49 protein-coding genes (1 of these 49 running past the window's edge) are annotated in these 57,671 nt (G+C 40.4%); 29 read left to right on the top strand and 20 right to left on the bottom strand.

Translation table 11 applies throughout. The annotated features are described in order from the left end of the window. Together OQX62_RS04440 and OQX62_RS04435 are read right to left on the bottom strand one after the other, a co-directional pair. Positions 1–1,184: the 5' portion of an ABC transporter permease gene (locus OQX62_RS04440; protein WP_265830205.1), read on the bottom strand. It extends 37 nt beyond the left edge of the window; the window shows 1,184 of its 1,221 coding nt (coding positions 1–1,184); its start codon is at positions 1,182–1,184; its stop codon lies off the left edge, out of view. Positions 1,185–1,393: 209 nt separating this feature from the next. Further along, positions 1,394–1,549: a hypothetical protein gene (locus OQX62_RS04435; RefSeq protein ID WP_265830204.1), complete on the bottom strand. Its 156-nt coding sequence runs from the start codon at positions 1,547–1,549 to the stop codon at positions 1,394–1,396. A gap of 320 nt (positions 1,550–1,869) precedes the next feature. Between OQX62_RS04435 and OQX62_RS04430 the strand changes: the two genes are divergently transcribed. The 3 genes from OQX62_RS04430 to OQX62_RS04420 all read left to right on the top strand — a co-directional run bounded on the left by OQX62_RS04430 (position 1,870) and on the right by OQX62_RS04420 (position 4,284). After that, complete coding sequence (locus tag OQX62_RS04430) at positions 1,870–2,640, top strand: rhamnogalacturonan acetylesterase (RefSeq protein ID WP_265830203.1); 771 nt, start codon at positions 1,870–1,872, stop codon at positions 2,638–2,640. Between the two features lie 117 nt (positions 2,641–2,757). After that, complete coding sequence (locus OQX62_RS04425) at positions 2,758–4,056, top strand: DUF1343 domain-containing protein (protein ID WP_265830202.1); 1,299 nt, start codon at positions 2,758–2,760, stop codon at positions 4,054–4,056. A gap of 18 nt (positions 4,057–4,074) precedes the next feature. Then, entirely contained in the window at positions 4,075–4,284 is a 210-nt protein-coding gene (locus OQX62_RS04420; protein WP_265830201.1) for a hypothetical protein, read from the top strand. A gap of 277 nt (positions 4,285–4,561) precedes the next feature. Here the strand turns inward: OQX62_RS04420 and OQX62_RS04415 are convergent, their stop codons facing one another. Beyond that, positions 4,562–5,626, bottom strand: a complete 1,065-nt coding sequence (locus OQX62_RS04415; RefSeq protein ID WP_265830200.1) for a DNA topoisomerase IB — start codon at positions 5,624–5,626, stop codon at positions 4,562–4,564. A gap of 59 nt (positions 5,627–5,685) precedes the next feature. Here OQX62_RS04415 and fmt point away from each other — a divergent pair, with 59 nt between their 5' ends. After that, on the top strand, positions 5,686–6,594 hold the full coding sequence (gene fmt / locus OQX62_RS04410; protein ID WP_265830199.1) for a methionyl-tRNA formyltransferase: 909 nt from the start codon (positions 5,686–5,688) through the stop codon (positions 6,592–6,594). 7 nt (positions 6,595–6,601) lie between these two features. Here the strand turns inward: fmt and OQX62_RS04405 are convergent, their stop codons facing one another. Further along, positions 6,602–7,441, bottom strand: a complete 840-nt coding sequence (locus tag OQX62_RS04405) for an aminotransferase class IV (RefSeq protein ID WP_265830198.1) — start codon at positions 7,439–7,441, stop codon at positions 6,602–6,604. 6 nt (positions 7,442–7,447) lie between these two features. Beyond that, positions 7,448–8,476, bottom strand: coding sequence for an RluA family pseudouridine synthase (locus tag OQX62_RS04400; RefSeq protein WP_265830197.1), 1,029 nt, complete (start codon positions 8,474–8,476; stop codon positions 7,448–7,450). Between the two features lie 238 nt (positions 8,477–8,714). Here OQX62_RS04400 and OQX62_RS04395 point away from each other — a divergent pair, with 238 nt between their 5' ends. After that, positions 8,715–9,602, top strand: a complete 888-nt coding sequence (locus OQX62_RS04395; RefSeq protein WP_265830196.1) for a 1-aminocyclopropane-1-carboxylate deaminase/D-cysteine desulfhydrase — start codon at positions 8,715–8,717, stop codon at positions 9,600–9,602. Here OQX62_RS04395 and OQX62_RS04390 read toward each other — a convergent pair. Further along, positions 9,599–10,300 (bottom strand): histidine kinase dimerization/phospho-acceptor domain-containing protein, encoded by a 702-nt coding sequence (locus OQX62_RS04390; protein ID WP_265830195.1) that lies wholly within the window; start codon positions 10,298–10,300, stop codon positions 9,599–9,601. The genes OQX62_RS04395 and OQX62_RS04390 overlap by 4 nt on opposite strands. Before the next feature lie 492 nt (positions 10,301–10,792). On the opposite strand from OQX62_RS04390, the gene lat reads away from it, so the two are divergent. The 3 genes from lat to OQX62_RS04375 all read left to right on the top strand — a co-directional run bounded on the left by lat (position 10,793) and on the right by OQX62_RS04375 (position 14,482). Beyond that, the gene (gene lat / locus OQX62_RS04385) at positions 10,793–12,124 is read left to right on the top strand and encodes an L-lysine 6-transaminase (RefSeq protein ID WP_265830194.1); all 1,332 of its coding nucleotides are present in this window, start codon (positions 10,793–10,795) and stop codon (positions 12,122–12,124) included. Continuing rightward, positions 12,125–12,538, top strand: a complete 414-nt coding sequence (locus OQX62_RS04380) for a hypothetical protein (protein WP_265830193.1) — start codon at positions 12,125–12,127, stop codon at positions 12,536–12,538. Positions 12,539–12,640: 102 nt separating this feature from the next. Further along, positions 12,641–14,482, top strand: a complete 1,842-nt coding sequence (locus OQX62_RS04375; protein WP_265830192.1) for an endonuclease — start codon at positions 12,641–12,643, stop codon at positions 14,480–14,482. A 99-nt stretch (positions 14,483–14,581) separates the two neighbouring features. On the opposite strand, the gene OQX62_RS04370 is transcribed toward OQX62_RS04375, so the two are convergent. From OQX62_RS04370 to OQX62_RS04350, 5 genes are all read right to left on the bottom strand, one after another. Beyond that, positions 14,582–15,718, bottom strand: coding sequence for a TlpA disulfide reductase family protein (locus OQX62_RS04370; protein WP_265830191.1), 1,137 nt, complete (start codon positions 15,716–15,718; stop codon positions 14,582–14,584). A 167-nt stretch (positions 15,719–15,885) separates the two neighbouring features. Continuing rightward, positions 15,886–17,244: an acyl-CoA dehydrogenase family protein gene (locus tag OQX62_RS04365; RefSeq protein WP_265830190.1), complete on the bottom strand. Its 1,359-nt coding sequence runs from the start codon at positions 17,242–17,244 to the stop codon at positions 15,886–15,888. Positions 17,245–17,289: 45 nt separating this feature from the next. Beyond that, a complete protein-coding gene (gene bshB1 / locus OQX62_RS04360; protein WP_265830189.1) occupies positions 17,290–18,006 on the bottom strand; it encodes a bacillithiol biosynthesis deacetylase BshB1 in 717 nt (238 codons plus the stop codon). 41 nt (positions 18,007–18,047) lie between these two features. Then, a complete protein-coding gene (locus tag OQX62_RS04355; RefSeq protein WP_265830188.1) occupies positions 18,048–18,545 on the bottom strand; it encodes a glutathione peroxidase in 498 nt (165 codons plus the stop codon). A 2-nt stretch (positions 18,546–18,547) separates the two neighbouring features. Further along, positions 18,548–19,168 carry a DUF4294 domain-containing protein gene (locus OQX62_RS04350; RefSeq protein WP_265830187.1) on the bottom strand — a complete coding sequence of 207 codons (621 nt, stop codon included), beginning with the start codon at positions 19,166–19,168 and terminating at the stop codon, positions 18,548–18,550. A gap of 111 nt (positions 19,169–19,279) precedes the next feature. On the opposite strand from OQX62_RS04350, the gene OQX62_RS04345 reads away from it, so the two are divergent. The 4 genes from OQX62_RS04345 (at position 19,280) to OQX62_RS04330 (ending at position 24,682) form a co-directional block, all read left to right on the top strand. Then, on the top strand, positions 19,280–21,487 hold the full coding sequence (locus tag OQX62_RS04345; RefSeq protein ID WP_265830186.1) for a RelA/SpoT family protein: 2,208 nt from the start codon (positions 19,280–19,282) through the stop codon (positions 21,485–21,487). 60 nt (positions 21,488–21,547) lie between these two features. Then, positions 21,548–22,036: a Fur family transcriptional regulator gene (locus tag OQX62_RS04340; RefSeq protein ID WP_265830185.1), complete on the top strand. Its 489-nt coding sequence runs from the start codon at positions 21,548–21,550 to the stop codon at positions 22,034–22,036. Positions 22,037–22,070: 34 nt separating this feature from the next. After that, positions 22,071–23,348, top strand: a complete 1,278-nt coding sequence (locus OQX62_RS04335; protein ID WP_265830184.1) for an adenylosuccinate synthase — start codon at positions 22,071–22,073, stop codon at positions 23,346–23,348. A 62-nt stretch (positions 23,349–23,410) separates the two neighbouring features. Further along, positions 23,411–24,682: an anthranilate synthase component I family protein gene (locus tag OQX62_RS04330; RefSeq protein ID WP_322973688.1), complete on the top strand. Its 1,272-nt coding sequence runs from the start codon at positions 23,411–23,413 to the stop codon at positions 24,680–24,682. Positions 24,683–24,886: 204 nt separating this feature from the next. Here OQX62_RS04330 and OQX62_RS04325 read toward each other — a convergent pair whose 3' ends face one another. The 5 genes from OQX62_RS04325 to OQX62_RS04305 are packed head-to-tail and all read right to left on the bottom strand — an operon-like array spanning position 24,887 to position 28,861. Next, positions 24,887–25,714, bottom strand: coding sequence for a M48 family metallopeptidase (locus OQX62_RS04325; protein WP_265830183.1), 828 nt, complete (start codon positions 25,712–25,714; stop codon positions 24,887–24,889). Positions 25,715–25,730: 16 nt separating this feature from the next. Continuing rightward, complete coding sequence (gene plsY / locus OQX62_RS04320; RefSeq protein WP_265830182.1) at positions 25,731–26,381, bottom strand: glycerol-3-phosphate 1-O-acyltransferase PlsY; 651 nt, start codon at positions 26,379–26,381, stop codon at positions 25,731–25,733. Between the two features lie 3 nt (positions 26,382–26,384). Continuing rightward, positions 26,385–27,227 carry a carboxylating nicotinate-nucleotide diphosphorylase gene (gene nadC, locus OQX62_RS04315; protein WP_265830181.1) on the bottom strand — a complete coding sequence of 281 codons (843 nt, stop codon included), beginning with the start codon at positions 27,225–27,227 and terminating at the stop codon, positions 26,385–26,387. A 47-nt stretch (positions 27,228–27,274) separates the two neighbouring features. Continuing rightward, positions 27,275–27,670 (bottom strand): DUF4783 domain-containing protein, encoded by a 396-nt coding sequence (locus tag OQX62_RS04310; protein WP_265830180.1) that lies wholly within the window; start codon positions 27,668–27,670, stop codon positions 27,275–27,277. Between the two features lie 51 nt (positions 27,671–27,721). Next, on the bottom strand, positions 27,722–28,861 hold the full coding sequence (locus OQX62_RS04305; protein ID WP_265830179.1) for a thiol-activated cytolysin family protein: 1,140 nt from the start codon (positions 28,859–28,861) through the stop codon (positions 27,722–27,724). Positions 28,862–29,264: 403 nt separating this feature from the next. On the opposite strand from OQX62_RS04305, the gene gpmI reads away from it, so the two are divergent. Together gpmI and OQX62_RS04295 are read left to right on the top strand one after the other, a co-directional pair. After that, positions 29,265–30,785 carry a 2,3-bisphosphoglycerate-independent phosphoglycerate mutase gene (gene gpmI, locus OQX62_RS04300; RefSeq protein ID WP_265830178.1) on the top strand — a complete coding sequence of 507 codons (1,521 nt, stop codon included), beginning with the start codon at positions 29,265–29,267 and terminating at the stop codon, positions 30,783–30,785. Beyond that, entirely contained in the window at positions 30,785–31,321 is a 537-nt protein-coding gene (locus OQX62_RS04295; protein ID WP_265830177.1) for a hypothetical protein, read from the top strand. The genes gpmI and OQX62_RS04295 overlap by 1 nt, the downstream gene beginning before the upstream one ends. A 109-nt stretch (positions 31,322–31,430) precedes the next feature. On the opposite strand, the gene OQX62_RS04290 is transcribed toward OQX62_RS04295, so the two are convergent. After that, the gene (locus tag OQX62_RS04290) at positions 31,431–32,057 is read right to left on the bottom strand and encodes a tetratricopeptide repeat protein (RefSeq protein ID WP_265830176.1); all 627 of its coding nucleotides are present in this window, start codon (positions 32,055–32,057) and stop codon (positions 31,431–31,433) included. Between the two features lie 269 nt (positions 32,058–32,326). Here OQX62_RS04290 and lon point away from each other — a divergent pair, with 269 nt between their 5' ends. Together lon and OQX62_RS04280 are read left to right on the top strand one after the other, a co-directional pair. Beyond that, positions 32,327–34,798: an endopeptidase La gene (gene lon / locus OQX62_RS04285; RefSeq protein ID WP_265830175.1), complete on the top strand. Its 2,472-nt coding sequence runs from the start codon at positions 32,327–32,329 to the stop codon at positions 34,796–34,798. Between the two features lie 74 nt (positions 34,799–34,872). Further along, entirely contained in the window at positions 34,873–35,826 is a 954-nt protein-coding gene (locus OQX62_RS04280; protein WP_265830174.1) for a lipid A deacylase LpxR family protein, read from the top strand. A gap of 40 nt (positions 35,827–35,866) precedes the next feature. Here the strand turns inward: OQX62_RS04280 and OQX62_RS04275 are convergent, their stop codons facing one another. Continuing rightward, positions 35,867–36,280: an aminoacyl-tRNA hydrolase gene (locus OQX62_RS04275; RefSeq protein ID WP_265830173.1), complete on the bottom strand. Its 414-nt coding sequence runs from the start codon at positions 36,278–36,280 to the stop codon at positions 35,867–35,869. A gap of 28 nt (positions 36,281–36,308) precedes the next feature. Between OQX62_RS04275 and cmk the strand changes: the two genes are divergently transcribed. Together cmk and rpsA are read left to right on the top strand one after the other, a co-directional pair. After that, a complete protein-coding gene (cmk, locus tag OQX62_RS04270) occupies positions 36,309–36,989 on the top strand; it encodes a (d)CMP kinase (protein WP_265830172.1) in 681 nt (226 codons plus the stop codon). Between the two features lie 166 nt (positions 36,990–37,155). Beyond that, entirely contained in the window at positions 37,156–39,090 is a 1,935-nt protein-coding gene (gene rpsA, locus OQX62_RS04265; protein WP_265830171.1) for a 30S ribosomal protein S1, read from the top strand. A gap of 277 nt (positions 39,091–39,367) precedes the next feature. Here rpsA and OQX62_RS04260 read toward each other — a convergent pair whose 3' ends face one another. Next, positions 39,368–39,766: a thiol-disulfide oxidoreductase DCC family protein gene (locus OQX62_RS04260; protein WP_265830170.1), complete on the bottom strand. Its 399-nt coding sequence runs from the start codon at positions 39,764–39,766 to the stop codon at positions 39,368–39,370. Between the two features lie 119 nt (positions 39,767–39,885). Here OQX62_RS04260 and pyrR point away from each other — a divergent pair, with 119 nt between their 5' ends. The 11 genes from pyrR (at position 39,886) to OQX62_RS04205 (ending at position 56,419) form a co-directional block, all read left to right on the top strand. Beyond that, positions 39,886–40,434: a bifunctional pyr operon transcriptional regulator/uracil phosphoribosyltransferase PyrR gene (gene pyrR, locus OQX62_RS04255; RefSeq protein WP_265830169.1), complete on the top strand. Its 549-nt coding sequence runs from the start codon at positions 39,886–39,888 to the stop codon at positions 40,432–40,434. Between the two features lie 3 nt (positions 40,435–40,437). Then, positions 40,438–41,370 (top strand): aspartate carbamoyltransferase catalytic subunit, encoded by a 933-nt coding sequence (locus OQX62_RS04250; protein ID WP_265830168.1) that lies wholly within the window; start codon positions 40,438–40,440, stop codon positions 41,368–41,370. A gap of 207 nt (positions 41,371–41,577) precedes the next feature. After that, entirely contained in the window at positions 41,578–44,595 is a 3,018-nt protein-coding gene (locus tag OQX62_RS04245; RefSeq protein ID WP_265830167.1) for a tetratricopeptide repeat protein, read from the top strand. An 11-nt stretch (positions 44,596–44,606) separates the two neighbouring features. Continuing rightward, positions 44,607–46,325 carry a TonB-dependent receptor gene (locus OQX62_RS04240; RefSeq protein WP_265830166.1) on the top strand — a complete coding sequence of 573 codons (1,719 nt, stop codon included), beginning with the start codon at positions 44,607–44,609 and terminating at the stop codon, positions 46,323–46,325. Positions 46,326–46,453: 128 nt separating this feature from the next. Continuing rightward, positions 46,454–47,890, top strand: a complete 1,437-nt coding sequence (locus OQX62_RS04235) for a hypothetical protein (protein ID WP_265830165.1) — start codon at positions 46,454–46,456, stop codon at positions 47,888–47,890. Between the two features lies 1 nt (position 47,891). Beyond that, positions 47,892–48,602: a MotA/TolQ/ExbB proton channel family protein gene (locus OQX62_RS04230; RefSeq protein ID WP_265830164.1), complete on the top strand. Its 711-nt coding sequence runs from the start codon at positions 47,892–47,894 to the stop codon at positions 48,600–48,602. Next, positions 48,602–49,003, top strand: coding sequence for an ExbD/TolR family protein (locus tag OQX62_RS04225; protein ID WP_265830163.1), 402 nt, complete (start codon positions 48,602–48,604; stop codon positions 49,001–49,003). The genes OQX62_RS04230 and OQX62_RS04225 overlap by 1 nt, the downstream gene beginning before the upstream one ends. Further along, complete coding sequence (locus tag OQX62_RS04220) at positions 49,003–49,815, top strand: energy transducer TonB (protein ID WP_265830162.1); 813 nt, start codon at positions 49,003–49,005, stop codon at positions 49,813–49,815. The genes OQX62_RS04225 and OQX62_RS04220 overlap by 1 nt, the downstream gene beginning before the upstream one ends. Before the next feature lie 2 nt (positions 49,816–49,817). Next, positions 49,818–51,104: a bifunctional folylpolyglutamate synthase/dihydrofolate synthase gene (locus OQX62_RS04215; RefSeq protein WP_265830161.1), complete on the top strand. Its 1,287-nt coding sequence runs from the start codon at positions 49,818–49,820 to the stop codon at positions 51,102–51,104. 145 nt (positions 51,105–51,249) lie between these two features. Further along, the gene (gene pafA / locus OQX62_RS04210) at positions 51,250–52,917 is read left to right on the top strand and encodes an alkaline phosphatase PafA (protein ID WP_265830160.1); all 1,668 of its coding nucleotides are present in this window, start codon (positions 51,250–51,252) and stop codon (positions 52,915–52,917) included. Between the two features lie 136 nt (positions 52,918–53,053). After that, the gene (locus OQX62_RS04205; protein ID WP_265830159.1) at positions 53,054–56,419 is read left to right on the top strand and encodes a methylmalonyl-CoA mutase family protein; all 3,366 of its coding nucleotides are present in this window, start codon (positions 53,054–53,056) and stop codon (positions 56,417–56,419) included. A gap of 80 nt (positions 56,420–56,499) precedes the next feature. Here OQX62_RS04205 and OQX62_RS04200 read toward each other — a convergent pair whose 3' ends face one another. Next, positions 56,500–57,480, bottom strand: coding sequence for an acyl-ACP desaturase (locus tag OQX62_RS04200; RefSeq protein WP_265830158.1), 981 nt, complete (start codon positions 57,478–57,480; stop codon positions 56,500–56,502). Positions 57,481–57,671: the final 191 nt, after the last annotated feature.

The raw sequence follows: 57,671 nt of genomic DNA, 5'->3' as shown, positions 1-57,671 counted from the left end.
CTAACCAGCATCGAAGGTAAAACAAGCACTACAACACAGATAATCAGAATTGCAATATTCAGCAATACCACATCTGAAACGTGTATTTCAATCGGTACGTAAGACAGGTAATAGTTGGATTGATTGAGCTTGAACACATGGGTATACTGCTGAATAAATGCCAGTCCGAGCCCAAGTATATTGCCCAATACCAATCCTATCCCAACCAGGTAAATGGCATTGTATAAAAATATCTTCATCACCCCGAAGTCTGTCATTCCAAAAGCCTTCAGCATACCGATCATATTGGTGCGTTCCAAAATCATGATCAGCAATGCAGTGATCATATTGATCACCCCCACAATCATCATTAGAATAAGTAGTACCCTCGTATTTACATCCAGCAGAGAAAGCCAGGTAAATATATTCGGAAAGTATTCCTGCACAGATTCAGATTTCAGTTTCATCTCCAGGTTTGCATAAATATCATCAGAAGCCTGACTTAACCTGTTGAAATTTTTCAGCTTCACTTCAATACCACCAACCTGATCCGGCTTCCAGTCATTCAAACGCCTGATAATATTGATATCGCCCAGTACAAAACTTTTATCAATCTCCTCTACGCCGATATCGTAAATCCCGACAATCTTAAAAGGTCTTTTCCGGGGCGGATTCTGCACAAAGTACATGATGAAATTATCACCTGATTTCAGCTTGAGCCGATTAGCCGTATAAGCAGAAATCATGATTTCCCGTGTAGCTTTTATACTGTCTGCGAAGTTGATGACCCTGCCGCTGACCAGGTGTTTACTGATATAATCCCAATTAAAGCTTTTAGTAATTCCCTTAAAATTTATTCCTTCTACCTCGTCATTAGCCGAGATAATTCCCGGTTTGGTAGCATAAGGCTGGAAGTAAGCCACATCTTTATTGTTTTTAAGATAGGCAAGTGTCTTTGCAGAAGGCACAAAAGGACTCAGTTCAAAGGAGTTGTTCAAATCCAGTTTAAAAATCCTGACATCCCCAACATATCCCCTTACCTTTTCCTGAATTTCAGTCTTAAAACCTTTTATAATAGCGATGGACAACATCATTACCGTAAGACTAAGCATTACGCCTGATATCGCAATACGAACGATCAGCTTTGAAAAGGTACGTTCTGACTTAATGGCAATACGCCGGGCTATGAAATATGATGTATTCAAATTGTCTTCTAAATTAACGCGGCAAAAAAATTATTTCAATCTTTCTCACCCAAATTTTAAGCCGTAAAAATGCAATATTTTATTGGATTACACTAATTGAAGAGCGGTTGAGGTTCAGTTAAAAGCCTGATACTAGTTTTCTTTTTTACAATAGTGTTATTGCCTCCAGTGGTTTCCAACTTACAAGAGCTTAATTAAATCATAATACATTATTCGGGTTCTTTTTTTTCATCGGCTTGTAATAAGAATTTAAATTCATTTCTGTTATAGTGTTTTACCTGTCGAATTTGATTAACAGCATCCAATATCAAAAGCCTGCAGGCAGGTTTAGGATCAATAATTACCCAACCTTTGATAAAGTCCATAAGTTGATAGGCCAATCCACTCCCATGAAAATTCTTATGCACCCCTAGCCTACCAACCTTTATTGAAGGATATTGTTTTATGTGCTTTGAATTAGGAAGTTTAATTGAGTTAAATCACACGGAGTTGCCATAGCCCCATTACGGAATTAATTCGCAGTCATGAAAGATCGTCCTAATATCATCCATAGGTCTATTCCCAGCTTGACAAAATCTGCATTCAAATCCGGTCAAATTCGGTCATGCCTTGTCCGACCTATTTATTTGATATAAATTGCATTACATAAAAGTGTTAAACTATATCCCAAGCCAAAAATAAATCGATGAAAAATAAATCACTTCTCTGCGCAGTCAGCTTGCTAACTACAGGCCTTTTGGTATTACTGATGTCTTTTATCATTACTCCCAAACACATCACTTTATACCTTGCCGGCGACTCCACTCTATCACAAAAAGAAATAAAAGCCTATCCTGAGACCGGCTGGGGAATGCCTTTTAAAGTTTTCTTTGATTCTACAGTGACGGTAAAGAACATCGCTAAAAATGGGCGCAGTACCAAAACATTTATTAAGGAAGGTTTATGGGCTACTATAACTGATAGTCTGAAAGAAGGAGATTATGTACTGATACAATTTGGACATAATGACGAAGTGCCTACCAAAGCCAGTTATACTACAGCAACAGATTTTACGGCTAACCTGCAAAGATTTATCAGGGATGTAACTGCAAAAAATGCCAAACCTGTACTCATTACTCCTGCTGCAAGGCGGAAATTTAATTTTGCCGGACAGATAGAAGATACACATGAGCTTTACGCAGCATTAGTGCGCAAAGTGGCAGAAGAACAGCATGTCCCATTAATTGACCTCAGCAAAAAAAGCATGGCGCTGCTCCAGCAGTTCGGACCAGAAAATTCAAAGATGCTGTTTAACCATCTGGCACCGGGTGAAAATCCGAACTACCCGGAGGGCAAAATGGATGATACCCATTTCAATGAACTGGGTGCAAGGAAAATGGCAGAAATCGTATTGACAGAAATCAGATCGCTGAAATTAGACCTGGCTAACAGAATTGTAAGCCCTAAAATCAAATAAGCTGATCAGGATTTTCCCCCATTTTATGATTACCTTTTTTATATGAAAAGTTAAGGATTGAGCGCTTAGCAGGATTTTTGTTAGCTTTATGATTATCTGAAGACAATTCAGCAAAATATGAAACTAACTGTAAACATTATACTCCCGTATTTACTGGCAGCGGCCTCACTTCAGGCCTGCGGAAATCCTAAACCAGCTATAGCAGTACACCGCAGTAAAGCCCCGCTGTCTACGCAGGAAAACCCCGGAAACAAAACTCCTCCGGAAGTTCCTGAAAAGAAAACTGGTGAAGACATACTGACCGGCGCGGCACAAACTGAAAAATATTTACCTGTTCTAAAGGGTAAACGTGTAGGGATGGTCGTTAATCCCACTTCTGTAATAGCCAGTAGCACTTTAGTAGACAGTCTGCTCAGGCGGAACGTGAATATTGTAAAGATATTCGGGCCTGAACATGGATTTAGGGGAAATGCCAGTGCCGGAATAGCGGTACACGATGACGTTGATGAGAAGACTGGTGTAAAAGTAATCTCTTTATATGGGAAACATGAGAGTCCGACGGCGGCCGACTTATCAGATATTGATATCATGGTGTTTGATATTCAGGATGTAGGGGTTCGTTTTTATACTTATATCAACACCTTGCAACATGTAATGGAAGCTTGTGCAGCGAATCAAAAAGAATTAGTGATTCTCGACCGGCCGAATCCAAATGGATTTTATGTGGACGGCCCGGTACTGGATCCGAGACTCGTATCCGGCTTGGGCATCAATCCCATTCCAATTGTTCATGGTTTGACAGTTGCAGAATATGCACAGATGCTGAATGGAGAAGGCTGGTTGAAAAATAAGCTGAAATGCAAAATCACTGTGATCAAGGTAGAAAACTATACTCATGATATGGCCTATGATTTACCTGTGAAACCTTCACCAAACTTAAATACCCAGCAATCTATTTTGCTCTACCCTACGCTATGCCTGTTTGAAGGTACTTACCTGAGTCAGGGGCGCGGAACACAATTTCCTTTTACTGTATTGGGTGCACCAGCGTTGAAAGGGAAATACAGTTTTTCTTTTACTCCGGTAAGTATTAAAGGAATGGCAGAGACGCCTTTACACCAGAATCAGGCTTGTTATGGTCTGGATCTCAGAAATTATGATGTGGAGAAAATCAGAAATGATAAAACACTAAACCTGAAATGGCTGATTGAACTATATAAAGCTTATCCGAATAAGGCCGACTTCTTCAATTTGAAGTTGAGTAAACAAATGGGTAACTTCGATAAACTTGCAGGAGCATATAGCCTTAAGGAACAAATCATTGCAGGCAAATCTGAAAAAGAGATCAGAGCAAGCTGGGAACCTGGTTTGAGTCAATATAAAACAATGCGTAAGAAATACTTGTTGTATCCCTGATCATTAAATTCTATGGACATGAACGAGGAACAGAAAGAAAAAAATAAAAAGCCGAGTAGCAACTTTGAAGAAATCAAACCTAAGGTAGATCCCGGAGATAAGGCGGTGAAGAAACCGGAAGATAAGGATTATACAGAGGACGAGCCTGAATTTAAAAATCCCGCTAAACAGAGAGAACGCGAAGAGCAACCGGTAGATCCTATTAAAAAAGCACCTAAACAGGATTAACCCCTAATTCTTCAACAATCCCTATAACAAAACAGGGTCGTATCCAAAAGATACGACCCTGTTTTGTTATAGGGAAGTTATGACTAAAAAGATGATAAAATGTGATAGTTAGTGGTATGAAACTATAGGTGATAAGAGTTCTGTAAGGGTTTGGTAAGGGTTTGGTAAGCCTTTTAGGCTTACCAAACCCTTACCAAACCCTTACAGAACATTTACCAAAGGCTTAACAAACAGCCTTTCAGACCACTTTCTTACTAGACGTAATACTCTTTCAGAGTTAAGTTAGTACCTTCACAACAGTTTTCTGTGCTGCTTTCAGGAACTTCATTAACACCTTTTCATCGTTCTCCATTGCCTGGATAGAATCGGGTTTTTCGGTATGTATTTTTTTGAGATATTTTGCCAGCTGGTCATTTTCGAAGGCCTCCAGCAATAAGGGATAAACATAGGAACTTTTGCAAACAGCACGGGTATTCCCTAGTTTGCTGGCTACACAATCCAGCACCTGCACAATTACCTTTTTCTTGGGACGCTCTTCTTCCACATTGCAGGAACAGACCGCCAGCTGTCGTAAGGCCTCTAAGGTGCCTCCCCAGGTTCTGAAATCTTTAGCGGTGAAGTCGCTGCCGGTAATTTCCCTGATATAGTTATTGATTTTGCCTGAATCTACACCCCTGTGTTCTTTGCCTTCGGTATAATACTGGAATAAATCCTGTCCGGGTATCTCCATGCACTTCTTTACCATTTTTGCAAGGTTCTTATCATTCAACGCTACCTCCTGCTTCACGCCTTTTTTACCTACAAATTTAAGTTTAAGGGTATTTCCCTCAACTTTAGCATGTTTGGTTCTTAAAGTCGACAAGCCGTAGCTGCCATATAATTGAGCATAATTTTCATTACCTACGCGGATAAGGGTTTTTTGCATCACTTCCACACAAATGGCCAGTACTTTCTGCTCATCATATTCCTTTCTCTTCAGGTCCTTGGAAATCTGCTTCCTTGCATTTGGCAAAGCTTTCCCGAATTCCAGCAACCTGAAATATTTATGATCGGATCTTCTTGAGGTCCATTTTGGATGGTAACGGTATTGTTTACGCTGCGCTACATCCAGTCCGGTAGCCTGCAGATAAGCATTCTTTTTTGAAGCGATCCACACATTGGTCCATGCCGGTGGTAATACCAGCGCCTTGATCCGCGCCAGTTGTGCTTCATCTGTTATTTTCTGATCGTTTTTGTCTGTATAATAAAATTTTCCAGGTTTTCCCTTCCTGTAAATACCAGGCATATTGTCGGTCACATACACTAAACCACTTTCTTTAATCTCTTCTGGAGTCTGAACCATACAAATCAGGCAAAATATGCGTTAAATTTTTAGTTATTTTGCTTAAAAAACACACTTCGATGAAAATAGTTTTTATGGGTACGCCCGATTTTGCCGTTGCTTCCTTAACTGCTTTATATGAAGCAGGATACGATATCGCAGGAGTGGTTACCGCAGCAGATAAGCCCGCTGGCAGAGGTCAGAAATTACAGGAAAGTGCAGTAAAAAAGTATGCTGCAGAGAAAGGCTTAAAGGTATTACAGCCGCTTAAATTGAAAGATCCTGAGTTTATTGAAGAATTAAAAGCATTAAATGCGGACTTACAAGTGGTGGTTGCCTTCAGGATGTTGCCGGAAATGGTCTGGAATATGCCGTCTAAAGGTACCATCAACCTTCACGCTTCTTTGCTGCCGGATTATCGTGGTGCAGCACCAATTAACCATGCCATCATCAACGGAGAAACAGAAAGCGGGGTCACTACCTTTTTCCTGAAACACGAAATTGATACCGGCGATGTGATCTTTTCTGCGAAAGTGGATATTGCAGAAGATGATACTGCAGGTGATCTGCATGATCACCTAATGGCAACAGGAGCTGAACTGCTACTGAAGACTGTTAAGGCAATTGCAGACGATAATTACCAGGAACAACCACAAATAGCTGCAGAGGAGCTTAAACATGCGCCTAAGATCTTTAAAGAGTTTTGCAAAATAGACTGGAACCAGCCGGTAAAAAAGGTATATAATTTAATCAGGGGATTAAGTCCCTACCCTACAGCATTTACAGAACTGAACGAGAAAACTATAAAAGTATTTAAAGCTGCTTATGAAGAGACAGAACCTGGCATCGCAGCGGGCGGCTTTTTGACGGATGGGAAAACATTTCTAAAGTTTGCTGCAAAAGATGGTTTTATCCAATTGCTGGACGTACAGTATGAAGGAAAAAAAAGAATGCTGGTGGATGAATTTTTAAGAGGAATGCGGTTATAGCTTAAAGCTATAACGCATTCAATAAGGTGCCGAGCGACTTGGTCACTTCATTAAAATACCTTTTTTTACCATAGCCCATCACCCAGCGGATGCCTGATGTAGCATTAGTTACAAAAACCTCCTCGGCTTCATTCAAAACCTCGGGATTAATTTGTGCTTCTATAATGGAAATGTCATTGGATTTGGCCATCCGCATCACAACGTTACGCATTACGCCAGCGATACAGCCTTCTGAAAGTGCTGGCGTATAGATTTGCTTATCATAGACTACAAACACGTTGGAACTAATGCTCTCACAGAGAAAACCATGCTGATTCAAAATAAAAGCCTCATCCAGCCGATGCTGCTTTTTGTAAATTCCGGCCATTACATATAATAAAGAATTGCTGGTCTTATAATTAGAGAGCTTGTTTACGGGCTTTACAATTTCATCATATACATCGATAATCAATCCCTTTCTATTGAGCTCATAGCTTTGCTCTTCCATAGCGGAAGCTTCCATTATATAGCCGGATTTATTGCCGTCTGGCGTGTATAAACCATCGCTGTCGCGGTACACGGAAAGGCGAAACCTCACATTATCTTTCAGCTTGTTTTTTTTACAGAGTTCTGCTGCCTTTTGTTTAAGGAAGTAAGTATCGAACAAGATACCGCCATCCATCTTCAGGGCATTCATACCTGCCTGCAGACGATCTGCATGCAGTTCGGGAAACCTGAGTTTGCCGGCCGACATACGCATAGACTCGAACAGGCCGTCACCATACCTGAAGCCTCTGTTTTTGGCTTCCAGAACAGGCTGATTTACAGCAACAAATTCATCATTATGTAAAATATATCCCTGTTGCATCTATCCTTACAGCTGTACGATATAGTTTCTCCACTTGTTCAGTACAGCATCAAAGTCAGGCGGCAACGGTGCTTCAAATTCCATATATTCTTTAGTAGTTGGATGTATAAAACCTAATGTCTGCGCATGTAAAGCTTGTCGCGGTAAAAGCTCAAAACAGTTGGCTACATATTGTTTGTATTTAGTAAACGTAGTACCCTTAAGAATCTTATCTCCTCCGTAATTGGCATCGTTAAATAAAGGATGACCAATGTGCTGCATATGTGCCCTGATCTGGTGTGTACGACCCGTTTCCAACTGACAACTGATCAGGGTAACATAGTTCAAACGTTCAAGAACGGAGTAATGTGTAACCGACCATTTGCCTTTATCTTCTTCATCGTAAACATCCATCACAATCCTGTTCTTTGCACTTCTGCCAATATAGCCGGTAACTGTACCGTTTTTATCGATATCTCCCCATGCAAGGGCAATATATTTACGCGTGATAGAGTGATCAAAAAACTGTTTGGCCAGTTTGGTCATTGTAATTTCGTTTTTACTAATCAGCAGTAAGCCGGATGTATCTTTATCTATCCGGTGTACCAAACCTGGTCTGCCTTCATTACCAGGTAACTGCGGCAACTTTTCAAAGTGAAAGGCCAGTGCATTAACGAGTGTACCTGTATAGTTATTGAATCCCGGGTGAACCACCATTCCTGCTGGTTTATTGACCACCAGCAGATCGTCATCTTCATAGACTATATCCAGCGGAATATCTTCAGGATAAACCTCCGTATCACGCGGCGGATGAGGAAATACGATAGAGATCTCATCAGCAGGCTTAACCTTGTAGCTGGCTTTAACCGTTGCTTTATTCACCAGCACATTGCCTGCTTCTATTGCATTCTGTATCCTGTTTCTCGAAGCATTTTCCATCCGGTGCATTAAAAACTTATCCACCCGGAGTAAAGACTGCCCTTTATCTACAACAATATTAAAATGCTCATATAAATCCTGCTCCTCTAATTCCTGTCCGCTATTCGTGTTCTCCATTAATTGTTTGTTCTTATTTAAATGAAATCCTTACGGCTTTTCATTTTACAAAACTAATCTTTAACAATTACATTTCTGATAAGAAACCATCATGATCTTTCAATTCACACAGCGGAATGATCAGATCATGATAGCTTCATCACAAAAAAACTAAGATATACAGAGGAAATAGTACTGAAACGCTTAATCACAATGATGTGAAATAAAAGACCTGAAAAAAGAGCCTTATATTTGTATCATGTTTGCAGATCTACACAGTCCTTTACAAAAATTGATACATCCTTATTTAACTGATTTGTGGATGAAAAGGGACGATCTGATAGACCCTTATATTTCGGGCAACAAATGGAGAAAGCTGAAATATATTCTTCAGGATGCGAAAAACAAGGGAAAGAAACACCTGGTGACTTTTGGCGGAGCATACTCCAATCACCTGGTGGCGACTGCCGCTGCTGCTGCAAGAGCAGGTTTAAAAGCTACTGCATTTGTCAGAGGGGAAGAAGTAATGAACGAAATGCTGGTATTGTGCAAACTGTATGGCATGCGCCTGATTTTTACAGACCGCGAAAGCTACAGGGAAAAACGCACCTGTTATGATCAGCACTTCGCTACGGATCCCGATGCTTACTTCATTGATGAAGGTGGTGCTTCAGCAGAAGCGGTGGCCGGATGTGCAGAATTGATTGATGAATTAAAGTTTTCCAATCCGGATCATATCTTCTGTGCTGCAGGAACAGGGACAACGGCGGCCGGATTGCTCAAAGGAATTCAGGAGACCGGATTAAAAACGAAATTGCACGTGATTCCTGTGCTGAAGGGCGGAGATTTTATAAAAGAAGAAATCAGCACCTATACAGCACTGACAGAAAATCTGGTTTTGCACACGGAATATCATTTTGGAGGATATGCGAAAACCCAGCCGGCACTGATTAGTTTTATACAGCGATTTACAGCGACTCAGGGGATCCTGATCGACCCCGTATATACGGCAAAAATGTGTTTTGCAATAGAAGACCTGGCCGGCAAAAATTACTTCAGTCCTGATGAAAAGATAATTGCCATCCACACAGGCGGACTGCTGGGCATAATGGGAATGAAAGAAAAGTTGTCACAGACCGCCTTCTAGTTCTGCTTATTTACCTTGTGTTTTATTTCCTGCGCATAGATGAATGAGGTGAGCTCCCTGGTAAAATTATCCAAAGAATGAGCAGACTCCTGAATATATCCTGTCATCTCTTTGAGCTGTTCCGGCGAGTCGGATAGCGTGTCCATCAAACTGGAAAGTCCGATGATCTGTGTTATAGGCTGCCTGATTTTATGGGAAGTGATAAACATCATTTGCTCCAGCACAAGTATATTGGCTTTCTGCTGTTCTTTTGCTTTTTGAAGTTCCGCATTGGCGGCCAGTAATTCTGCTGCCCGCTTTTCTTTCTCTTCATTCTGAAAGGCCAGTTCTTTATTTGCAATCAGTAATTCTGCTGCACGTTTCTCTTTCTCTTCATTCTGAAAAGCCAGTTCTTTGTTAGCAATCAATAACTCTGCGGTACGTTTCTCTTTCTCCTCAATCTGAAAAGCAAGTTCTTTGTTGGCAAGGATCAGCTCTAATGCACGCTTTTCCTTTTCCTCATTTTGAAAAAGAAGTTCTTTATTGGCGATGATTAACTCTGCGGCCCGCTTTCCATTTTCCTTAATCTGGTAAGCCAGTTCATTATTGGCAATCAGTAGTTCTGCTGCCCGTTTTTCGCGCTCTGCATTGTGGAAAGCAAATTCTGCATCTGTTAAGCCACCTCTTTTCTTCCCTTTATCCATATTCTGGTTCGACAAAGATATTTTCTATACTAATTAAGGATTTCATTGATACGGCACGAAGCAGAACATCAAAACAAATACATCCCTGCATTAAAAGGAAGGCATAAATGTAAATTCAGACGTGAATATATAAAAAAACTGTTATAGGAGATACGAAAAGGAGTGTCATTAAGATTTCTTTTATTTAATTCAACAACCAATGCTCCTTGCCATTCCATCCTTCAGCATGAGGAGATGCATCTTTCACACCTAACGGTTTGAGCCAATGAAAATTTTAGTCTAAAATTATGCTTCTTCATTGGAATAGTATATAGCCATAACTGGGTCTTTATACTATTGCACTTACGATGCAAAACATAAAAAACTTAAAAGACATCTGGTAGAAATTGTAATAAACCCACTTTAAAACGTTTAAAGTATGTTTTTATCTTTTCTTCGCTAAATATGGCCTCAATTTGTTATTAAGGGGGTTTTTACTACATTTGAAATGAACCAAAATGTAAAATTATGTACCAACTTAGTGTCTCACCAGAAGAAGTTAACGCAACTTTAAGCCAGCATATTTTAGCTGATGGATTTGATTTGACGTATGACATGGGCCAGAGTAATGGCGTATATATTTATGATTCGAAGTACAAACGCAGGCTGCTTGATTTTTTCACCTGTTTTGCTTCAGTTCCTCTGGGTTATAATCACCCGAAGATGGTGAATGATGAAGCTTTTAAGCATAGTCTGCTTCAGGCAGCTATTGCTAATCCATCTAATTCAGACGTTTATACACAGCAATATGCTGAATTCGTGAAAACCTTTGGCGCTATTGGTATCCCATCTTATCTTCCGCATGCGTTTTTCATTGCCGGTGGAGGATTGGCGGTAGAGAATGCGATTAAGGTAGCGATGGACTGGAAAGTACAGAAAAACTTTACAAAAGGTTACAAGGAAGAAAAAGGCTTTAAGGTACTCCATTTTGAAAAAGCTTTTCATGGGAGAACGGGATATACGCTAAGTTTAACGAATACACATCCTGATAAAACAAAATGGTTTGCCAAGTTCGACTGGCCAAGGGTAAGCATCCCGACAGTGAAATTCCCATTGGAGGATGGCAATTTAGCTATAGCAATAGAGACAGAAGAACTTTCCATTGCGCAGGTTAAACAGGCATTTCTGGAACATAAAGATGATATCTGTGCGATTATCATAGAGCCGATACAATCTGAGGGGGGCGATAACCACCTGCGGGAAGAGTTCCTGATTCAGCTTCGTGCGATTGCTGATGAAAATGATGCTTTTCTGATTTATGATGAGGTACAGACCGGGGTTGGACTGACGGGTAAATTCTGGTGCCATCAGCATTACAGTGAAAAAGCAAGGCCGGATATTCTTGCTTTCGGCAAAAAAATGCAGGTATGCGGCATATTAGTAGGCCACAAAGTCGATGAAATAGAAAATAATGTATTCCGGATTCCATCAAGGATTAATTCTACCTGGGGCGGTAATCTTGTGGATATGGTGAGGTCTACACAGATACTGCAGATTTTGCATGATGATCAGTTGTGTAATAACGCGGCTGAAGTAGGCCGGTACCTGATGGATCACCTCCATGCGCTTGCTGAAAAATATGATCAGATCAGTAATGTCAGGGGAAAAGGTTTGCTATGTGCTTTTGATTTTCCGGATACTGACATGCGTAATACCTTTATTCAAAAAGGTTTAGCACAAAACGTGATGTTCCTTGGATGCGGTGCACAGACTATCCGCTTCAGACCTGCGTTAATTATGGAAAAAAGTCACATAGATCTCGGAGTGGAGGTGATGACTAAAATATTAGCTGCTTTATAAATGAGGAATAAAAAAGTAAATATCTTTCTGGGTGTCCTGGTATTTTTTCTGGTGATCTGGATGTTAAAGGGTACGTTTTTTCAGCCGGGTTCGGGCGACCTTAAAGGAGGATTTAAAGATGTTGCCCAATACAGAAATGAGAATAATACAGGCCCCGTTCAGTATGTATTTGTGGTTAGCGTAAAGGATACGGCATGGTCAGAAATGGAGACCTTCGGCAATTACAAACCACATCTTAAAGGGGGTACTACCAAGGTTTATTATTTTATGGAGGGCAGTGCTACGCCTGCAGCGCTCTATCCGGGAGCTATAAATTTTGATAGTTCTTTCAACAAGTCCTGTATCGCAATGTATGAAAAAGGACCTGTCGGACATACAAGTGTGACAAAACACCCGTTCAAATACGTCCCATAAGATTAAAAAGCAGTTAAGATTGCATTATACTATTGGTTTTCAGATTTAGATAGGCGAAAGGTTATTATATTTACTTAATAACCTGTATATAAAGCCGTTGATATGAATACTTTCGAAAAATTCGCAGATCAGATTGAAAAGACGAAGCTGCGTACGGTCATCTCCGCATTTATACCCGCGGCCAGCCACAAAATGATAGCCGGGCCTACTGCCGCAAAAGTGATCCCCCGTCAAATGGATTATTACCTGAAGGAGCACGACCTCAGCATCAATCAGTTTATTAACGATCATTTACTGAGAGAGCGTGTAATTAAAGGTGATGACACACTGGATGCGAATTACCTGGAAAAAGGACTTCGGGCTTCAAAAGCAGTATGCAGGATAAATATCGTTTCACAGGAAGGTGATGAAGGCTTTGGCACCGGCTTTTTAATTGCCCCCAATATTCTGATTACCAATAACCATGTACTGCCGGATAAAAATTACGCAACCTATTCTTATGCCGAATTTGATTATGAAAAAGGGGCAAATGATTTACCCCTACCCGTAAAAGTATTCCGTTTTAATGCTGCTCAGTTATTTTACACCAATGAAGAGCTGGATTATACGATAGTTTGGGTGGAAAGTATAACGACGGACGGTTTGGGCCAATTGGGCGAATTCGGGTTCCTGAAGCTTAATTCCAACCTGGGTAAAACCAAGGAGGGCAATTACGTTTCTATCATCCAGCATCCTGATGGAAAGATGAAAAAGGTAGCACTGAGAGCAAATCAGGTTACCAATCTTTCTATGCCAAAATTCATCAGATATGTGACGGATACAAAAAGCGGATCGTCCGGTGCTCCTGTTTTTAATGATAAATGGGAAGCCGTCGCGGTGCATCATGCAGGCATCCCCCGATATAATGAAGAAGGGGAAATATTGAATTTAGCAGGAGAGCCCTGGGATAAGTCGCAGGGCGAATTGCAGGTAGACTGGCTGGAAAATGAAGGGGTGAGAGTGAGCAGTGTTGTGTATGACATCACAACTGAAGCGATGCTGAGTTACCCCTTTTTACTGGAGTATTTTAAGCCCGTTAGCGACATCAGTATGATCAGTACCTCTATGGGAATTGATACGGAAGAACTGAAAGATGAAATCTATTATCCTGAAGAAAAAGATAAAACAGATCAGCTGAATTATTATAAGAAAATAAGTGATCTGAAGCTGGCAACTTTTGATCAGTTACATCAGCTGCTGGAACGTACACATAGCAATCACCATAACTATAGTCCTTCCAGATATGTATACCCCAAGGTAGACCTTTACCCTGATGGCGTCCTGAGAAGTATTTATTCGGGCAAGGAATTCACTTCCCAGGAATTGATACTTGAAGATAAAAAGGTAGATATCGAAAGAGAACTGAAGTTTATTGAACTGGCAAAAAAAGAGAATAAAATTACACAGGAAGCCTATAATCTCGAAGTAGAAGCACTGGAAGCAGCCTTACCCTATAATTGTGAACATGTAGTCTGCCAGTCGTGGTTTAATAAACAAGAACCCATGCGGGGCGATCTTCACCATTTGTTTGCCTGCGAATCCCGCTGTAACAGCTTCAGGAATAACCATGTTTATGATGATTTTCCGGGTTATGAACCACAGCTTTTACCATTGGAAGTAGAAAGACCCTCCTGTGGAAACATGGAAAATAATAAATTTGAGCCAGAGCAAAACAAAGGCATCGTTGCCCGTGCAGTATTGTACTTCCTGGTCAGGTATCCCAGGGCAATTACGGTTTACAAAAAAGAGGATTTAGTCATGTTAAAGCGTTGGGCAAAAGATCAGCCTGTCACCTTGTACGAGAAACACCGGAACCGGGAAATCTACCTGTTGCAGGGCAACAGGAATCCCTTTATTGATTTCCCTGAACTGACAGCGCATATTGAGCTGGCAGAAGCCATCTGATAAATGAGAAGACCTCAGGAATCAGGCTACTCCTATGAGCGGATCCTGATTCCTGAGGTCTTTTTATAAAGATATATCTTTCGCTATGCTAGCAGCTTCTTATAGTTTGATCAGTTCAGCTAATTTAGACTGCAGTTCTTCTCCTCTCAGGTTAGAAGCTACAATTTTACCAGTTGGATCAATCAGGTAATTCTGAGGAATGCTTCTGATACCGTATAATTTAGCAACATCGTTGTTCCAGAATTTAAGGTCAGATACCTGAGTCCATGCCAATCCGTCTTTCGCAATAGCTGCTAACCATGCATCTTTTTTACCCGGCTGATCTAATGATACGCCCAGTACAGTAAATCCTTTGTCTTTGAATTTGTTGAAAGCAGTAACAACATTCGGGTTTTCCGCACGACAAGGTCCACACCATGAAGCCCAGAAGTCTAACAATACATATTTACCACGGAAACTGGATAGTGAAACCGGTTTGTCATTCACATCATTCTGTGTAAAATCCGGCGCCATTGCACCAACTGAAGTCGCCCGTGCCCCTTCAATAGCTTTTGCAAACTCTACACCTGCAGGCGTAGCACGAAGTTTAGCAGAAAGACCTTTGAAAGCAGGTTCAACTTTCGCGATATCAAACCCGTTCTGAGTACTTTCCTGCAATGCTAAAAGACTGAAATAAGAATCAGGATTAGCTTTAATAAAAGAAGCCTGCAACGTTTCTATTTCGCCTGCTGCTTTTTCATAACGTGCACCCATCGCTGCGCGGTATGCTGCATCTTTTTGTTTTTCTTCAGGAGCTGAACCGTATTCTGCATTAATTGCTTTCATCTCATTTAAAGGAGCAGCAATAAATTTATTGTAAGCCGCATTCTCATCATTCAGTTTAGATCCGGTTACAACAACGTTCTTTACAGAATCTTTTGCTGAAACATTAATAGTAGCTGGTTCAAGGAATACAACAACATTATCAGCACTTCTTCCCAATGCTTTTAATCCCGCTCCGGTATGGTCAACGATAATCCTTGCACCTGTAGGACCATTCACTGTTCCCTTGAATGCAAATGCACCTTTGTTAATGACAGCTGAATCCATGATTTGCTTTCCGTCTGCCATATAGTTCAGATATGCCTTTGCAGGAGCATTCAGCGTACCCAGTTTCCCGTTTAACGTGAAAGCACCTTGTTGTGCGAAAGCTAAAGCAGGAGATGCCAATAGTAATGATAACATTAATTTTTTCATGTGTTTTTTAGTTTTTTTGTAATCATGTTTGTGCGATCTCTGTACCTCAGAGACATACGCTTAAACATTTTAGGCCTCGTAAATATATTCTAAATTAAAAACAAAATCACAGAATAAGATCTACGTAACTAAAAAATAACGTATTAATGGTCATTATCGTACAAATTCTACACAAAAGCGGAAAAACCAGTGATTGCCCGACCTACAATGAGTGAATTGATCTCTTTTGTCCCTTCATAGGAATAGATCGCCTCTGCATCAGCAACAAAGCGTGCCACATCATATTCCAGCAATATACCATTTCCACCCATTACCTCTCTGGCCCTGCTCACCACATCCCTGGTACGCAAAGAACAGAATACCTTGGCTAGTGAAGCATGCTCATCTGTTAATAATCCCTGATCCTGTAATTGTGACAAGCGAAAGCAAAGTGTTTGCATTGCTGTTAGATTTGACAGCATTTCCACGAGGTGATTTTGTATCAGCTGGAAGGAGGCAATAGGTTTACCAAATTGTTTACGCGTCTGCGTATAAGCCAGCGCACTTTCGTAAGCTCCCCTGGCACATCCGACTGCCTGCCAGGCAACTCCGGCCCTTGTCATTCTCAACACCTTGGCCGTATCTTTAAAGGAGTTGGCATTTTGCAGGCGGTCAGTTTCCTCCACCTCACAGTCGGTCAGTGTAATCAGCCCGTTCTGCACAATGCGCAAGGCCATTTTATCTTTCATTTTTTCTACGGAAATGCCTTTGTTACCTTTTCTGACCAAGAAGCCTTTCACCTCATTATCGTCAACATCCCTGGCCCAGATAATCGTTACATCAGAAAATGTAGCATTACCAATCCATTTTTTCTGTCCGTTGATGATCCATTTATTACCGGTTCTTTTAGCCGTGGTCGTCAGCCCGCCCGCAGCAGCAGATCCTACCTCAGGTTCTGTCAATCCAAATGCCCCGATAATTTTCATCTGCTGCATTTCCGGAAGCCACTCCTGTTTCTGCTCCTCTGAACCCAGCAGATAAATTGATCCCATAGCCAGGCCGCTTTGCACCCCAAAAAAGGTGGACATAGAGGTATCTACCCTGGCCATTTCCATCGCGAGTATGCCTTCCATCAGGTTGGATTTACCGGGACAGCCATAACCCTGATAGGTTAGTCCGCAGATATTGAGTTCGGCGATCTTCGGAATCAGTTCAAAGGGAAATTCCGCTTTTAACCAGTAGTCATTAACCAGAGGTTTAACCTCTTTTTCGAGAAAAGCCCTGACCTTAAGCTGCAGTGCCCGCTCCTCTTCATTTAAAGAATCGCCCAAATGATAAAAATCACCATTGATAGCTGGCAGTTCTCTCTTTTTATGAGGCGTCCCGAGCATCTTCATTAAGCCATTGATCTGGGTTTCATCCAGACTTGCCACTGAATCTACAATTTTCTTCAGGTCTACTTTTTTTGATAAGGCATCCAGCTTTTCAAAATCAACACTTTGATAAAGCGCATATGCGTTTTTTATTTTAGAGAATATACCAGCCATATTTGGTTCTTTATTGTTAAAACATATAACGGCCGGTTTTGTTCCCTAACGCAGGTCGAAAAGGTTATCTATTCCTAAGAGTTTACGTGAAGTGAAGCCTTCACCGTATGTTGCACCGATAGATTTGCCAAATTCCCTTGCCCGTCCGATGACACTTTCAAAGAATTCTGGTGAAGAGATATAAGTAGATGGCGCCTCCTCTTCCGGATTATAAAACTGCGTCTTGAAAGCCTGAATTGCTTTCAGTTTTGTATCCATGAATGGGGTAATGTCGACAATAATATCTGGCTGAATATAATAATCCTGGATATATTGAAAATTGAGTCGCGGACGCCATGCTTGCTGCTCCAATCCATTATCTATGGTCTTAATTTTAGGTAATCCTGATAAGAAACAGGCATCATTAGCCAGATCTCCGGCCCTTCCATGATCAGGGTGCCTGTCCCGCAATGCATTGCTGAATATCATCTCCGGCTGGTATTTACGGATCATCCGGATGACTTCCAGTTGATGTGCCTCATCATTTTTAAAGAAAGCGTCTTTGAATCTCAGGTTCTCACGGGCATGCAGCCCTAGAATATTTGCGGAATCTGCTGCTTCTGCATCACGCGTTTCCGCAGTGCCACGCGTGCCCAGCTCACCTCTTGTAAAATCTACTATACCTACTTTTTTTCCTAAAGCAATATGTTTTAAAATTGTTCCGGAACATCCTAATTCTGCATCGTCAGGATGTACGGCCAGTACTAATATATCTAATTTCATTGTTGTTTTGTTCTATTTAACCTGCTCAGCAGGGCATTTTTTTACAGCAAACGCTGAATCTTCTTTCTGATTTTAGCAGATAATGGTTTTGTAAATGGAAAAAAGTAATCTACTACTTCTCCATTTCTATTGATCAGGTATTTGTGAAAGTTCCAGCGTGGGGTTGACTTCAATTTACCATTCAGATTTTTATCTCCCAGGAACTTATAAATCGGATTAGCATGTTCACCGCGGATCATCATTTTTTCGAAAATAGGAAACTGCACACCGTAATTCACCGAACAGAACTCATTGATGGCCATTCCGTTCAGCGGCTCCTGTCCCCCGAAATCATTGGAAGGAAATCCAAGTATTTCGAACTCTTCCTCTTTCATGATTTCTTTTAAAGCCTGCAGTTCTTCCAGTTGGGGAGCGAAACCACAAGCAGAAGCGATATTCACAATCAGCAATACTTTGCCTTTATAATCAGAGAGGTTTTTGTCTTTTCCATTGATCAGTCTGGCTTTAAACTGATAGATATTCTTTGGGATTTCCGTCATAATTATTGTTGGTAATAACCTGAAGAGGCGATAATAGATTCGATGTCCCTCTCCTCCTCCGGATTATAAGTGCTTTTGAGATTATGCCCAACTACACGCGCTACGGACTGGTAAAGAAAGGCTCTTACGCCACCCTGTGTTTCTTTGACGATCTGATAGGTGGTACGGCCGACCTCCCGGTCGATCAGCTTGGTCAGAATCTGCCCCTGGGTAATGGTCAGTTCTTTAATCTCTGTTTTAAACATCTGCTTGATCTCCGCATCACAGGCTTTAATCAGCTTTTTATGTTCTTTTTTATCTGCGGTTACTGCAAGATCACGCTCCAGCTGCTCGTATCTGCGTTTCGCAAAGAGCGCATATGGCATCACTTTCAGTACATTGTAACGTAAACGGTTAAAAGCGGCACGGTCGGCCGGCGACTTAAAAACCCGCACCCCATATATAACTACTTCATTTAGAGGAATCCAGGGAATCATTTCTCCCCCGTCATTGGTACCGGCAACCCTGATGGTATCATTTTTGCCTTTTGAAGGAAATTTATAAGACACAGGATTTTCCTGAGCATTTACATCGGCTCCAATAATAATGACAAATAACAGAATAAATAACCTGTAAAATTTCATAAATTTATGCTCCCACAAAGTTAAAGCAAATTTAATGTATTAGGTTTATAACGTAAATCTAATATAGCCTTAAACGTATAACTAACAACAATTATTACGAAAATAATACAAATGAAGAATACCTTAGTAATTGATTTAGAAGCAGAAAAGCAAGAAATCCTGAAGAGATATCGTGCCCTCTTGCGCGCTTGTAAGCCAACTATGCAAAAAGGAGATAAGAAAGAAATCAGGAAAGCATTCGATATGGCACTGGAAAGCCATAAAGATATGCGCAGAAAATCCGGAGAGCCTTATATCTATCATCCGATTGCTGTTGCACAGATTGCCGCAGAGGAAATAGGTTTGGGTACCACATCGATTGTCTGTGCATTATTACATGATGTGGTAGAAGATACTGATATTACCCTGGAAGATATTGAAAGGGAATTCGGCAAGAAAACTGCTAAGATCATTGATGGTCTGACAAAAATCGCCGGGGTATTCGACTATAACAGCTCTCTGCAGGCAGAGAATTTCAGGAAGATGCTGCTTACACTTGCAGATGATGTGCGGGTAATTCTGATTAAGCTGGCAGACAGGCTGCATAATATGCGTACAATGGATTTTATGCCCAGGCATAAACAGCTGAAGATTGCGTCTGAGACTATTTATTTGTATGCACCCCTGGCGCATCGTTTGGGTTTATATGCAATAAAATCGGAACTGGAAGATCTATCCATGAAATACCTGGAGCCGGATACTTACAAGTTTATAGCTACAAAGCTGAATGAGAAAAAAGCGGAGCGCACCTTGTTTGTGAAAAGGTTTGTTGATCCTATTAATGAAATCCTTGCAGAACAGGGTTTTATAGCCAGTATTTACGGTCGCCCGAAGTCTATTCATTCCATCTGGAACAAGATGAAAAAAAAGAATATTCCTTTTGAAGAAGTGTATGACCTCTTTGCCATCAGGATTATCCTGGATAGTGCACCAGAAAATGAAAAAGCAGATTGCTGGAAGGCGTATTCTATTGTGACTGACTTATACCGGCCAAATCCGGACCGTCTGCGTGACTGGGTATCCTCACCAAAAGGAAATGGCTATGAATCCCTGCATACTACGGTAATGGGACCTAAAGGGCAGTGGGTAGAAGTGCAGATTCGTACGCAACGAATGAATGAAATTGCAGAGAAGGGTTTTGCTGCGCATTGGAAATATAAAGAGTCCAGCAATGACAACGGACTGGATCAATGGATCATGAAAGTGCGTGAGATGCTGAATAATCCTGAAGCTAATGCGCTGGATTTTCTGGATGACTTCAAAATGAACCTCTTTTCGGATGAGATCTTCATTTTTACGCCTAAAGGTGCTTTAATACAATTACCATTAGGTGCTACGGCACTGGATTTTGCATTTGAAATTCATACCGATGTGGGTGCAAGATGTATAGGTGCCAAGGTAAACCACAAGCTGGTTCCTCTATCTTACAAACTGCAAAATGGCGACCAGGTGGAGATTATCACCTCCAGCAAACAGGTACCAAAAGAGGACTGGCTGAATATTGTAGTTACTGCAAAGGCGAAATCAAAAATCAAGTCTTCGCTCAAAGAAGAAAAAAGAAAAGTAGCGGAAGAAGGTAAGGAGTTACTGGAGCGCAAACTCAAATCACTGAAAATCACTTACCATACGGATAACCTCAATAAGCTGAGTTATTTCTTTAAGCTGGCTTCTACACAGGAATTATTTATTGCTGTGGCCAATGGAAAGATTGAACTGAAAGATTTGAAAGAGTACCTGGCCAGTGAAAAAGAAGTAGAAAACAGGGGAGGAGAAAAAAATGATGGTCAGCAGATTGAGGCCCTGCTCAATAAAGTAAAAGGTCCGGAATCGGATATTTTACTGATTGGTGAAGATCTGCAGAAAATCGATTATACCCTTGCTGCATGCTGTAATCCGATTCCGGGCGACGATGTTTTTGGCTTTGTAACAGTAAGTGAAGGCATAAAAATTCACCGTACCAATTGTCCGAATGCGGCACAGCTGATGGCTAACTATGGCTACAGGGTGGTAAAAGCAAAATGGAACAAACAGCAGGAACTTACCTTCCTGACCGGATTACATATCATCGGGATTGACGATGTGGGACTAATCAATAACATTACGAAAGTAATTTCAGGGGACTTTAAAGTAAACATGCGGTCGATCACCGTAGATACAGACAATGGTATCTTTGACGGATCGATTATGATTTTTGTAAATGATAAGGAGCACCTGGATAACCTGATCGAAAACCTTTTGCGGGTGAAGGGTGTAACAGGTGTTACACGTTTCGATGCGTAATTTCGAATAAATAATATAGTTATATATAAAAATTGATACCTTTGAAAGGAGTTTAAAACTATGTCTACAAATCATAACAGCGAGCTGGTTAGAAAAATATTTGAAGCCTATCTCGAAAACAAAAGTCTGAGAAAAACGCCTGAGCGTTTTGCCATCTTAGAAGAAATTTATTCCAGAGATGATCATTTCGATGTAGAAACCCTTTACATCCACATGAAAAACCAGAAATACAGAGTAAGCAGGGCTACAGTGTACAATACACTGGAGTTATTGGTTTCCTGTGATCTGGTGACCAAGCATCAGTTTGGAAAGAACATGGCTCAGTTTGAAAAATCTTATGGCTACCATCAGCATGATCATGTGATCTGTATTGATTGCGGTAAAGTTGTTGAATTTTGTGATCCCAGGATTCACCAGATTCAGTCGATGGTGGGCGATTTACTCAAATTTGAAATTAAACATCACTCTTTAAATATGTATGGCAGTTGTTTTGACTGTGCTGCAAAAGCAACCATCAAACAAAAAGAGGATATTAAACATGCAAGTTAATCATACAATTATAATCTTTTCTTAATTTAATTAAATGACGCAAGTAGACGTGCTTCTTGGCCTGCAATGGGGCGATGAGGGCAAAGGAAAAATTGTTGACGTTTTAGGTCCGCAATATGATTTGATAGCTCGTTTTCAAGGCGGACCGAATGCCGGCCACACCTTAGAGTTTGATGGCAAAAAGTTTGTTCTAAATACAATCCCTTCTGGTATTTTCAATGAGAAAACCATGAATCTGATTGGTAATGGTGTTGTAATTGACCCCATCATCTTAAAAAGAGAGTTAGATAACCTTAAAACAGCCGGTCATGATCCTGTTGCCAATGGCAAACTGATGATTGCACGTAAAGCCCATTTAATTTTGCCTACTCACCAGCTGCTTGATGCTGCAAATGAGCAGAAAATGGGTAAAGATAAAATTGGTTCTACACTTAAAGGTATAGGCCCGACTTACATGGACAAAACTGGCCGTAATGGTCTTCGTGTGGGTGATACTACCCTGCCTGATTTCAAGGAGCGTTACGACAGATTGGTTACCAAGCACAAAGAACTGCTTTCTCATTACAATTTCGAATATGATCTTGGAGAAAAAGAAGCAGCCTTTTTTGAGGCCATTGAGTTTATCAAAACCATTCCTCATGTAGATAGTGAGCATTTTGTGAACGGCTATTTAAAAGAAGGTAAAAAAGTATTGGCGGAAGGTGCACAGGGAACATTGCTTGACATCGATTTCGGATCTTACCCGTTTGTTACTTCTTCAAATACAACGACTGCTGGTGCATGTACCGGATTAGGTATTGCTCCAAACAAAATAGGCAGCGTAGTAGGCATTTTCAAAGCTTACTGCACACGTGTTGGCAGCGGACCATTCCCTACTGAACTGGAAGATGAAGTAGGTGAAAACCTGCGTCAGGTAGGTCACGAATTTGGTGCAACTACTGGCCGTGCACGCCGTTGCGGATGGATTGATCTTCCTGCATTGAAATATGCAATTATGCTGAATGGCGTTACCGAAATGGTAATGACTAAAGCAGATGTTCTGAATGAGTTTGATACCATTTATGCGTGTACGCATTATGAATATAATGGAGAAACAATCGATTACATGCCGTACGACATCATTTCGATCAAACCGACTCCAGTACTGAAAGCCATTGAAGGATGGAAAACCGACATCACTAAAATCACTAAGATTGAAGAGATTCCGGCTAAACTTGCAGACTATATCGCCTTCCTTGAAAAGGAACTTGAAGTACCTGTAAAATATCTATCAGTAGGTCCGGATAGAGTTCAAACCCTGATTCTTCAATAAGAGAAAATTAGCTCATTTATAAAAAGGCGGCCTGGTGCCGCCTTTTTACTTAGCAACGTTTAATGACTCCAATGATTGCTGCAGAACACCATACCTTCAAGCAAAAAGCACTACTTTGGGCGAGCCAGTTTGAGGTCTGCTGCTGTTTGGACTCCAATGGCTATACCGATCCCTATTCAGGCTTCGAATTCCTCCTTGCGGCAGGCGTAAATCATCAGCTCAGTGCTCTTTCAGGCATAGCATTTCAGGAGCTGAAGGCTCTCTACGACACACATCAGAACTGGCTATTTGGTATGCTCAGTTATGACCTCAAAAATGAAATAGAAGAGTTATCTTCCGGTCACAGCAATCACCTCGAATTTCCCGACCTCTTTTTCTTTGTGCCCCAATACCTTATCGTTATCAAAAAGGGAAAAATAGAAGTGCTCATCGGTGATCAGGAAATCTTAACATCCATCGAGTCACATTCAGCAAACAGTAAGGAAATAGTAAAAACAAGGATTAACATCACACCCCGCCTGGATAAAGCCACCTATATCAGCAAAGTGGAAGAACTGCGTGAGCACATTTCAAAAGGCCATATCTATGAAGTAAATTTCTGCCAGGAGTTCTTTGCAGAAAATGCGGCGATCAATCCTTTTGAAATGTACCAAAACCTGGTTCAGCTCTCCCCCACTCCTTTTGGCGGTTTCTTCAAAATAAAAGACAAGTATATACTTTCAGCCAGCCCGGAAAGGTTTCTGTGTAAAAGGGCTGATCGATTAATATCCCAACCCATTAAAGGCACCTCAAAAAGAAGCGCAGATGCAGCAGAGGACGAAAACAGAAAAACAGCCCTCAGAAATAACACTAAAGAACAGGCAGAAAATGTAATGATTGTGGACCTGGTACGCAACGATTTAACAAAAAGTGCAGTACCCGGCACCGTAAAAGTAGACGAACTCTTTGGTATCTATACCTTTCCACAGGTCCATCAGATGATCTCTACCATTAGCTGTCAGATTAAGCCGAACCTGCATCCTATAGATGCCATACGCAATACCTTCCCTATGGGTTCAATGACAGGTGCTCCGAAAATCCGTGCCATGGAATTGATAGAACAGACTGAAGTGAGCCGGAGAGGAATATATTCAGGCGCTTTCGGATACATCAGTCCGGCAGGTGATTTTGATTTTAATGTGGTCATCCGCAGCATTCTTTATAACGCCACTGCCAAACATCTTTCCTTCCAGGTAGGCGGTGCTATTACGTACGCATCTGTCCCGGAAGATGAGTATGCCGAATGTATGCTAAAGGCTTCAGCGATGATCAAAACCCTGGAGAGTGCTGAATAAGATGTTACCATAAATTTCTGTAGCAGCATACAGCAGAGAAACACCCGACTATAATTTCTGGAATAGGCATCTCGCTATATGCATATCGCTGTATGCATCCTGCTAACAAAAAAAGGGAGTCCTGTTTCCGGCCTTCTATGTTTTGCGTAGCAAAAGATAGGCAGGCGGAAACAGGACTCCTTTTTTTTGTATATTCTGAAAGCCTTACTGCACCGGCTTACCAGAAGTGGAATTAAAATAACGTTGCGCTTCCGGAAGATCTTTCTGAATCTGTGCAATACGCGTTGCATCCGCCGGGTGAGTACTCATAAATTCTGCTGGTTTCTGCGAACCTGCACTTGCCGCAGCCATACGCTGCCAGAAACTAACTGCATTTGAAGGATTATACCCTGCCATCGACATAAAAATCAACCCTAAATGGTCCGCCTCCAGCTCCTGCGTTCTCGAATTTGGCAACAAGTAAAATCCCTGTGCGCCAATCCCGTAAACCTGGTTAATCACATTCTGAGTAGCAGCAGTTTTATTCCCTGTCGCCGCCCCAAGCAAACCACCAACACCTTCAGCAACTGCTGCCTTAGATGCACGTTCCGAAGAGTGCTGTGCAACAGCATGTGCAATTTCATGACCCATTACCGTAGCCAGTCCGGCATCATCCTTTGCTACAGGTAAAATACCTGAATAAACCGCTACTTTACCACCTGGCATACACCATGCATTTACTTCTTTGCTATCAATCAGGTTAAATTCCCAGTTGAAACCCTGGATCTGCGATGCATAACCATTGGCATTCATATATTTTGTTACCGCAGCAGCGATTTTCTGACCTATTCTTTTAACCCTTGCCGCATCCGCATTGTTCAATACTTTAGTTTGCGGATCTTTTAAAAGTGTAGCATAACTAGACGCAGCAGCCGTTTGCATTTCACTTTCATTTACAAAACTAATCCTGTTTCTGCCAGACAGCGGAACAGTAGAGCATGCATACATCATCAGTATTGCAGCAGCAATACCCATTAGTGTTAACTTTTTCATAAGGTAGATATTTGTTTTATTGGTCGTTTTTCTTTTTAAACAGATAAACTTTCGATTCTTTGCCTTTAAGCAGACGCTCCAGGTTCTTCTGGTGGGTAACCAGAATCAGCACACAAACCACCATACCATATAATACTTCAGACTTAATAGTAGAATGTAATATAAATACGATACTCAATGGAAAAGTAAATCCGGCACATATAGAGCTGAGAGATACATATTTTGTAAGCAGGAGCACCACAACAAAGACAAGAACGCAAAGCATAGCTGCCGGGAAGTTAACTGCTAAAATCATTCCAAAAAGTGTAGCCACACCTTTTCCTCCCCTGAAGCCCGCAAAAATAGGGAACAAATGTCCCATTACGGCGGTTACGCCCAGTGCTAGCTCATAATTAACAAATTGAGCAGAATGATGCGGACCTGTTACAGACAATCCAATGAAATAAGCGAGTTTAGTCGCCGTAAAACCCTTGGCAATATCGATAATCATCACGGCCATACCAGCCTTTTTACCGAGCACACGAAAGGAGTTGGTTGCACCAGCGTTACCACTTCCATACTCCCTTACATCAACACCATAGAAAGCCTGGCCAAGCCATACTGCAGTGGGGATTGAACCACATAAATAAGCTAAAATAACAGCGGAAACAGAATAAATAGATATCATTCCCTACAAGGCTTTTAAACTCATGTCTAAACTTTTAACAGAATGGGTTAATGCACCCATGGAGATGAAATCAACACCACAAGCAGCATAATCGGTGATGTTTTCTTCTACAATACCACCCGATGCTTCAGTAACATAATTATGATCGATTAGTTTTACTGCCTCTCTTAAATCATCAAAACTAAAATTGTCAAGCATAATTCTGTTCACCATCCCTTTAGCCAGTACCTGATTTAATTCCTCCAGATTTCTGACTTCTATTTCGATTTCAAGCTGCTTTCCTTTTTCAGTAATGTATTTATTTGCTGCTGTGATGGCACTGGCTATTCCTCCTGCATAATCCACATGATTGTCTTTAATTAAGATCATATCATATAAGCCAATACGGTGATTGACACCTCCCCCTATTCTAACCGCCCATTTCTCCAGATATCTCAGGCCAGGCGTTGTTTTACGGGTATCTAATAATTTTGTTGAATAACTTTCCAGCAGCTTAACGATACGATTCGTTTTTGTAGCAATCCCACTCATGCGCTGCATACAGTTCAGCACTAACCTTTCAGCCAGCAGTATAGCATGGGAACTTCCTTCTACCGTAAAAGCGATATCACCATATTTAACCTCAGCGCCATCATTGATGAACACGGCTGTCTGAAGACCTGCATCTACCTGCTTAAAAATTTCAAGCGCGAGTTCTACACCAGCAAGGATACCATCCTCTTTAATCAGTAATTTAGCTTTCCCGGTTGTACCAGCCGGAATGGTTGAAAGTGAAGTATGATCGCCATCGCCTAAATCTTCAGCGATCGCATTTTTGATAAATTGTCCTATTAATTCCTTATCCAAAACTTGTATTTTACATCAAAAATAGCATTTTTAAAGAAAAAAAATCATTATTTATCAGGTTCGATCCTCAATTCAGTTATCAAAAAAGCATTCGCAGTCTTTTTTAAGCTGATGGCTACCCTGAACTTTCCACTCTTGGTACTCAGTGAAAGTATGCCGAAACGATAATTTGGATTTGTATTAATCAGGTGAACAACAGTGGAGTTAGCTGGCGGATTTTTAGTAAAGAAATCCCTCAGGATCTGTTCGGCCTGTGCTTTTGAATAGACATCTTCCTGGTCATTTAATGTAAGTTCTACAGAGGAAGAAAAATTCTTGCTGATTTCTTTTGAATTTGCAGACTTGAACAATACCGATAAGTTATCCACAATATCCCCCTGAAGAGGTGATTGATAAATAAATTGTATCAATAGAATGAGTGCCGGTAGCAGTGGTCTAATCATAGCTAAAGTTAATCATTATTTCCCACACAAATTATGCCATTGTGCCTATATTTATTTCACAGGATAATCCAGCCTGAAGTTAAAGCCTTTGCGTACAGTGGAACGGTCACTCGCAGAATTACAATAGAAATCAACCGGTGCGCCATAATCTGCAGCCGAGAAAGTACCGCTTCCTGTTAAGGTCTGCGCAAATAAACTTACCTGTTCATAGCCTTTTAACACCTGAATACTTTTTGTAGCTTCCTCATTAAAGCCACGCATAAAAATTGTTATGGTCGACTCCTGCAGCAGTTTTTTATCGGCATCACTTGCCTTTTTATCTATTACTGCCTGAAATGCGGTTTTAATCTGCTGAAAAGCAGCATCTGATTCAATGGCAATAATTGCCTTCCTGCCGTAAGTCACGCTACTGATAATTACAGGATTATCAGGTATTGCCGCTGCATCGGTTCCCGGTGCGAAGATGGAGCCTCCATCACCAAAGTAATCAGCATCCAAAGAAAATATAGACAGCTCAAAAGTGGCATAGAAACCGTTTTTCCTTTTGATATGTCCATGATCGCCCAACTGACGAATCACCAGACTTGAAAAATCCCATGATGCTCTTGAATGCATTGAAATCTCACTATAGTTTTCAAATGCGATACCATTACTGAAACCAACGGCATCTACCTGTCCGGGTTTGCTACCCGCAAGTGATGATTTAATAAAACTGTTGGTTAAGGCTAAAGAAGGTATCAGGTTACCAGAATCACCTTTAAATAGTGGTGAGGTGGAAAGTAATACCACAGGATTCTGCTGATACCCGGTTAGCGGAACATAAGTACCGTTCAAAAAGGTGTTTCCTTTGAGCAATGCACCCGGAAAAATCTTTTGTGCTATCGCTGGAGTAATAGAAAAGGCAGTCGTTATTAAATCACCCTTTGTCTGTACACGGAAAGTAATTCCATTGTTTCCTGCCCAAACGCTGTCAGAAAGTATTGAATACTTTGAACCATTTGCTGCAACGATTTTTCTGATAGAATCTAGTTTGCGGATTTTCGCATCTGCGGTCGGTACCGTATCTGCAGGTACACTATCTGTAGGTATAACTGGGGTTACAGATTCTTCCTTCACAGGAGGCTCTTCATTTTTCTCGCATGAAATAAAAACTACAGTTGCAATAATCAGGGGGAAGAACAAGTTTTTCATCGGTTAATATTTGGTTTTTAGTAATTATGAAGCTAGCATGAACTTTCAAATACTACTATGATATGCAGATCATAATAGTATTGTCAGATAGCTCCTGTATTATTTTCACATCATCATATAACCATAAACATACGAAAATTTAAACCTCATAAAAGAAACTTATTATTAATAATAGCAATAATATTACATGTTAAAACACCTGCATGCTGGAGTATAAAAGGGTTATGCCTCTTCCTGTGGAGGATAAGCATCAGGCCTTGACTTTAGCTTTACAGAAATGATATTTATATTACAGATAAAACCCCAATAGGCTTATCTTTGTTCAATGATATAGCCGCGCTGAATACGAAAGGCAAAAATATCTGAGAAAGCAATTATAATAACGAAACACAATTAATTCCTGATGAGTAATAAGAAAGTTATGCTCCTCATTCTTGATGGATGGGGATACGGAAAACAAGATAGTTCAGATGCTGCTTACGCAGCAAACACTCCTTTTTTTGATTCTCTGCTTCAAAAATACCCTAATTCAAAACTGGAAGCTTCGGGTGAAGCTGTCGGACTACCGATCGGACAAATGGGAAACTCTGAAGTGGGCCATATGAATCTGGGTGCCGGAAGAGTAGTTTATCAGGAATTGGGCAGAATCAATAAAGCGATCAGCGATGGTTCAATAAAAACAAATCAGACACTAGTTGACGCGTTCAGCTATGCGAAAAATAATAATAAAGCGGTACATTTTATCGGACTGGTTTCTGACGGCGGTGTTCATGCACATATCAATCACCTGAAAGGATTATGCGATGCAGCTAATGAAGAAGGACTGAAAGATGTATTTGTACATGCCTTTCTTGATGGAAGAGATACAGATCCAAACGGTGGTCTGGGATTTATCAAAGAACTGGATCAGCACCTTAAAACCTCTACAGGAAAATTAGCAAGCTTAATCGGTCGTTATTATGCAATGGATAGAGATTCGCGCTGGGAAAGGGTTAAGCAAGCTTATGATGTGATGACTAATGGCATTGGTGAACATACCGCAGATCCAATTGCAGCAATTGAACGCTCATATGCTGAAGGTATCACAGATGAGTTTATCAAACCTATTGTAGTGACTGAAAATGATGGCAAGCCCGTGGCTACCATCCAGCCCGATGATGTAGTGATCTGCTTCAACTACAGAACAGACAGAGGCAGGGAAATTACTGCGGCACTGACGCAAAACGATTACCCTGAATTTGGTATGCACAAGTTGCCTTTATACTATGTAACGATGACTACCTATGATGAGAACTTTGAGAATGTAAAAGTGATCTTCACAAAAGATGATCTTACAGAAACGCTTGGAGAGATCTTAGAGAAAAATCATAAAAACCAGATTCGTATTGCCGAAACTGAAAAATATCCTCACGTTACATTCTTCTTCTCAGGTGGCAGAGAGCTGCCTTTTGAAAATGAAAAAAGACTGATGGTCCCTTCACCAAAGGTAGCTACTTATGATTTACAACCTGAAATGAGTGCACAAGGCATTACAGATCAGATTACCGCAGAACTGGAAACTGGCTGGGCGGACTTCATCTGCCTTAATTTTGCGAATCCGGATATGGTTGGCCATACTGGTGTTTTTGAAGCAGTGGTAAAAGCTGTTGAAACTGCAGACCGATGTGCTGAAGCTGTAGTGACGAAAGGGCTGGAAAATGGTTATGCATTTATTATTCTTGCTGATCATGGTAACTCAGAATTTATGGTAAACAATGATGGTTCAGTAAACACTGCACATACCACCAATCTTGTTCCATGTATCCTCGTTGGTACGGATTATACATCAATTGCAGATGGGAAGTTAGGTGACGTTGCTCCTACTATTCTGAAACTGATGGGAATTGAAAAACCAGCAATCATGACCGGAAATTATTTAATCTAATGAGGAAAACAATATTCCTTCTATCGCTGTCACTCCTCTTTTTGGCCTGTAATTCTACAGTGCCGGCTGAAAAAGGATTGACAGCGGTACATTATTTTGACCTTAAGGGTTACATGGCTAAAGAAGCAGAGCGACTGAACGCCGGAAAACCTGAAATTCAGAAGACGGTGATTGTCAATGCTGCTGCAGAAAGCAAGAAAATGAAGATTAGCGACTGGACAAAAGAGCTGTCTGTTTTCTCTGATGCTGATATCAATAAGTCGGCCTGGCAAGGCATGTTCAAGGTGTTGAGGAAGAGTAATGAAGATATTTACAGTACGTCTGATGAAAAAATTCCTGTGAAGTCGCTTGTGGTTACACACCATAATGGTCGTGTAAAAAGCATCAAAGTGCTGCTCAATACCACCAATATACTTTATTCCTCTAATGACACGCTGTCCTACTTTCCGGATAGCTTATATGAGATTCAAAAAACACAGCATATCAAATTGCTCAATGAGAAGAATTACCGTATCTCCGGGTTATTTATTAAATAATAAGAGGGTTTTATCTTTAGCCTGAGATTTTATGCAGACGCACAATTACCTTCATAAAAAAAGCCATTTTCATATTTTGAAAATGGCTTTTTTTATGAAATATCCTGTATTATCTCAAGCTCGAAATCTGCGCTTTTACATAATCAATCAGTGAGATAATGTCCTTACGCAAGGGTTGTACCACCAATACTTTTTGAAAGTCCGAAATAGAATTGTTAAATAAAGCTATACAAGCTTCTTTTTCTGCTTTCTTTTTGATCTTGTACGATTTGTAAATCGCATAGTCTTTATAAGCCAGACCCCTGTTTTGCAACAGCTGCGTATCTTCTTCTCCATTGATCTCAATTGCTTTGGTGAAATCCTTAATTGCGGAAAGATAAAAATTCTCTCTCATCTGGTTAAGTGACTCTTTTGGATCGTTCGCCACATTCTGCCTTGCTTTCCCCCTGTAATAATAAGCAGAGTAATCTGAAGGCTTTAAAATAATTAAACGGCTGTAAGTCTCAATTGAATTCTCAAAGTCGCCGCATTGAAAATAAGAATACCCAAGCATTTTCAATACATTCGGGCTATTGGGAGTTTTGGTGTCTGCTTTTGCCAACTGGGCAACAGCTCCTTTATAATCGCCCCGCATCATGGCCTGCATACCTAGTTTATCATAACTTCCGCTTTGTGCAAAACCGGAATAGGCAGATATAACAAATAATAGAACAAGCGTTTGTTTAATATAATTCATCAAATTGTATTATTAAAAGAATAAAGATATAAAATCCAAGGTATCAACAATAATGTTATTGCGATTTAGAAATATTATAAGTTAACGCTGATAAACCTAAAATATGATAAAGTGGCCAAAGATTTTTTCAGACCCTGCCTTTTTAACAGTAAAATACGATATTAGCTGTTTGGCACAAGAGTTGAAAATATAGACAGATATATATAATTAATATTTTATAAACGGCATACTGTCACATTGTCGTTTTTTATCTTAGAAAGGCCTATTTAATGAGTATAAAAGATCAGTTTGATTTTGGCAATGCACTACCCATCATAAATGAAGATACAGAATTTTTTCCGCTAATGTCGCAACACGATGAGGATGAGATGAATAATGAAGAAACTCCGGAAATCTTAGCTATTTTACCCTTAAGGAATACAGTTCTTTTTCCTGGTGTGGTAATCCCGATAACTGTTGGAAGGGATAAATCTATAAAATTGATAAAAGAAGCCTATAAGGGCAACAAAATCATTGGTGTAGTTTCCCAGCTTGACGTATCGATTGAAGACCCGACTTTTGAACAGCTGAATAAAGTTGGAACAGTAGCACATATCATCAAAATGCTGCAGATGCCTGATGGGAATACTACGGTAATCATACAAGGTAAACAGCGTTTTAGCTTATTGGAAGAGGTACAGTCTGAACCTTATATCAAAGTTAAGGTAAGCAAGTTTACGGAGGCAAAACATAAAGTTGATAAGGAATTCAAAGCCCTGGTTGCTTCGATCAGGGAGATGTCTTCTCAGATTATACAATTATCACCTAATATCCCGAGTGAAGCGGGAATGGCATTGAAGAACATCGAAAGCACTTCTTTCTTAATCAATTTCATCTCTTCTAATATGAATGCAGATGTGATGGACAAACAAAAGATGCTGGAAATGGACAACCTCAGGGAAAGGGCCATGATGGTAATGGAGTTACTTACGCTGGAACTCCAGATGCTGGAACTAAAAAACCAGATCCAGTCTAAAGTACGTGTGGATCTGGATAAACAGCAAAGGGATTATTTTCTGAACCAGCAATTAAAGACTATCCAGGAAGAACTGGGCGGTAACTCGTCCGACATGGAATATGAGGCACTGGAAACACGTGCCAAAAAGAAAAAATGGTCGTTACAGGTAAAGGAACATTTCAATAAAGAGCTGGAAAAACTGGGCCGTATGAATCCTGCGGCACCTGATTACTCGGTACAGATCAACTATCTGGAGTTACTGCTGGACTTGCCATGGAATGATTTCACGAAGGATAACTTTGACCTGAAACGTGCGCAGAGAGTATTGGATAAAGACCATTTCGGATTAGAAAAGGTAAAACAACGTATCATAGAATATCTTGCTGTACTAAAACTAAAACGTGATATGAAGGCGCCGATCATTTGTTTGGTAGGCCCTCCGGGAGTGGGTAAAACATCGCTGGGTAAATCCATTGCAAAAGCACTGAACCGTAAATATGTACGTATGGCGCTTGGTGGCATCAGGGATGAAGCAGAAATCCGCGGACACAGAAAAACTTATATCGGTGCCATGCCGGGCCGCATCATTCAGTCGATTAAAAAGGCTGGTGCAGCAAATCCTGTATTTGTATTGGATGAAATTGATAAGGTTGGTGCTGATTACAGGGGCGACCCTTCTTCTGCCCTGCTGGAAGTGCTGGACCCTGAACAAAACAATGCATTTAACGATCACTATGTAGAAGCAGATTACGATCTTTCGAATGTGCTTTTTATCGCTACAGCAAACTCTTTAAGCACTATACAACCTGCTTTGCTGGACCGTATGGAGATTATTGAGGTGAACGGTTACACGATAGAAGAGAAAATCGAGATCGCTAAAAAATACCTTTTACCTAAACAAAAAGAGCAGCACGGCATCAAAACAAAGGATATCAACCTGAAAAACGGATTGATTGAAAAGGTAATTGAAGACTATACGCGTGAATCTGGTGTAAGGGGACTGGAGAAAAAAATAGGTTCGCTGGTACGCGGGGTTGCGACTAAAATCGCAATGGAAGAGACTTATGAGCCGACATTGAATAACGAAGATGTAGAACGTATTTTAGGCGCACCTATTTACGACAAAGATCTATATGAAGGAAACGAAGTTGCAGGTGTGGTAACCGGGTTGGCATGGACACAGGTAGGTGGCGATATTTTATTTATTGAAGCCAGCCTGAGTCCGGGTAAAGGAAAATTAACACTAACCGGAAATCTTGGTGATGTGATGAAAGAATCTGCAGTTATTGCGCTGGCTTACCTCCGTGCACATGCTGCATTGTTTGATATTGACAATCAGTTATTTGATCTATGGGATATACATGTACACGTTCCGGCCGGCGCAACGCCTAAGGATGGCCCTTCAGCGGGTATTACCATGCTGACTGCGCTGACTTCAGCTTTTACGCAACGTAAGGTAAAATCTAATTTAGCGATGACCGGTGAAATTACGCTGCGCGGAAAAGTATTGCCGGTAGGTGGAATCAAAGAAAAAATTCTTGCTGCGAAACGGGCAAACATAAAAGATATCATTTTATGCAAATCCAACCGAAAAGATATCCTGGAGATTAAAGAGAGCTATATCAAGGACCTGAACTTCCACTACGTTACGGAAATGAAGGAAGTAATTGAGCTGGCCCTGACGAAGGATAAAGTGAAAGATCCGCAGGACCTAACGATTAAAGTAAAAGCTGTTGCGAACTAATTGATCAAATATTTTATTTAAAATAATACCTTTAAAGCTCCGGATATCCGGAGCTTTTTTTTAATTGATAAACAATGACGACTAAACGGTTATTCATCTTCACGCTGCTCTTATGTTCTTCTTATCTCCTAAATGCGCAGACTTATAAAAATGAATTCGGCTTTAAAAGTGATAACGATTCTTACCTGGGGCAAGGTTCTGACCGTTATTATACGAATGGTTTATTTATCAATTTCCGCCATGCCATGGATCAGCAAAAGCTGAGAGAAGGCCTGGAAAAAAAAACTTATGAGATCTCTGCAGGCCAGAAAATGTATAATCCTTATTCAGGTTATGCACCTGATCCTGCATTTCAGGACAGACCATTTGCAGGTTATTTGTATGTTGAAGGTGCAATGAACTGGTTTTACAGCAATGAAAGTATTTTAAAAGCTTCGGCACAAATAGGCACCACAGGTCCGAATTCATTAGCTGAAGACGGGCAGGAGTTATTACATCGTGTAGTCGGTTTTTATGATTTAGAGGGATGGGACTACCAGATCAGAAACGAGCTGGCGGTGAATCTGTCTGCACAATATTCACGTCTGCTCACGCGTACTGCAGATAATGCCGTGGAATTCTCATTTGAAGGATATGCAAACCTCGGTACGACTTTTAGCGGTGCCGGTGCCGGAATACTTTTCAGAACGGGTAACTTAAACCAGCTGTTCAACTCAGCGTATACCAATGCCGTGATCGGAAATAATGCAAAAACCAAAGCGCTGGTAAAAAGGGAATTTTTCTTTTACGCGAAACCGCAGTTAAACCTGGCGGCTTATGATGCAACGATTCAGGGTAGTATGTTTAACAATAACAGTCCGGTTACATTTGACCAGAAGCCTTTGGTATTTGCGCAGCAGTTGGGAGTAGATTACAGTTCACAGCGCTTTACGGTAGATTTTGGGGTGGTATTTAAAACGAAGGAAGTAAAAAGCACAGCCAGGGCCCACCAATGGGGATCTATCAGCATGTTCTACAGGTTCAATTAATTGTAAGAGACGCTATAACGGCTATACACCTGCTGGTTTTTTAATCGTGCATGCCGGGTTTCCTTCTGCTTTCCTTTTTAACAGCGATGGATTTTTTATCGCTTTTTCTTTTCATAATGACGGAGTAGGGAGTTTTTGTTGGCTTCCTTTTCTTATCGACATGCAATGACAGTTTCAGGAGCGCAATCAGCTTTTCTATTGCTTTTTCCTTATTATTGAGCTGACTACGGTCTTCCTGAGAGACAATATGCAGGTTACCTTCCTGATCCAGACGATTGGCTAATCTTACGCCCAGTAAAGTCTTTTCCTCCTCTGTCAGAAAATCTGCTGCTGCAATATTGATAATCAGCTCTACCTTACTTGATACCTTATTCACATTTTGCCCGCCTTTTCCCCCGCTCCTGGAGGTCTTAAATAAAACGTTTTTTACTATTTCTTCTTTGTCAGGTATCATTCCACAAAAATAGTAACTTTGCCCGCATATGGGAAAAAATCTGGTTGTAGCTATAGATGGATATTCATCATGTGGCAAGAGCACATTAGCAAAAGCACTCGCAAAGAAGTTGGGTTTCATTTATATTGACAGTGGTGCGATGTACAGGGCGGTAACCTTGTATTTTATCCGTCACCATATCGACATGACCGACCCTGTTGCAGTGAAAGATGGCTTACAGCATATCGAGCTGAATTTTCATTCCAGAGATTATGAATCACATATTACACTTAATGGTGAAGAGGTTTCGGAAGAAATCAGACAAATGCCGGTTTCACAAAATGTAAGCGAAGTTTCTGCACATAAATTTGTACGTACAGAGATGGTGAAACAACAACAGCGGATGGGAAACTCGAAAAACATTGTAATGGATGGCCGTGATATAGGCACAACAGTATTTCCTGATGCACCGGTGAAGTTTTTCATGACGGCAGATCCGAAGGTTCGTGCAGAACGCCGTTTTAAGGAACTGCAAAGCAAGGGGGATACTGAAACCTCTCTGGAGGATGTTTTTGAGAACCTGGCGCACCGCGATTATGCGGACACAACAAGACTGGAAAGTCCATTGGTAAGGGCAGAAGATGCCATCATACTTGACAATACGGATATCACCCAGGAAGAGCAGCTTGAATTTGCGCTTGATCGCGTAAAAGCGCATCTGCCTGCATAAACATAAAACAATAAAAAGACCGTTAAAAATTTCCAGCGGTCTTTTTATTGCACAGTTTTAACACAATCTGTTCACAATCAACAACATTTATTAAAAAATTCTTTCATTAAAAATATTAATTTCTATCTTTGCAGTCCCTCAAGGGAAAAAGGAGATTAAATGATTAATGGCAAAAAAACAAGTAGCAGAAAAAGAATTATTGGCTAAAAAAGCCGAATTACAAGGTGCAGACGCCCGTCTGACTGAAAAAGAAACGATTGAATCTGAAGCAGATTCATTGTCGATCGAACAGATCAAATCATCATTAGCAACACCAGATCAAGATTTTGACTGGGATGCAGACGACAAAGCATTCGGAAATTACACTGACGAAGACCGTAAAAAGTTTGAAGACATGTATACCGATACTTTCAATCAAATCAACCAAGGTGAAATTATTAGCGGTATTGTTGTTTCAATCAACAACAAAGATGTTGTATTAAACGTAGGATTTAAATCTGACGGTTTAGTATCTACTTCTGAGTTCCGTGATACTCCTGATTTGAAGATCGGCGATACAGTTGATGTATTCGTTGAGGCGCCTGAAGATGCAAATGGTCAGTTGATTTTATCTCGTAAAAGAGCTAAAACTCAAAGATCATGGGAGTCTATCAACGAAGCTCTTGATAACGACAGAATCATCAACGGATTTGTTAAAAGCCGTACCAAAGGTGGTCTTATCGTTGACATCATGGGTGTTGAAGCATTCTTACCTGGATCACAAATTGACATCAAGCCGATCCGTGATTACGATGTTTATGTAGGTAAAACAATGGAATTCAAAGTTGTGAAAATCAACCACGAATTTAAAAACGTTGTAGTATCGCACAAAATCTTAATCGAAGACGATTTAGAAAGTCAAAAAGTTGAGATCGTATCTAAACTTGAAAAAGGTCAGGTATTAGAAGGAACTGTTAAAAACATTACTGACTTCGGTGTATTCATCGATTTAGGTGGTGTAGATGGTTTACTTCACATTACTGATATTTCTTGGGGCCGCATAGAGCATCCAAAAGAAGTATTGAGCTTAGATGAGAAAATCAATGTTGTTGTTCTTGACTTTGATGATGAGAAAAAACGTATTGCATTAGGATTGAAACAATTAACTCCACACCCTTGGGAAAGTTTAGATACTAACCTTGTTGTTGGATCTAAAGTTAAAGGTAAAATCGTAACTGTAGCTGATTACGGAGCATTCTTAGAAATCATTCCTGGTGTTGAAGGTTTAATTCACGTATCAGAAATGTCCTGGTCACAAAACTTACGCAGTCCACAGGAATTCCTGAAAGTTAGCGATGAAATCGAAGCTGAAGTATTAACTTTAGACAGAGACGAACGCAAAATGAGCTTAGGTATTAAGCAATTAACTCAGGATCCATGGCAAAATGTTGCTGAAAGATATCCTATCGGAAGCAAACATACTGCTGTAGTTAAAAACATGACTAACTTCGGTGTATTCGTGGAAATTGAAGAAGGTATTGATGGATTAATCCATATCTCTGATCTTTCATGGTCTAAAAAAGTTAACCACCCTAACGAATTCACTAAAGTTGGTGATACATTAGACGTAGTTGTTTTAGAATTAGACGTTGATAGCCGTAAATTAAGCTTAGGTCATAAACAATTAGAAGAAAACCCTTGGGATACTTTTGAAACTATCTTCACGTTAGATTCAATCCACCAGGGAACTGTTGTTAAAGTAACTGATAAAGGTGCTGTTATTGCTTTACCATATGGTGTAGAAGGATTCGTTCCAACTAAACACATGGCTAAAGAAGATGGTTCAACTATCAAAGCTGAAGAAACTAATGATTTCAGAATCATAGAGTTTAACAAAGATGCTAAACGTATCGTTGTTTCTCATGCCCGTATCTGGGAAGAGGCTAAAGCTGAGGTTGCTGCTGAAGAAAGGGCGACTAAGAAAAAAGACGCTAAAGCTTCAAGCAATGCAGTTAAAAAAGTTAAAGATTCTGTTGAGAAATCAACTCTTGGTGATCTAGGTGTTCTTGCACAATTGAAAGAGCAAATGGAAGGCGAAGAAAGCAAAAACAAAGCTAAGTAATCTTAAAAGCTTATATACTTAAAAGCATCCCTTAACGGGGATGCTTTTTTTTGTGATTTATTTTTTTGGGTAAATAGGGGATGTATCCTTGCTGCGCGGAGAAACAGGCATACGATGTTCGGGCTGGAATATTGCCTGAAGAAGGCAACAATCCAAGGCCCTCACATTCGTCTGTCTGTTTCTTTTAGATCATCTGATCGCATGATGATTAGCAGGGTTGTCTAGCTATTGCCATAACTGATCTTCTGGACAGCGCAATGGATGAATAGGGTTTAAGTTATGAAAGGAATTTTGCTTTTAAGGCGGGTGTAGGAATGATGCAGCTCTCTTCTTTTCCCCAGAGCTGATATCTTCTTTTGGCAATCTGGCGGTAGACTCCATCTCTGATAAATGCAGGAATAATAATCAAAGCGTAAAGCAGTGGCCAGGCGCCATCCAGATGTCTGGCAATTCTTAAGGCAGCTGTAGACTGGGTATAGACAATATCATTTTCGAGGAGGATGATGGAATCGAGTGTGTTAGGATTAACACCGTTTGGCTTCAGGTGTTGCACAGCATGGTCACTTTGCAGGGGAGCAAAGCGGAATAAATCGGCGCGGTCTCTTTTGATAACAAATTTTACTGAGCCTGTGCAGAGATTACAAACGCCGTCAAAAAATATTATGGGATGCTGCATGGCTCAAAGTTAAGCAATTAGCTTTTACAGGCAGGGATTATGAGGGCTAAATTGAATTTTTTATGAAATGGACTGCATAATTCCATCTGATTTTTTATATTTGCGTAATCAATTTGTCAATGCAAAAACGAACCCTGCTAGACGGTAAAAAATTCCAAATCACAATTAAGAGACTTTGTCATCAATTAATTGAGAATCACAATGATTTTTCTAATACCGTACTCATTGGTATTCAGCCCCGCGGAAGTTATTTCGCAGACAGGGTACAACAAGAACTTTCAGCCATACTTAAGATCAACACCATACAGAAGGGAAATTTAGATATTACCTTTTTCAGGGATGATTTCAGAAGAAAAGACGGATTCGTTACGGCAAGCAGTAACTCTATAGATTTTCCTATTGAAGGTACAAATGTGATCTTATTTGACGATGTACTGTGGACAGGCAGAACGATAAGGGCAGCAATGGATGCGCTTCAAAGTTACGGGCGACCAGATAAGGTGGAATTGATGGTGCTGATCGACAGGCGTTTTTCAAGGCAGTTACCTATAGAACCAGATTATATCGGACAGCAGGTGGATAGTTTAGATTCACAACTGGTGAAAGTAAGCTGGAAAGAAACCGAGGGTGAAGACAAAGTAATTTTATTATCAGAACGAAATAAGTAGAAAATGGCAGCAGAAAAACTATCAACCAGACATCTTTTAGGCATCAAAGATATTACCCTGAATGATATTGAATTGATTTTCAAAACTGCAGACAATTTCAAAGGACTGATCAACAGGCCCATCCGAAAGGTGAATTCACTGCGTGATATTACTATAGCGAATATCTTCTTCGAAAACTCTACCCGTACCAAATTATCTTTTGAACTGGCTCAGAAAAGGCTTTCTGCGGATGTAATCAATTTCGCGGCTTCCTCTTCTTCGGTGAGTAAAGGAGAAACACTGATTGATACGGTGAACAATATCCTTTCCATGAAAGTGGATATGGTAGTTATGAGACATCCTTATGCAGGAGCAGGAGTTTTTCTAAGCAAACATATTGACGCACGAATCATCAATGCGGGTGATGGTGCGCATGAACACCCTACGCAGGCATTACTGGACGCCTATTCCATCAGGGAAAAATTAGGTGATGTAGCTGGCAAAAAAGTAGTTATCGTAGGTGATATTCTGCATTCCCGTGTAGCTATATCCAACATATTATGCCTGCAAAAGCTGGGTGCAGAAGTAATGGTTTGCGGACCAACCACTTTAATTCCTAAACACATAGCAAGCCTGGGTGTGAAGGTGGAACATGACCTGATCAAAGCGTTAAACTGGTGTGATGTAGCCAATATGCTGCGCATCCAGTTAGAGCGACAGGATATCAAATACTTCCCTTCTTTAAGGGAATATGCCATGATGTATGGACTGAACAAGCAGATTCTTGATAACCTGGATAAAGAAATTGTAGTGATGCACCCTGGCCCGATCAACAGAGGGGTAGAGATTACAAGTGATGTGGCAGATAGTAAACAGTCCATCATTTTAGATCAGGTAGAGAACGGAGTAGCCATCAGAATGGCAGTGATATTCCTGCTTGCTTCACAAAGAGATTAAATTCAGGCATCTTTCCTATACCAATCTCACTAACTTAGCGTTAATCTGTGTTATTAACACATGTTAGTTTCTTATGTTAATAAGACACATTACTATATTTATATTAGTAGCAACCATATTTGAAACCAAATGAACCTGCACGCTTGCCTCGTAAAATTGCTCAATAGGCTGATGCAAGATTCATAATATTGAAAAGACGATTATTCTATGAAAAAAAAATACCTTATTGTTCCGCTTTTATTAGCTGGTAATCTTACAGCGGGTTATGCGCAGATAAGCGAGTTAGTGAACCTGAATAAAAATTATCAAACGGGACTTGAACTGCTGGATAACGAAAAATATGTGGCAGCTGCACAGCAATTCAGACTGGTAGAACAATTAAGACGCAAACCAGGCACACAGCAGGAAAGCAATTCTGAACTTTCTCTGCTGAAAGAAAATGCTAAATTTTACGCTGCAGTTTGCGCATTGGAATTGGGGAACGATGATGCTGAAAGTCTTTTCCAGACATTTATCAAAGATTATCCATTAAATCCAAATACTAAATTAGCTTACTTCCATGTAGGTAAATCATACTTCGCTCAAAAAAATTACCAGAAAGCACTGGAATGGTTTGAAAAAACTGATCCTTCTACCCTATCTAAAAAACAACGTACAGAATACCAGTTTAAACAGGGTTATTCTTATTTTGAACTGAAAGATATAGAAAAGGCAGAACCCCTGTTTGAAGAAGTCAAAAAAGTTGATGGCCCTTTTCAGGAAAGCGCAACTTACTATTTTGCTTACATCAATTACCTGAATAAGGAATACAAAACTGCATTAAGCAATTTTGAAAAACTCAAAGGCTCTAAAACTTATGAAGCGAGCTATCCTTATTATATCACGTCGATGTACTATCTGGACGAACGTTATGATGATGTGATCAGCTATGCGATTCCTATTTTAAAAAGTTCAAAACAACAGTTCGAAGCAGAAATGCTGAGTCTGATTGCTGCGTCTTATTTCGCTAAATCCGACTATAAAAATGCGGAGATTTATTTCAGGGATTTTTACGCTAAGGACAAGTCGGAGGTTAAAAATAACCTCTTCATTTATCAGTATGGTTACTCACTTTTCCAGTTAAATAAATACAAAGAATCTGTTACTGTTCTGGAGCAGCTGACTACTGATGATGTCTATCTGCAAAGTGGAATGTACACTTTAGGACGCTCATTTCTTAAACTGAACAATAAAGAAAAAGCAAGAAGCGCTTTCTTCAGAGCTTCGAGGGTCGACTTTGATAAGGTGATCCAGGAAGATGCATGGATCAATTATGCGAGATTAAGCTATGAGCTTGATTTTAATCAGCAGGCGCTGGAATCTACACAGAGTTTCCTGAAACAGTTCCCTTCTTCACGCAGGTTGAATGAGGCAAAAACTTTGCTGGGAGAGATCTTGCTGACAAGTAAAAACTACCAGGCTGCAATTGATATTCTTGAACCTATCGCTAATAAATCACCTGAAGCAGAAGAAGCTTATCAAAAGGTAACCTATTTCCGCGGACTGGAATTTTATAATGAAAGGGCCTTCCCTAATGCGCTTTCCATGTTCCTGCGTTCGGGCAACTTTCCTCAGGATAAGGAAATCCATGCCCTGAGTAATTACTGGATGGCAGAATCAATGTACGAACTGCGTAAATATGGTGAAGCCGTAAAAACTTTCGAAAAGTTTCTGGATATGCCAGACGCAAATAAAACAAATGTGTATAACTATGCGAATTATGCATTGGCCTATGCTGCATTTGAGGACGAGAAATATACTAAGGCTGCTAACTATTTTGAGCGCTTCCTGGGCGGAAATGATAAGGATAAGAATACAGTTGTTGATGCCACCATCAGGCTGGCCGACTCTTATTTTGTCAGTAAAAGTTATGGCAATGCGTTAACTTATTATAACCGGATTATCAGCAATAAATCTGCTGGTGAAGATTACGCATTATTTCAGCGTGGAATGATCCAGGGTCTGCAGGGACAGGATGATGCCAAAATCGGCACCATGCAAAGTTTACTGAAACAGTTCCCAAATTCTAACTATGCAGATGATGCAGGTTTCGAAACTGCCTATACTTACTTCAACAAAGGTGAACTGGATAAATCAAAAAGTGATCTGACCGGATTACTAGCCAAATATCCACGTAGCAGTTATGTGCCAAGAGCCCTGGTGACGATCGGATTGATACAGTACAACCAGGATCAGGATGACGCTGCACTGGAATCTTTCAAAAAGGTAATTACAGAATATGCAAGTACAGAAGAAGCTAAACAGGCACTGGAATCTATCAAAAATATTTATGTAGACCGTGGTGATGCCAATGGTTTCATCGCTTATGCGAATACTACACCAATTGGTAATTATTCGGTGGCAGACCAGGACAATATTGTTTTCCAGGCTGCAAATACAAGGTATTTAAAAGGTGATGCACAGGGAACGGTAGAGAGCGTAAATGCCTATTTCGACAAATTCCCTAAAGCAATTCATGATAAAGAAGCTAAGTTTATCAGGGCGGAATCACTGGTAAAATTAAATCGTCCGGATGATGCTGTGCCGGATTATGAATACATTTTGAACGACTGGACGAGCGATTATACTGAACGCTCACTGGTAAGTATTTCTAAACTGTTCTTAGCGCAGAAAAAATACAATGAAGCTATTGTTTACCTGAAAAGACTAGAAACAACGGCTGATTATAAATCTCATTATTCTTTTGCAATTAATAACTTACTGAAAGCCTACAGTGCTTTAAACATGCCTGATGATGTGCTTAAATATGCTCAGTTATCAAAAACTTCAGATAAGGCATCGGAAGAAGAGCTGAACAGTTCTGACCTGTTTGCTGGTAAGGCCTATTTACTGAAAGCAGATACCGTTGCCGCTGTAAAAGCTTTTACAAGTGTTGTTGGGAAAACTAAAACACTGGCTGCAGCTGAAGCGAAATACACACTGGCGGAGATCCAGTATGCTAAGCGGGATTATAAAACATCGCAGAAAACTTGTTTTGACTTAATCAACAACATGCCTTCTTATGATTACTGGGTAGCAAAAGCATTTATTCTGCTGTCTGATAATTATGTGGCCTTAAAGGATAACCTGCAGGCAAAAAGCACATTGCTGAGTATCATAGACAATTATGATGGTAAGGATGAAATTGTTGCGACTGCCAAAGAGAAATTAGAAAAAATTAAATAAGACGAAGCATCATGAGATTGAGCAAATTAATATATACTACACTACTTTTCCTTACTGCTGGTACCTTTAGCATTAAGGCACAGGATAAGAAGACTACCGACAAAAAAACGACTGAAACCAAAACAGAAGAAAAAGCAGTTACCGAAGAAATTGAAGTAGTAAGACCATATAAACCAATTTTGGCTGAAGCGGTAAAATTGCGCAGAAGTCCTGATTTAAATGATGTAAAAACATATAAAGCAAAGTTCAACTACAGTCTTACGGACAGAAAACTGGAGCTGAATTCAGACATCAATAAATTATATGCTCAGGAAGTAGCAGCAGAAAGACAAACAGAAATTATTAATAATTACGTCAAAGCAGGCTTAGGATCTGCCGGAACCATTTTGGGCGAAGCATATATCAATATGGGCCGTGATGAGGCTTTGCAGGCTGGCGGATTCTTCAGACACTTCAGTCAGGAAGGCAAACTGGAAGGACAGAAGTTTAACCAGCAGCAACTGACAGTTTTTGGTCGAAGTATAGGAGAAAAAGCCGTATTAAGCGGTCGCGTAAACTATGAACGAAAAGGCCTGTATTTCTATGGATACGACGAATTGAATCCTCTACGTAATCTTGATCCGCAGAAACAGGCTTTCAACTTTATCGAAGCAGAAGGTGAAATTGTTAATAAATATACGGAGGATGAAAATGCATTGAGTTATGCAGCAAAAATCAATGGTTATATCTGGGGTGATCAATTGTCTGCCAAAGAAAACGTAGTGACGATCAATGGTTATCTGAATAAAAGAATCAGCAGTTTTAATCTTGGCCTGGCTGCATCTACAGAATTGGGTAAAACGAAGGATGAGCTGACCAGTGTATCAAATAACTTATTACGTTTAAATCCTTATATACGCTTACAGGCGAATGGCATCAAAATTACTGCAGGAATTAACTTTGTACAGGAATTTGGTGCGGTATCAAAAAGCAGAATTTTCCCGGCCGTTACGGCAGACTTCACACTGATCCCGGATTACCTGCAGATCTTTGCTGAAGTAAAGGGTGATGTGAACAGAACCTCGATGAAAGACTTAACGGATGAGAATCCATTCTTAAACAGCAATATCAATATTCAGAATTCTATAGAGAAATTCAGTTTTAGTGCTGGTATCAAAGGAACAGGCGGACCAGGTTTTGGTTACAAAGCAAGAGTATACCGTAAGGAAATTACAGACATGCCATTGTTCGTAAATAACTTCACCAATTTCAATAAGTTCGATGTAATTTATGATTTTGGAAACATGAAACTTCTAGGCCTGGAGGGTGAACTGTCAGTACAGGTAAGCGATCAGCTGAAATGGACTGGAAAACTGAACCTGGAAGATTATAAACCATCAAACGAAACCTATAGCTGGTTTAAACCGCAGTTACGTATCAGTTCAAATCTGGATTACAAGATCACTGATAAAATTGGATTTAATGCAGCAGTTGCGATACAGGATGCAAGCAATGCAAAAGTATATACTTCTGCTCCTGCTGATCCATACCTGATTCCAGATCCGGCCAACGAAACGGTAACTTCTGTAAAAGGTTTTGTAGACCTGGGAATTGGCGCGACTTACAAAATCAATAACAAGTTCTCGGCTTTCGCCAAAGCTAACAACTTATTGAACACTAAATACAGCAGATATTTATATTATCAATCTATCGGAGTAAGTGTATTTGGAGGAATCAGCTATTCCTTCTAGTCAATACAATCATCAGGACGTTATTAGAAATAATAGCATCCTGATGATTTTAATGGCTCGTAGCAGAAAATATATTCAAATGAACATAATAATTGGTTGATACGGAATTAAAATTTATTTTTACCAGAATGGATATCTTATCATACCTGTCAGAACTTATTCAAACCCGAAAATTAGTAGGAATTCCCGGTTTGGGCACGATCTACAAAAAGAAGTCTCCGGGACGGTATGATGCTGAAACGCATTCATTTCTGCCACCCAGTTATACGGTCGACTTTACTGAGGAGGTTAAGGAAGAAGTACTCTTGTCTGAATTTATCAGTAAAAAAAGAAATGTATCGGCCGATACCGCAAACTATTTCATTGAAGAGTTCAGTAATCAGGTCGGCAAAGAGCTAAATGATCAGCACAAGGCTGAGTTTGGCAGTTTTGGTATATTGAGAAAACAGGACGATAAATTAACGCTTGAACCAGCTACCGGATTAAATACTGGTTTTGACTTTTTCGGACTTCCGGCAGTTAAAGCTGCAGCTCCTGTTCATCAGGAAACAACACCTGCCCCTTTAGAAGATACTCCGGTTGAACCAGAGGTGCTGGGAGATCCTGCAGAAACTGTTGCTGATCTTCCTGTAGAAGAAACTATCATAGCTGACAAAGAAGTGATAAGAGCTGAACAAACTGAGTCCCTCGAAGCAGAAAAAGCGGAACTGCCCGCAGTCAAATCAATAAAAGAAGAAACAATAAATACAGGCATTGATAACGATGAAGCAGACGAGACTGAGGTTCCGCTTGCTGTGATCGAAGAACCTTATATCAAACCTTCACCAGAGGAAGTAGCTGTTGAAAACCAGTTAGAAGAGGAAAACCCGGGTCAGGAAACAAGTGACAATTTAACGGCTCAGGTAGTCCCGGAAATTAAAAAGGAAGAAGTAATCTGGCAAATCAAAAAACCAGAACCTGTAGCGCCTTTTTACAGCGCACCTCCGCAGGCATTGCATGGGAATGAGTCCGACGAAGCTACAGAAGACGAAAAAACAACACCTGCTTACCTTAAAGTACTGATGGTGGTAGTGGTTTTACTGATATTTATTGCCGGAACTTATATTTTAAAACCTGAAATGTTTGAAGGCATCACAGGAAAAACAAGTTCGTCAATGCAGCCAGCTGCCAAACCGCAAACTGCGCCTGTTCCGGTTGTACAGCCTACCGACTCGGCTATAATTGATACAACTAAAGTTACTACGGCACCTTCAACTGTTGCTAACCGGCCAGTTGTTAAAAAAGACACGGTTAAAAAAGCCGCTGTGTCAGCTGTGCAGGATACTGCAGTTACTTATGAGATTATCGGTGCCGCAGTATTAAACAAAAAGGAGTCTGATTATTTCATTTATCAGATGAAACAAAGCGGTGTAATTGCAAAAGGATTGCCAAATGAACCTGGCAAAAGAATAAAGATGAGTTTAGGTACGTTTAAAGACAGGGTTTCTGCTACTGCCGAAATGGAAAAACTCGCTTCAAAATTAAAAATTAAAGGAATTTACATTTATCCAAACAAACAAAAATAATATGATCACATTGCTACAGGTTGCTACAGATACAGTAAACCAACTCGCTGATTCCACTAACGTTGCTAATCAAGCTGTGACTGCTGCACCTCCTGAATTACATTTTATAGACCTGCTGTTTAAAGGCGGTTGGGTAATGGTGCCATTGGCACTGCTTGCCTTTGCCGGCCTGGTTATTTTTGTGGAACGTTATATCACTATCCGTAAAGCTTCCAAATCAGAGTCGAACCTGATGCTTCAGATTAAACAGTATATTCATGAAGGCAGGCTGGAAAATGCCATCGCTTTGTGCAGAAATACAAATTCTCCGCTGGGTCGTATGCTTGAAAAAGGATTAAGACGTATCGGCAGACCAATTAAAGATATTGAAGCTGCGATAGAAAACGTAGGTAAACATGAAGTATCAAAACTGGAGAAAAATATCAGTATATTAGGTATTGTAGCCGGTATTGCTCCTATGTTAGGTTTCGTGGGTACTATTATCGGGGTAATTACGATCTTCCATGATGTATCTGTTAAAGGTGCAATTGAGATAGGAACGATCTCTGGTGGTTTATATACTAAAATGATTACCTCAGCAACGGGACTGATTGTGGGTATCATGGCCTATGTTTTATACCATGTATTAAACGCGATGGTAGAACGCATTATCCTGAGAATGGAAACAGACGCTTTAGAGTTTATTGATCTATTAGAAGAACCAGGTAAATAATGAACCTACGCAAAAGAAATAAAGGAACAGTTGAAGTACATACTTCAGCATTGAATGATATCATGTTTTTCCTGATGCTGTTTTTCCTTCTTGCTTCGGCAGTTGTAAATCCGCAGGTGGTGAAACTGTTACTTCCTCGTTCTGAATCCGGACAACAATCATCGGCGCAAAAAACCGTAACCGTATCAATTGATGAAAACCTGAAGTATTTTGTAGAGAAACAGCAGGTTACACTTGAAAATATGAAGGCCAGCATTGAAACTTATCAAAAGGCGTCGCCAGATCTGACTTTAGTATTATACGTAGCCAGAGGTGTATCTATAGAAAATACCATGGCTGTATTTGATGTAGCAAACCAATTGAAACTTAAAGTTGTTTTAGCTGTAGAACCTAAAAAATAATGACTTATAAAGAAGAAAATAATTATCCTAAAGCATTGGCAATCTCAACTGCCGTAATGGTGATTTTTATTGCTTTAAGCTTTTTTATTGCGATTGGTACCTTCAAGCCTGTCGAGGAATTTGGTACAGGAGGCATGGTGGTTAACTATGGTACATCTGTAGAAGGAATGGGTACGGATTATACAAGCATAGAAGAACCCTCTGCAGATCCTAATGCAAATAATCAACCGCCGGATAAGGTAGTGCCTGATCAGCAGGTTACACCCACCAAATCTTCACAAAGCACGGATAAGGATATTGTAACGCAGACCAGTGAGGAAGCGGTAAGTATCAACACAAAAAAAACAGCTAGTACCTCCACTCCTACGGCATCTACTGTAGATAAACCGGCTAAGCCAGCTATCAATCAGAATGCCCTGTATAAAGGAAAATCCAATAAGGGAACCGGCGGCGGGGATGGTACAGGAACTACACCTGGTAATCAGGGATCAGTAAATGGCGACCCGCTGGCAAATAATTATGGTGAAGGTGGATCTGGTTTTGGAACTACACCTATCGCCTTAAGACGTTTTACTAACCTGGTTACACCGCAGGATGACGGACAGAAAACAGGTAAAATCGCCGTAAGGATATCAATTAATAAACAGGGTATCGTTGTGGATGCTGTTCCTGGCGTGAAAGGCACTACTTTACAGGATCTTGACCTTTGGGCAAAATGTAAAGCTGCCGTAATGGGGGCGCGACTAAATCAGTCGGATTCAGCTCCGGATTTCCAGGTTGGCGTAGTGGTATTTAATTTTAAAGTGAAATAAAATTGACTTATTCAGAAACTCTGGAATACCTGTACAGCAGACTTCCAATGTTTACCCGTATCGGCGCTGCCGCGATTAAAAAAGATTTACACAATACCATTGCCTTGTGTGAACATCTTGGAAATCCTCAGCACAAATTTAAGACGATCCATATTGCCGGTACTAATGGCAAAGGCTCTACTTCACATATGCTGGCGGCAGTTTTACAAAAAGCTGGTTACAAAACGGGACTCTATACCTCTCCTCACCTTAAAGATTTCAGAGAACGGATCAGGATCAATGGTGAAATGATCCCGGAATCATTCGTGACTGATTTTGTAGCACAGGAAAAAGAACTCATAGAAGATATCAGCCCGTCTTTTTTTGAAGTGACCGTAGGCCTTGCATTCGACTACTTTGCGAAGGAAAAAGTAGATATTGCTGTAATTGAAACAGGACTGGGCGGTCGGCTGGATTCAACAAATATCATCACACCGGAATTATCCGTAATCACCAATATCAGTCTCGATCATACCAATTTATTGGGGAATACTATTCCTGAAATTGCTTATGAAAAAGCAGGTATCATCAAGAATCAGATACCTGTTGTGATTGGGGAACGGCAAGCAGAGACCACCACTGTTTTTGTAGACAAGGCTGCAGAGACCAATAGTGCTATCATCTTTGCCAGTGATTTGCTGCATGTTTCCGATACTTTTAGAAAAGATACATTTCTGATTACCTCAGTATATCAGGAGCATAGCCTACTATATCCTGAACTGCGACTGGATCTAACAGGGTCATATCAGCTGAAAAATATCCTTACCGTGATACAATCCGTTATTCTCCTGAATAAGATTGGATTTGAAATTACGGATGAGGCAATTACATCGGCTATAGCGAATACCAAGGGACTGACGGGATTGCGTGGAAGATGGGATATTTTAAGCGAACATCCACTTATAATTTGCGATACAGGACATAACGTTGCCGGCATCAAAGAAGTGATGGAAAATATCAATGCTACACCTCATGACCAATTACATATTGTAATCGGTATGCTGAAAGATAAAGATATCACCACTGTACTTCAATTGTTGCCTGCATCGGCCACTTATTACTTTTGTCAGCCTGATCTCGAAAGGGCAATGTCAGCTGAAGAACTATCCGGACAGGCTAAAGCATTCAATTTAAAGGGCAATATTTTTGGATCTGTTGCTGAAGCTATCGGAAATGCAAAAGCAAATGCTGATCCGAACGATCTGATTTTTATAGGCGGAAGTACCTTTGTTGTTGCAGAAGCACTTTAAGGCTTTTCTTAACATTAACTTTACCAGCGAAAGGTATCTTTGCCAAGCTTAACACATAATGATAAAACATCATGAGCTTAAGGATGATATACTTAAGATATAAGCTTGTGATGGCTTTAATATCCTTAAATACAATTATATTCTGATGAAGAAAAACTATTTGTTGTTTGCGGCACTCTGCTGCTTATGTAGTGTTACAAACGCTCAAAAAAAATCAAAGAGTTCAACGACTGCCTCAGCTTATCCAGCAACAGTGAGCCGTCCAAAACTGGTTGTCGGACTGGTTGTCGACCAAATGAGATGGGATTATTTGTACCGTTATTACGACAGATATGCGGAAGGTGGTTTCAAGCGGATGATCAATGAAGGTTTCTCTGTAGAAAATACGTATATCCCTTATACACCGACTTATACTGCTGTGGGACACACTTGCATCTACACAGGTTCGATCCCGGCAATTACAGGAATTATCGGCAATGACTGGTACGATCCGCAATTAAAAAAAGGTGTTTACTGTGCCGAAGACTCTACAGTGACAGGTGTCGGATCCTCCACCCCTGCCGGAAAGATGTCTCCTAAAAACTTGCTGAGCACTACAATTACAGATGAGTTGAGGATCGCCACTAATTTTAAGGGAAAGGTTATCGGAATCTCACTGAAAGACCGTGGTTCAATTTTACCTGCAGGTCATACTCCAACAGGAGCTTATTGGTATGATGGACAAACAGGTGACTGGATTACCAGTACCTATTATATGAATGAACTTCCAACTTGGATGCAGAATTATAATAAGCTAAAAATGGCCGATAAATATTATGACCAGAACTGGAATACCTTGTATCCAATCAATACTTACACTGAAAGCACATCAGATAATAAACCCTATGAAGGAAAAACCAGAGGCGAGGAAGCACCAGTGTTTCCACATCCATTAAAACTTTATGCCGGAAAAAACTATGATATGATCAGAAGTACGCCTTATGGTAACACGATCACCTTAGATCTGGCAAAAAAAGCTGTTGAAGCTGAAAGCTTGGGTAAAGATAATATTACCGATTTCCTTGCCGTTAGCTGTTCATCGACAGATTATATTGGTCACCAGTATGGTCCTAATTCCATTGAAGCGGAAGATACTTACCTGAGACTGGACAAGGATATTGCTGACTTCTTCAGCTATCTGGACAAAACAGTTGGTAAAGGAAACTATCTTGTATTTTTATCGGCTGATCATGGTGCTGCTCATGTACCAGGTTATATGACTGAGAATAAAATGCATGCCGGAGTAGTTGATGACAAGGCAGTCGTAACTGGTCTGAACAGCAATTTAGAAAGCAAGTTCAAAATCAAAAAACCGGTTATGATGACCATGAATAATCAAATCATTTTTGACCATAATAATCCTGATCTGGCAAAACTTGATTTCACAGCAATGAAATCTGCAGCTATAGATTACCTGAGAACAATCGATGGTTTTGCAGATGCAGTAGACTTATCAAGAATCGCTGAAAGTACTCTTCCTGCAATTCAGAAAGAAATGATCACAAATGGCTATAATGCGCGTCTTAGCGGTGATATTTATTATATCCTGCAGCCTAATTGGTTCAATGGAGGCAAAACCGGTACAACGCACGGTAACTGGAATCCTTATGATGCGCATATTCCATTGGTATTTATGGGATGGAATGTAAAACCCGGAAAAACTAATAAAACACATCATATGACAGATATCGCTCCAACTATTGCTGCTTTACTTCATATTCAAATGCCCAGCGGAAATGTAGGCGAACCCATTACTGAGCTGACACATCAATAAATCAGTTTTAACCGAACAAGAAATCCCCGGAACATCAGTTTCCCGGGGATTTCTTGTTTATACATATATTGCAATTACTCCGTTTACAGTGCTAATGAGATTTTGTTAACTTTGTATACCAAATATAATTCTTTCTATGGATCAAGTTGTAAGTTATATCCCTAAACATAAGATACGTTTTGTCACTGCAGCGGCGCTGTTTGACGGGCACGACGCTACTATCAATATAATGCGCCGCATACTACAATCATCCGGTGCCGAAGTGATTCACCTGGGCCACAACCGCTCAGTAGAGGAAGTAGTGAATTGTGCTATACAAGAAGACGTTCAGGGTATAGCGATGACCTCCTATCAGGGAGGGCATATAGAATATTTCAAATATATGTATGACCTGCTGCAACAGCATGGAGCCAGTCATATCAAGATCTTCGCTGGCGGCGGCGGTGTGATCCTCCCATCGGAAATCAAAGAATTGCAAGATTACGGAATCACCAGAATTTATTCTCCGGATGATGGCCGTAAAATGGGTCTGCAGGGCATGATCAACAACATGCTGGAACAAACAGATTTTATTACTACTAAATCAATTACTACAGAACTGGAAACCATTCCTAAAAAGATAGTTAAAAGTATTGCAGCAGCTATTACTGTGGCTGAAAATGATCCGGAAGCTGCTCAGGGATTTGTAAATGCCTTAAAGAAACTGACCATAAATAACCAGGCTCCGGTTTTAGGAATTACTGGTACCGGAGGATCGGGAAAATCATCACTCGTGGATGAGCTGGTCCGCAGATTTTTGATGGAGGTAAAAGATAAAACGCTTGCGATTATCTCCATTGACCCCTCTAAACGGAAAACCGGTGGTGCATTATTGGGCGACCGGATAAGGATGAATGCCATTAATCACCCAAGGATATATATGCGTTCGCTGGCCACCAGGCAGGCTAACCTGGCCCTGTCAAAAAATGTACAGGAGAGTATCGATATTTGTAAAGCTGCCGGCTACGACCTTATAATAGTTGAAACTTCGGGTATAGGTCAGTCAGACACCGAGATCACAGAACATTGTGACGTATCTTTATATGTGATGACTCCCGAGTTTGGTGCGGCCACACAACTGGAAAAAATAGATATGCTGGATTTTGCAGATCTGGTAGCCATCAATAAGTTTGATAAACGTGGTGCCCTTGATGCTTTACGCGACGTAAGAAAACAATACAAAAGGAACCACAATTTATTCGATGCCCGCGATGAAGATATACCGGCATTCGGTACTATGGCTTCACAGTTCAATGATCCGGGTATGAATAATCTGTTTACTGCACTGATGACTCAAATTCAGCAGAAGACCGGTGTGAAATTTGAAGCGCAGTTATTGATGACCTTGGATCAGTCAGAGAAAATCTATATTATTCCGCCAGACAGAATCAGGTATCTTGCTGAAATAGCCGAAGCAAGTCAGACTTACAATGACTGGGTGAATCGGCAGACAATCACGGCACGCAAATTATATCAACTGAAAGGTGTAATTGAAATTTCGGATAAAAATCCTGAATTGATGAACTCACTTACAGAAATGTATAATCATTTGGATGAACAGCTGGACGGCCACTGCAGACGACTCCTGAGAGAATGGCCGGTGACAACTGAAAAATATAAACAAGAGTTTTTTAGTTATAAAGTAAGGGATAAAGAAATAAAACAGCCGCTATTCTACGAATCCCTTTCCCGACTTAAAATCCCGAAAGTTTCCCTGCCAAGATATCAGGACTGGGGCGATATACTCAAGTGGCTGCTAACTGAAAATGTACCCGGGGAGTTTCCCTATGCTGCAGGCGTATTCCCTTTAAAACGTGATGGAGAAGATCCTACCAGAATGTTTGCGGGAGAAGGCGGACCAGAGCGTACAAATAAAAGATTCCATTACGTTTCTTTAGGTCAGCCTGCACATCGTTTATCAACTGCATTTGATTCTGTAACCCTATATGGTGAGGATCCGCATACCCGGCCAGATATTTACGGAAAAATAGGCAATTCGGGAGTAAGCATTGCTACTTTAGATGACGCAAAGAAACTCTACTCAGGCTTTGATCTTTGTGCTGCCGCTACTTCTGTTTCTATGACTATAAATGGTCCGGCCCCAATGCTTTTGGGCTTTTTCATGAACGTGGCGATTGATCAGCAATGTGAAAAGTATATTATAGCAAATGGTCTCATCGAAGAAACGGAACTAAAGATCAAAGCGATATTTGATAGCGCTGGTCAGCCGCGACCTACATATAGCGGAGAACTGCCTGCTGGCAACAACGGCCTTGGATTAATGCTGCTGGGTGTAACTGGTGATCAGGTTTTACCAGTCGATATATACGCAACGATCCGCGCATACGCGATCAGTTCTGTCCGCGGTACAGTGCAGGCAGATATTCTGAAAGAAGACCAGGCTCAGAATACCTGCATCTTCTCCACAGAGTTTGCATTACGAATGATGGGCGATATTCAAAAATACTTTATCGATGAAAAAGTACGTAATTTCTATTCTGTATCTATCTCAGGTTATCACATCGCAGAAGCAGGAGCAAACCCTATATCACAGCTGGCCTTCACGCTCAGCAACGGATTCACCTTTGTAGAATACTATCTTAGCAGGGGTATGCACATAGATGACTTCGCACCTAATCTTTCTTTCTTCTTTTCCAACGGAATTGATCCTGAATATGCGGTAATAGGCCGCGTAGCCAGAAGAATATGGGCCAAAGCGATCAAGAATAAGTATAAGGGAAATGAGCGGTCACAGAAGCTTAAATATCATATCCAGACCTCCGGCAGATCTCTTCATGCACAAGAAATTGATTTCAATGACATCCGGACAACCTTGCAGGCTTTATATGCGATATATGATAATTGCAATTCATTACATACAAACGCATACGACGAAGCGATTACTACACCTACAGAAGAATCTGTCAGAAGGGCTATGGCCATACAGCTGATTATCAACAGAGAACTTGGACTGGCTAAAAATGAAAATCCTTTACAAGGTGCATTTATTATTGAAGACCTCACTGATCTTGTAGAGGAAGCCGTGTTAACAGAATTCAAAAGAATAAATGACAGAGGCGGAGTTTTGGGTGCGATGGAAACCATGTATCAGCGCGGCAAGATCCAGGAAGAAAGCCTATACTACGAAACCTTAAAGCATTCAGGAGAATATCCAATCGTCGGTGTAAATACTTTCCTTAATAAAAAAGGATCTCCAACCGTTGTTCCTGGTGAAATTATACGCGCAACTGAGCAGGAGAAACAATATCAGATATCGGCATTGGAAGCCTTTAAGCAACTCAATAAAGACAAGACAACTAAAGTATTGGAACAGCTGCAACTAACAGCAATAAAAGGTGGAAATACATTTGAGGAACTCATGGAAGCCTGTAAATTTTGCTCCCTGGGTCAGATATCAAAAGCCCTCTATGAAGTAGGCGGGCAGTACAGGAGAAATATGTAAGTTGAACCGGGAATACTATATCACAGAAAAGGCAATCGGAATCAGATCTGATTGCCTTTTCTGTTACATAATAGATAATATTATGCGTGAATCCAGCTGAATTTATAATCCATCGTTGGCGTTTTCATTCTTTCAGCAACACGTAAAAGTCTATTAGGTAAAGCCATTATATAGTCGCGCGCTTGTTCTCCTGCTTCGTTTAAATCACGCATTCCATCCAATTTCCATTCCTCAATCAGTTGTTGCATGATCTCTACATAGTCCACCGCAGTATATACACCCAAACGTTGAGCTGCATCAGTGAAGTGACCAAAAGTTTGTCCCATTTTTAGCCCCATCTCTCTTAAGAAGTGAGCTGGCATTACAATCTTTTTACGCATCATATCTTCAAAAGCAATCAATGCTTCATTTGGATCTACCTCAAATATTTTAGACATAAAATCTTTGTAAGCCTTAGCATGTCTTGCCTCATCAGAAGCAATCACACCACATATTCTGGATAATAAAGTATCGCCGTCTTTTTTTGCCAACGATGCTACTCTACGGTGAGAAATGTTTGTAGCCAGTTCCTGGAAACTGGTGTATATAAAGTTACGGTATGGATCGTGACCGGTACCGATATCAAAACCATCAGCGATCAGATATTGCGTAGAAATCTCCATCTGACGCATATCAACCCGGCCGGATAAATAAAGGTATTTATTTAATAGATCTCCATGCCTGTTTTCCTCAGCTGTCCAGTGACGGTTCCATCTCATCCAGCCACCTTCTTCTTTACGGCTGACACCTTCAACCATGCTCAACCATGACTCATAGGTAGGTAAAGCTTCTTCCGTAATTGTATCGCCTATCAAAACGGCAACAAGATCATATGAAAGATCATTTGCAGTTTCACGCAAAGATTTGATATCCTGAAAAAAAGTATCACTTGTAGACACAGGCAAGAAATCAGTTGGTTGCCAATTTGTATCAATCGGTTTTAAGTAAGTATCCATCATTTCAAGCATATACTGCTCGATATGAAGCATCACTTCCCTTCTTTTTTCTGCAAAAAAACTCATTTGTGTGTATGTTAATTTAGTTACAAAGATAACCAATTTTTTCTCAAAAAGACTTTCTGACAGTAATTTATGGCGGATTTTGTCAGAAAACAATGACGAGTGAAAAGCAAAATAAAGAATAACCAATATGAAATGTCTGTATACAAGAAAAGCCTCACAGTTTCCTGTAAGGCTTTCTTTAAGATTTGGCA

This window comes from Pedobacter sp. MR2016-24 (assembly GCF_026239655.1).
Lineage (GTDB): Bacteria > Bacteroidota > Bacteroidia > Sphingobacteriales > Sphingobacteriaceae > Pedobacter.
The sequence above is the reverse complement of the archived record's forward strand: the minus strand, read 5'-3'. Positions and strand labels throughout refer to the sequence as shown.

Excerpts from the sequence above, each read along its gene's own strand:
- OQX62_RS04435 (WP_265830204.1), bottom strand. The coding sequence starts at position 1,549 with ATGGACTTTATCAAAGGTTGGGTAATTATTGATCCTAAACCTGCCTGC.
- OQX62_RS04430 (WP_265830203.1), top strand. The coding sequence starts at position 1,870 with ATGAAAAATAAATCACTTCTCTGCGCAGTCAGCTTGCTAACTACAGGC.
- OQX62_RS04425 (WP_265830202.1), top strand. The coding sequence starts at position 2,758 with ATGAAACTAACTGTAAACATTATACTCCCGTATTTACTGGCAGCGGCC.
- OQX62_RS04420 (WP_265830201.1), top strand. The coding sequence starts at position 4,075 with ATGAACGAGGAACAGAAAGAAAAAAATAAAAAGCCGAGTAGCAACTTT.
- OQX62_RS04415 (WP_265830200.1), bottom strand. The coding sequence starts at position 5,626 with ATGGTTCAGACTCCAGAAGAGATTAAAGAAAGTGGTTTAGTGTATGTG.
- fmt (WP_265830199.1), top strand. The coding sequence starts at position 5,686 with ATGAAAATAGTTTTTATGGGTACGCCCGATTTTGCCGTTGCTTCCTTA.
- OQX62_RS04405 (WP_265830198.1), bottom strand. The coding sequence starts at position 7,441 with ATGCAACAGGGATATATTTTACATAATGATGAATTTGTTGCTGTAAAT.
- OQX62_RS04400 (WP_265830197.1), bottom strand. The coding sequence starts at position 8,476 with ATGGAGAACACGAATAGCGGACAGGAATTAGAGGAGCAGGATTTATAT.
- OQX62_RS04395 (WP_265830196.1), top strand. The coding sequence starts at position 8,715 with ATGTTTGCAGATCTACACAGTCCTTTACAAAAATTGATACATCCTTAT.
- lat (WP_265830194.1), top strand. The coding sequence starts at position 10,793 with ATGTACCAACTTAGTGTCTCACCAGAAGAAGTTAACGCAACTTTAAGC.
- OQX62_RS04380 (WP_265830193.1), top strand. The coding sequence starts at position 12,125 with ATGAGGAATAAAAAAGTAAATATCTTTCTGGGTGTCCTGGTATTTTTT.
- OQX62_RS04375 (WP_265830192.1), top strand. The coding sequence starts at position 12,641 with ATGAATACTTTCGAAAAATTCGCAGATCAGATTGAAAAGACGAAGCTG.
- OQX62_RS04370 (WP_265830191.1), bottom strand. The coding sequence starts at position 15,718 with ATGAAAAAATTAATGTTATCATTACTATTGGCATCTCCTGCTTTAGCT.
- OQX62_RS04365 (WP_265830190.1), bottom strand. The coding sequence starts at position 17,244 with ATGGCTGGTATATTCTCTAAAATAAAAAACGCATATGCGCTTTATCAA.
- bshB1 (WP_265830189.1), bottom strand. The coding sequence starts at position 18,006 with ATGAAATTAGATATATTAGTACTGGCCGTACATCCTGACGATGCAGAA.
- OQX62_RS04355 (WP_265830188.1), bottom strand. The coding sequence starts at position 18,545 with ATGACGGAAATCCCAAAGAATATCTATCAGTTTAAAGCCAGACTGATC.
- OQX62_RS04350 (WP_265830187.1), bottom strand. The coding sequence starts at position 19,168 with ATGAAATTTTACAGGTTATTTATTCTGTTATTTGTCATTATTATTGGA.
- OQX62_RS04345 (WP_265830186.1), top strand. The coding sequence starts at position 19,280 with ATGAAGAATACCTTAGTAATTGATTTAGAAGCAGAAAAGCAAGAAATC.
- OQX62_RS04340 (WP_265830185.1), top strand. The coding sequence starts at position 21,548 with ATGTCTACAAATCATAACAGCGAGCTGGTTAGAAAAATATTTGAAGCC.
- OQX62_RS04335 (WP_265830184.1), top strand. The coding sequence starts at position 22,071 with ATGACGCAAGTAGACGTGCTTCTTGGCCTGCAATGGGGCGATGAGGGC.
- OQX62_RS04330 (WP_322973688.1), top strand. The coding sequence starts at position 23,411 with ATGACTCCAATGATTGCTGCAGAACACCATACCTTCAAGCAAAAAGCA.
- OQX62_RS04325 (WP_265830183.1), bottom strand. The coding sequence starts at position 25,714 with ATGAAAAAGTTAACACTAATGGGTATTGCTGCTGCAATACTGATGATG.
- plsY (WP_265830182.1), bottom strand. The coding sequence starts at position 26,381 with ATGATATCTATTTATTCTGTTTCCGCTGTTATTTTAGCTTATTTATGT.
- OQX62_RS04310 (WP_265830180.1), bottom strand. The coding sequence starts at position 27,670 with ATGATTAGACCACTGCTACCGGCACTCATTCTATTGATACAATTTATT.
- OQX62_RS04305 (WP_265830179.1), bottom strand. The coding sequence starts at position 28,861 with ATGAAAAACTTGTTCTTCCCCCTGATTATTGCAACTGTAGTTTTTATT.
- gpmI (WP_265830178.1), top strand. The coding sequence starts at position 29,265 with ATGAGTAATAAGAAAGTTATGCTCCTCATTCTTGATGGATGGGGATAC.
- OQX62_RS04295 (WP_265830177.1), top strand. The coding sequence starts at position 30,785 with ATGAGGAAAACAATATTCCTTCTATCGCTGTCACTCCTCTTTTTGGCC.
- OQX62_RS04290 (WP_265830176.1), bottom strand. The coding sequence starts at position 32,057 with ATGAATTATATTAAACAAACGCTTGTTCTATTATTTGTTATATCTGCC.
- lon (WP_265830175.1), top strand. The coding sequence starts at position 32,327 with ATGAGTATAAAAGATCAGTTTGATTTTGGCAATGCACTACCCATCATA.
- OQX62_RS04280 (WP_265830174.1), top strand. The coding sequence starts at position 34,873 with ATGACGACTAAACGGTTATTCATCTTCACGCTGCTCTTATGTTCTTCT.
- OQX62_RS04275 (WP_265830173.1), bottom strand. The coding sequence starts at position 36,280 with ATGATACCTGACAAAGAAGAAATAGTAAAAAACGTTTTATTTAAGACC.
- cmk (WP_265830172.1), top strand. The coding sequence starts at position 36,309 with ATGGGAAAAAATCTGGTTGTAGCTATAGATGGATATTCATCATGTGGC.
- rpsA (WP_265830171.1), top strand. The coding sequence starts at position 37,156 with ATGGCAAAAAAACAAGTAGCAGAAAAAGAATTATTGGCTAAAAAAGCC.
- OQX62_RS04260 (WP_265830170.1), bottom strand. The coding sequence starts at position 39,766 with ATGCAGCATCCCATAATATTTTTTGACGGCGTTTGTAATCTCTGCACA.
- pyrR (WP_265830169.1), top strand. The coding sequence starts at position 39,886 with ATGCAAAAACGAACCCTGCTAGACGGTAAAAAATTCCAAATCACAATT.
- OQX62_RS04250 (WP_265830168.1), top strand. The coding sequence starts at position 40,438 with ATGGCAGCAGAAAAACTATCAACCAGACATCTTTTAGGCATCAAAGAT.
- OQX62_RS04245 (WP_265830167.1), top strand. The coding sequence starts at position 41,578 with ATGAAAAAAAAATACCTTATTGTTCCGCTTTTATTAGCTGGTAATCTT.
- OQX62_RS04240 (WP_265830166.1), top strand. The coding sequence starts at position 44,607 with ATGAGATTGAGCAAATTAATATATACTACACTACTTTTCCTTACTGCT.
- OQX62_RS04235 (WP_265830165.1), top strand. The coding sequence starts at position 46,454 with ATGGATATCTTATCATACCTGTCAGAACTTATTCAAACCCGAAAATTA.
- OQX62_RS04230 (WP_265830164.1), top strand. The coding sequence starts at position 47,892 with ATGATCACATTGCTACAGGTTGCTACAGATACAGTAAACCAACTCGCT.
- OQX62_RS04225 (WP_265830163.1), top strand. The coding sequence starts at position 48,602 with ATGAACCTACGCAAAAGAAATAAAGGAACAGTTGAAGTACATACTTCA.
- OQX62_RS04220 (WP_265830162.1), top strand. The coding sequence starts at position 49,003 with ATGACTTATAAAGAAGAAAATAATTATCCTAAAGCATTGGCAATCTCA.
- pafA (WP_265830160.1), top strand. The coding sequence starts at position 51,250 with ATGAAGAAAAACTATTTGTTGTTTGCGGCACTCTGCTGCTTATGTAGT.
- OQX62_RS04205 (WP_265830159.1), top strand. The coding sequence starts at position 53,054 with ATGGATCAAGTTGTAAGTTATATCCCTAAACATAAGATACGTTTTGTC.
- OQX62_RS04200 (WP_265830158.1), bottom strand. The coding sequence starts at position 57,480 with ATGAGTTTTTTTGCAGAAAAAAGAAGGGAAGTGATGCTTCATATCGAG.